Consider the following 57,671-nt stretch of genomic DNA (forward strand, 5'->3'; position numbering starts at 1 on the left):
GCAGATTGCGAAACAGGTTATCGTACAAAAAATTCGTGAAGCAGAGCGTGCATTAGTTGCTGATGCTTATGAATCAAAAGTTGGCGAGCTAATTTACGGTGAAGTGAAAAAGCAAACTAAAGATGGTTTCATCATTGACTTAGGTGACAATGCTGAAGCTTATTTAGCTCGTGAAGAAATGATTCCTAAAGAGATTCTTCGTCCAAAACAACGTGTAAATGCTATTTTATATAGTGTAAACCGTGAAGGCCGTGGTGCTCAGCTTCTATTATCACGCGCTAAGCCTGAAATGCTTATTGCTTTGATGAAGAAAGAAATTCCTGAAATTTCTGAAGAAATTATTGAAATTAAAGCTGCGGCGCGTCAACCAGGTGTTCGTGCGAAAATCGCAGTAAAAACGAACGACCACCGTATTGACCCTGTTGGTGCATGTATTGGTATGCGTGGAACACGTATCCAAGCGGTACAGCAAGAGTTAAATGGTGAGCGTATTGATGTTGTAGTTTGGTCTGATGATCCAGCTCAATACATCGCAAGTGCATTAGAACCAGCTGATGTATCAGGCATTGTGCTTGATGAAGATGCAAAAAGTGCAGACATTATTTTTGCTACCAACGATCAATTGGCACGTGCGATTGGTTCGCAAGGTCAAAATGTTCGTTTAGCTTCTGATTTAACTGGCTACAAACTCGACATGATGCTTGAAGAAGAGTATCGTGCTCGTCAGCAGAATGAAGCTCAGCAATATCTCGACATGTTCGTATCACGTTTAGATATTGAAGAAGACTTGGCAATGGCGTTAGTAGAGATGGGCTTCACTTCTTTAGAAGAGATTGCTTATGTGCCAGCTGAAACTTTTGACGAAATTGAACTTGACGCTGAGTTAGTTGAGTTATTGCAAAGTCGTGCAAAAGAAGCTGCATTAACTGATGCATTGAAACAGCAAGAAAATATTCAAGAACCGAGTGCAGACCTTCTCAATATGGAAGGCATGACCTCTGAGATCGCTTACTCGCTAGCCGCTCGCGGTATTATTACTGTTGATGATTTGGCAGATCAAGCAACTGACGATATTTCTGATATTGAAGGTCTTGGTCATGAAAAAGCAGGTCAATTGATCATGAAAGCTCGCGAATCATGGTTTAACTAGGAGATGAAATATGACGGACAAGTCGATTAAAGAGTTAGCTCTCAGCGTAGGACGTCCTGTTGAGAAGCTCCTAGAACAGGCTCGTGAAGCAGGTTTGCCTCAACGTACAGCAGACGACATTATTACCACTGAACAACAGGACACCTTAGTCAATTATTTGAAAAAGGTGCATGGTCAGGAAAGTGGTAACACAGGAAAAATTGCGTTGAAACGTAAAACAACCAGTACCGCTAAAGTTGCAAGTACTTCGGGTAAAGCAAAAACAATTAACGTAGAAGTACGTAAAAAACAGGTTTTTGCTAAACCAAACCCAGAACAAATTGCAGCAGAAGCTAAAGCGCGTGCAGAAGCAGAAGCTAAAGCGCGTGCAGAACAACAAGCGCGTGAAGCTGCAGAGCAAAAAGCGCGTCTTCAAACAGAGCAAAAAGCAAAAGCAACTTTAGATGCAATGCGTGCTGCTCATCAACAAGATAGCGCTGCACAGTCAGCTCCTAAAGCTGCTGTTGTAGTGAAAAAACGTGGTGGTGGTACAGTAAAACCTGCACCAAAACCAGCAGAAACATTAGAGCAAAAGAAAGCGCGTGAAGCACAAACAGCTCAGTTGAAAGCAACTGAAGAAGCTGCACGTCGTAAAGCGGCTGAGGAAGCTCAGCAGCGTACGCTTGAACAAATGCGTAAGATGGCATCTAAATATTCAAATGATGATGCTACTGCAACTATTCGTGTGATTGATGATTCTCCTCTTGCTTCAGGTCTTGTTGGCCAAGCTTATGAAGATTCATTTAATCAAGAAGACCGTGAAATTAAACGTGGTGGTGCTACAACTAACCCTCGCGCTGGTAAGAAAGGCGGTCGTCGTGGTCAAGAAGAGCAAAGCTTCGTTAACCATAACAAACGTGGTTTAAAATCAAGCCAAGCGAACAAGCATGGTTTTGAAAAGCCAGTTAAAAAGCAAGTCTATGATGTAGAAATCGGTTCAAGCATTGTTGTTGCCGATCTTGCTCAAAAGATGGCGATTAAAGTACGTGAAGTTATCAAGACACTTATGAAAATGGGTGAATTGGTTAACCAGAACCAGACAATTGACCAAGATACAGCTGCACTTGTTGTAGAAGAAATGGGCCATAACCCTGTTCTAGTTTCTGATACACAAGCAGAAGATAACTTACTTGAAGCAGCTGAAGAAGCACGTGGTGAACAAACTACTCGTCCTCCAGTTGTTACAATCATGGGTCACGTTGACCATGGTAAAACATCATTGCTTGACCGTATCCGTCGTTCTAAAGTGGCGGCAGGTGAAGCAGGTGGTATTACCCAGCACATTGGTGCATATCACGTTGAAACAGACAAAGGGATTATTACATTCCTTGATACACCGGGACATGCAGCATTTACTTCAATGCGTGCACGTGGTGCTAAAGCAACGGATATCGTGGTATTGGTTGTTGCAGCAGATGACGGTGTAATGCCGCAAACTGCAGAAGCGATTGACCATGCACGTGCAGCAGGAACTCCAATTATTGTTGCTATCAACAAAATGGATAAAGAATCTGCTGATCCAGACCGTGTGTTAAATGAATTAACAACCAAAGAAATCGTTCCAGAAGAATGGGGCGGTGATGTTCCGGTTGCTAAGGTTTCAGCACATACTGGCCAAGGTATTGATGAACTCCTTGATTTAATTCTAATTCAATCTGAATTGATGGAATTAAAAGCATCTGCTGAAGGTGCTGCACAAGGTGTTGTTATTGAAGCACGTGTGGATAAAGGCCGTGGTGCAGTAACTTCGATTCTTGTTCAAAACGGTACATTAAATATTGGTGACCTTGTTCTTGCTGGTTCATCATATGGCCGTGTTCGTGCGATGTCTGATGAAAACGGTAAGCCAATTAAGTCAGCAGGACCATCTATTCCAGTGGAAATTTTGGGTCTACCAGAAGCTCCAATGGCGGGTGATGAAGTTCTTGTCGTAAATGACGAGAAGAAGGCACGTGAAGTTGCTGATGCTCGTGCAGACCGTGAACGTGAAAAACGTATCGAACGTCAAAGCGCAATGCGTCTTGAAAACATCATGGCATCTATGGGCAAAAAAGACGTTCCTACAGTGAACGTTGTTTTAAGAACAGATGTTCGTGGTACTTTAGAAGCATTGAATGCTGCATTACATGAACTCTCTACTGATGAAGTAAAAGTTCGCGTAATTAGTTCTGGTGTTGGTGCGATCACTGAGTCTGACGTAATTCTTGCCGAGTCTTCAGAAGCTGTATTGTTAGGCTTCAACGTTCGTGCTGATACAGCTGCTCGTCAGAAGAGTGACCAAGACGGTATCGATATTCGTTACTACAGCATCATCTATGAATTGATTGATGATGTAAAAGATGCCATGAGCGGTAAACTTGCTCCTGAACACCGTGAAACTATCTTGGGTGTTGCTCAAGTACGTGAAGTGTTCCGTTCTAGTAAGTTTGGTGCTGCTGCGGGCTGTATGGTTATGGAAGGCGTGATTCACCGTAACAAACCAATCCGTGTCTTACGTGATGATGTTGTGATTTTCCAAGGTGAACTTGAATCATTACGTCGTTATAAAGATGTCGTTGATGAAGTTCGTGCCGGTATGGAATGTGGTCTTGCCGTGAAAGGTTATAACGACATCAAACCTCTTGATAAGATTGAGGTTTATGATGTTCAAATGGTTAAACGGAGTCTTTAATGGCGGGTGGACAACGCTTAAAGCGAATGGCGGATTCAGTACAGCGCGAGCTTTCTGAACTTATCCGTCAGGAGTTGAAAGATCCGCGTCTGGGTGGTCTTGTGACCATCTCAGGCGTTAAAGTCAGTCCGGACTTAGGTTATGCCGATGTCTATGTGACCGTGATGGGTCGTGAATTAAGCGATGACCAAAACGAAGTGGCTCACCGTGAAACACTAGATATTTTGAATAAAGCATCTGGTTTTTTACGTCAGGAGTTGAGTCGTCGTATTAAAACGCGCATCACGCCTCGCTTGCGTTTCCATTACGATAAAACCAATGCATATGGTAACTATATGTTTGGCCTTATCGAAAAAGCGGTACAAGATTTACCGAAACGTGAGTCAGATGACGAAGAGTAATGAAAACTCAAAATAAAAAAGCCACCTTGGGGTGGCTTTTTTATGTGTTCAAGTTTTTATTCTTGAGGAGGTTCCATGGGTGGTTTGTTTTGTGAAAAACGTTGCCCAATTTTATACCGATCCCAAGGTAGAGGACGTTCAATGGCTTCAGGTACTTCACCACTCAATGAGCGTAAACGTAAATGTAGCGCGGCTTGAGCAATTAAGTTGGCTGATACAGGTGCAGTAATAAAAGCCAACAGTGTAATAAGTAACTCGGCAAAGCCAAATCGGCCTTGAAAAGCAAAAAAGATCATTGAAGCAATTAAAAAGCTACCTAAGCCTAATGTACTCGACTTGGTAGGTGCATGTAGTCGCATGAATAAATCGGGTAGACGTACCATACCGATAGATCCGACTAACATAAAAAAAGCACCGAAAACCAGAAAGATCGAAACAATAATTTCCATTGTAATTTGCATTTTGACCTTCCCCTAATCGATTACATGACCGGTTGTAAAATAACGAGCTAAAGCAGCCGTTGAAACAAACCCTAGCATAGCGACTAACAATGCCCCTTCGAATAAAGAGGTGGTTGTCCAATAAATGCCTAACACAATAATGAGACAGGTCGCATTTAAAAATAGGGTATCAAGCGCTAGTAGGCGGTCGACAATAGATGGTCCCATCACCATTCGAAAAAGGCAAAGCAACATAGAGATTGTGATAGCAATCAAGCTAATGCCAAGAGCATAAGGTAGGATGGTCATGCGTTGTCCTCCGATTTGCTTTTCACATCAAAAATTTCCATGAGTGGAGCCTCATAGCGTTGTTTGATGTCTTGCACATCACTTTCAGTATTTTCTGTGCTAAGAGAGTGGACCAAAATATCACCGCGCTCTTGATCAATACCGGCAGAGACCGTGCCAGGCGTTGTGGTAATAATCATTGCTAGTAAAGAGTTTACTTGCTCATGTTCTGTTTCTAATGGAACACGGTACCATTTAGGATGTAATTTTTTCGGGGACCCTAATACCAGTTTAGCAACCCGAAAATTGGAAACAATAATATCCCATAAGACAACAAAACACAGTTTTATGGCTGGTTTCCAATGGATATGTGGGGTTCTGGTAATAAAAGGACGAACTAGACGGGGAATAACAAGCCCCAAAATTACAGCCATAAGCAGGTCGCTCGCATCAAGACTATGCGCGAGCATTAACCAGAAGATGATAATCAAAAAAGAAACAAATGGATGCGGAAACCAGCGGTCAAGCAATTTAGATAGCTGCATTGTTATGGCTCCATAGGTTTCAGTTGACTTTCATCAGCAATGGTTGGGGTTTGCAATTTTTCTTGCTGCTGAATTTGGCGGTGTTTATATTCAGAAATATGCTCACCGTTGAAACTATCTTTTGAAATAATGTCAGGAATAAGATAGGCATTATGATCTTCAACTTCACCACCATATTTTGTTTCTGGTAAATAAGTTGAGTCATATGGCTGAACACTAATAACTTCGCCATTTTGATCAGTTTTAAGAATAGATTGCTGATACAGGGCATGATCTTGAATTTGCTGAGCGGTATTTGTGGTGTAGTGCAATACAGGTGAAGCAAATGCTACATAAGCCACTAATCCGGCAAGCAAGATATAGATGACTGTATCGTTACGTGGCGGTGCTTTTTCAGGTAAAGCACGATAAATAATATAAGCAGGATTGATCGGGTCTTCTTCTGGTGGTGATGCACGCCAGAATAAAATAAAGCCGACACGTGTTAATGCAATAATGCTTAATAGGCTCACCAAAAGAACAATACCAATAACCCAGCCTTGATATGCAGTTTCAACAGTAGCCTGCAAAATAAATACTTTCCCAAAGAAGCCACTAAAAGGTGGTAAGCCTGCGAGCATCATGGCAATCAGGAAATAAGTCAGCATGGCTGCTTTTTCTTGTTTAATTCTCGGTGCAATCTTTAAATGATCTTTAAAATCACCGCGCTGTGAAGTCATCCAGCCACAGAACAGGTAAAATGCTGCACCAATCAATGTACTGTGGACTAAATAGAATAATGCTCCAGACCACGCTTGTGTATTTGACATGGCAATTGCAATCAATAAAGTACCAATTGAAGACAGCACCATAAAGCCAACAAAACGTCTGAGGCGATCTGCACCAATTGCGCCAATCACGCCATATAAAGAAGTCACTAAACCAATTGGAAGCAACCAGCTTTTAAAGATTTCTTGGCTGAGTACATCATTAAATACTGTTCCATTGACACGCAAAATGGCATAGATCCCCACTTTGGTCATAATGGTAAAAATTGCTGCGACAGGTGTACTTGCCACGGCATAAGTTTTTGGTAGCCAAAAACCAACTGGTAGCATGGCCGCTTTAATACCAAACACGACAAATAAGAGTAAGGCACCTGCAACTGCTAATTTATGTTGATCTGCATCTAAAGTCGGTAGCAAACGTGAAACGTCAGCCATGTTGAGGCTACCTACACTGCCATAGATCATGCCAAGACCAATTAAGAACAGGGCAGAGGCTAAAAGGTTGATAATGACGTAGTGCACACCAAGCTGAAATCTCGGTTTTCCTTGTCCATGTAATAAGAGGACATAGGACGCCATGAGCAAGATTTCAAAGAAAACGAACAGGTTAAATAAGTCGCCTGTGAGAAATGCGCCACATAGCCCCATTAAAAGAAAATGGAATATGGCGTGGAAATAGCGACCTCTCGTATCCCAGTTTTCACTGGCATACCATAAAACCGGAACTGCTAAGGCATAAGTTAAAACCAGCATAAAAGCTGAAAGGCGGTCGAGTATCAGCACAATACCAAAGGGAGCTGACCACTCACTCAACTGATAAACCGTAATTTGGCCAGTGTTTGCAACAAGCAGATAACTAACAGCAGTGATTAACCCAGCTATTGCTGAGATCAAACTAATGCCACGGCGCCAAGGTTGTCGCCAATCTTCTTTTAATGCACCAGCGCCAGGGTTGCCTAGAAGCAATAAGATAAATCCAGTAAATGCCGGGATGAGGATACTGAAAATTGGTGTATTAGCTTGCCAAAAAGATAAAAAATCAAACATCACGGCTCATCCTCACGTGGGTCGTATGTTGGAGAAATATCTTCTTTAGCATCAACATGGTCACTACCAGATTCATAACGGCTACGTAATGCGAGTTGCACAATAAAAGCGGTAGTGGCAAAACCGATCACGATTGCTGTTAAAACAAGTGCTTGTGGAAGTGGATCTGTAATATTGGTGGTTTCGGTTAGGATGGCTGGTGAGCTGACTTGCAAACGACCCATCGCAAACAAAAATAAGTTAACCGCATAGCCCAGCACTGCTAAGCCCAACACAACAGGGAAGGTACGCGCACGTAAGATTAGATAAATGCCTGTCGCAACAAGTAGCCCAATGGCAGAGGCCAGTAAGAATTCTAAACTGATCATGATGATTTCTCCCCATGAGGTACAGGACCAGACATACTCGAGTGGCGAGAGTCCCCTAATACAGAAATGAGTAGCATGGTAGCGCCTACTACGGTGATATACACACCCAGATCAAAGCTCGCTGCTGAAGCCAGATGTAACTTACCTAAAACTGGTAATTCAACATAGACGTGCGCACTGGTTAAGAATGGACGTGCCCAGAACCATGCGGCAATGCCAGTAAGGCCTGCAATTGTTAATCCAGAGCCAATCCAGATTTCGTAAAGACGACCGGATTGTGCTTTTAACATTTGTTCTGCTTGATCTTGACCTAAAGCAATGTACTGAATAATCAGTGCCATTGAGGTAATTAGACCTGCAATAAAGCCACCACCCGGGTAGTTGTGCCCACGCATAAAGATATAGACACTTACGACCAATGCTAAAGGTAACACCCAAGAGGCCGTAATACGGAACATGAGCGGAGATGGGTTAAAGCGGTAGGTGAGGCCTTGTGTCATGGTGGTGCCATGTACGCGCATGCCATCCATGAGACATAGCGCACCAATCGCAGCAATGCCTAGTACTGTAATTTCACCAAAGGTATCAAAGCCACGGAAGTCCACCAAAATAACATTTACAATGTTTGAACCGCCGCCAAGTGGTAAGGATTGCTGAGCAAAGAACCATGAAATCGAATTATGATCACGCGTTAAAATAAGCCATGTAATCCAACCAATTCCTAAACCGCCAATAATTGCTAAAGCGGCATCTCTCCAACGTCTTGAGCGACGAGATTCATATGGCGTAAGTTGTGGGAGTAACGATAAGCTCATCAACAACAGAACAGTCGTAACTACATCTACCGTAATTTGAGTGAGTGCTAAGTCAGGTGCCGACATGGTAACAAATACCATGGTAACCACAAGACCAATTGCACCACTAATGAGTACAGCCTTGATACGTTCATGGTGGAACCAAAGCATCATCCAGCAACCTGAGAATAAGGTCAGCCAAAGAACTACTGCAATCCATGGTGCGTGAGTCAGCTCACGTGTACCTGTGGTAAGGCCCTGATTGAACAAAGGCAGAGTAACCATGACGATGCTAAAAGCAATGATTAAGAACAGGTAACTTTGCAAAGAACCATTTTCGGTTTTTTGTTTAATTTTTCGGCTTGTTAATAATAAATGCTTTAAGAATAAGTCAAATAAAATACGGCCTTGTAAGCGTCCTAAACGTGGGTCAAGATCGATCTTACGAATCATGCCATCTTTTGCTAGGGCAAAATAGAAAAGCGTACCGCCAACCAGAGCAATAATACTCATGATTAATGGCGCATTAAATCCATGCCAAATTGCAAGATGAGTACCTGCAAAATCAGGTTGCATAAGACTTGCACGTGTCACACTGTTAACTAGAGGCTCGACCAGTAGGGCAGGGGAAATACCGACCAAAATACATAGTGTCGCAAGCAATATAGCTGGTGCTCGCATGCCGATAGGTGGCTCGTGGGCATTTTTATTTGGAACTTGTTTACCTACGGGGCCATCAAAAAATACGCCGTGTACTAAGCGAATTGAATAACTGACTGCAAAAATACCGGCAAGCGTCGCAATAATACTGGCAAAGATAACAGTTGATCCTGAAAGGCTCGCTAATAGCTCGGTAAAGAACATTTCCTTAGAAATAAAGCCATTAGTGAGAGGAACACCTGCCATGGATGCCGCTGTAATCATAGTCAGTGTTGCGGTAAACGGTAATAGTTGCCAAATCCCACTTAACTTTCTAAGGTCACGCGTACCTGTTTCATGGTCAATGATCCCGGCAATCATAAACAGGGCAGCTTTAAAGGTTGCGTGGTTAATAATATGGAAAATTGCCGCAGCAACAGCTAAAGGTGAACCGATACCAAGCAGGCAAACGATAAGACCTAAATGACTAATTGTAGAATAGGCTAGCAGTCCTTTTAGATCTTCTTTAAAAATTGCGAAGCATGCGGCCATACAAAGTGTAAATAGGCCGACAAACGTGACAATGTTGTGATAAAGCGCAGCGCCAATGAAAATAGGTGCAAGACGAGCTAATAAGAAAATCCCAGCTTTTACCATGGTGGCAGAGTGCAAATAGGCCGACACGGGAGTGGGCGCTGCCATTGCATTGGGTAACCAAAAATGGAACGGGAACTGAGCACTTTTAGTAAATGCACCTAGTAAAATAAGCAAAAGCGTCGGAACAAAGAGATAGTGACTTTGAATGAGGTCTTTCATTCCGACAATATCATTAATTTCGTAGGTTCCTGTGATTTGTCCTAATAAGACAAACCCACCTAGCATGGCGAGTCCACCCATACCTGTAATGGTAAGTGCCATACGCGAGCCACGTTGAGCAGCTTCGTAATGACTCCAGTAACCGACTAATAGGAAGGATGAAATACTGGTAAGTTCCCAAAAGACTAATAAAATAATTAAATTGTTAGAAAGAGAAATACCGAGCATTGCTGCCATAAACAGCATGAGTAATAAATATAATTTACTTAATGAATTTTTAGGGCCTAAATAATAATAGGCATAAATATAAATGAGTGTACCGATACCGGTAATAAGAAGAGAAAATAATAAACCAAGGGCATCAAGTCTAAAGCTCAGATTAATTCCTAATTGTGGTAACCAATCCCAACTTTGTTGAATGCTTGCACCACCAAGCACAGTTTTAGCCTGAGTCAGTAATAAACCAAAACTGGTTAAACTGACTCCGATCGCCCCTAAAGCCGTTACTCCACGTGAAAACCGTTGAAGCAATGAAACAAGGGTGGTGCCTAATATTAACGGTAATAAGATAATTATCGGTAGCACACTCGTATCCATATATAATTTAGACCGAAGCCTAAAGGTGAAATTTTCATTTCAGAATAGATAGGAATTCAAAGAGATTTCCAAAGCTTATATTCTGAAAACCCGACCAAATTAGAAAAATAAAGCGAGAAACAAGTTGTATTGCGCAACTTGAATAATAAAAACGCAAAATGAAATTTATTGTACACTAAAAAATCATTAAAAATCTGATGTTATTACATGTGGTAACAACATCTAGTGATTTTTCCCGCTCAAAAAACCAGATTTCATCATATATTTAGCGAATTCGGTTTTATTATAAAAATTGAGCGAAATGGATAATAAATTTTAAAGAGAGGAGGTTTCTTCCGAGGTGTCTCCTGCATGAATCATACGTAATAATTCATTTTTTTGTTGTTCATTTAGATTTTGGATTTGTTGGTACAAACTATCGATTTGAGCTGTTGCCGGCTCGGTATCAAGCGGTAAGGGGTCCATATGTGGCGTTAATGCTTCATCTCGTTGTAATAACGTATAAAGATGTTCGAGTTGCTGCTGAGTGGTATTTAAATCAAGTGGACTGATTTTTCCATGCTCTAATTTAAAACATTGATATGCGGCTGCATGTTCAAGCAATTCTTCACGGCTTCCGGTCACAATAATTTGTAAGCGTGGGAATGCGCGATGAAGACGATTTAAAATTTCTGAGCAATGTGCTGCATCTAGTTGTGAATCGATCTGGTCAATTAACAAAACGCCTTCACCTTCAAGACAAGGGTCTAAGCTCAACGGATTGAGCAAACAAAGCCTGCGAACCACATCGCCTACGAGTGCAATCCATGTTTTAGTGGTGTTGGAAAGTTGTTGAAAGGCCAAGACTTCACCCTTGTAATGTGCCATAAGTTGAAGTTTTGGGTGATATTGCAAATAAAAGTCTTCAAGCTCAGGAAAAATAATCTTTAACGCCGATTTTAATGCGTACAAATTAGGTGAAGGAAGCTGTTTAGGATGTCCTGCCAATTCAAGTTGTAGCTGACGTAAAATTTCTTCCTGATCTTGTGAATTGGATTGTTTTGAAATAATGCGCTGCACAACATGAGCCGCTTGCGCATTTTCAATATCGCTAATTTCACGTAACCACTCAAAAAAGCGGGCGAAAGTGGTAAACGGAATGAAGCTAATGTCATAAGCAGAAATAGACTGAGTAATACCCGGTAAATTTTTATTCAGTAAATTTATATCGTTAACAAACCGCTCTGACGGATAATAAGCGAGTAAGGGAAGACCTTGAAGTGGGTCTTTTCTTGTGACTTGATGATAAAGGGTAATGGTTTGATCGAGCTGCTGGGTTTCGACTTGACTAATCCCTACACCACTTGAATTTAAGGTCTTGAACAGTTTCCAGCTACAAAGAGATGTGTCGGTTTGCTGGGTTGAAGTGGTTTCAGGGAGCTGTCCAAATTCTGGTGGAATCTGGATGCTAACTTCTATTTTAGACTGCAAACGAGAATGGCTAATGTCCTGATCTGGCATGACAATGCCTGGGGTGCGTGCATCTTTAAGGCGCGCAGGAAACCACGTTAAAGCATGATAAATATGCTTGAGTAGCATACTTTTGCCAGTTGCTTGCTCGCCTAAAATTAAAGTAATCGGTTGTTTGTCATATTGAAACTGTATTTTTAGGTCATGAAACAGAGCAATATGTTTAAATTGGATAGATTCAAGTTTCATAGGCTCACCTAATTATGAGCGCTTCAACCAACCGACTGACGAAGACTTAAAGGCGCCCTTAGTTTTAATTGTTGTATCAGATCATAAAGATGATGGATATTTAGACTTACTTTAGCACGAGTACAGGCCACGTACAGTAATCTTAACTCTTCATCTGTAATCTTATGCTCTAATCCATTAATTTTAAATTGATAGTCGTCTTCAATATGGACACGGTTCCATTCCAGCCCTTTCGCTTTATGGGCAGTCGAGATGACATAGTCAGCTTGCTCAAGGGGAGTAATCTTTGCAAGTGCTTTTTTTAATGGGTCAGTGCCGTGATCATCTACCAGCTTAACCAATGGTTTAATATCGCTTCCTTCATTGGTTTCGCAATATTCATGAACATCATGCCATGAATTAAACCATGCCAACTCAGGAACGTCAGTAACTCGTTTTCCTTGCTTTAAGAGGCTTGCAGCATCTACAAAACGGTTTAGTTTTTGATGGTCAGCTTGCAAACTCACTTTATCGCCGTGAACTAAGCCTGCCAATAACAGCTCCATTGCGCGAGCATTGGTACGACACAAAATCGCATCACGCATTTTTGTATGCGGTTTATTGACTACACTTGATTTCTGGTTCGGATTACCAAGCAAAGGAACTGTCTCATTTAAGCCACCTAACAACGCATTGGCGACATCGGCAATTGCCTCTCCAAAACGAAAAGAGGTCGTTAGACGAGACTCTGGCAAAGGCAGTTGTTGCATGGCATTTACTGCACCACGCCACGCGTAGATTTGCTGGTGGGCATCGCCTACATAAATAACCTGAGTACTTTTTTGACGAAGCAAAATACCCAGCATTAAAGGGTCAGCATCTTGTGCTTCATCAAATAAGACATAATCGGCCGGAATATTAGGCTCAGACAATGCCCAAAGTTTGAGGTAAATATCGTGACCAATTCCCGCTTGATGACTTGGGTCGATGGACTCTAGCCAGCGGCGTTCTACAGCAGGGTAAAGGTGAGTTTGAAGTGCAGTAACATCGTCTGGATGTAACCAGTTTGGCGCCTGAATATGTCGAGGCGCTGGATATTGAGAACTGGTCGAACAGAAATAGCTCACCGCATTGGCGACAAGGCTTGCGAGGCGACTTGGCATTAAGACGTATTTTTCATAACGTCCACCCATCATTCGACGTAGGGTAATCGGTTCTAGTCGATATTCTTTTGCAATAAAGCTTGGGCTTAAGCGAGGTAAGCGTAATTTATCAGTTACGCCACGTGGCACACTGCGGAAGGCGAGTGAGTGAAAAGTACGGCAATCTACATTGCGATGAAATTTGTTTTGAGCTTCACCAGCAATGGCTTTGTTAAAAGCCAAATACATACCACGCCGTTCAGGCATGGCATCACTAATCATTTGTAACGTAGTAGTTTTACCTGTGCCCGCATAGGCAATCACTTTAAATGATTGCCCAAGACGTGCGTTATCTATGGCAATTGCTTGCTCATAGGTGGCTTTAGGTTTTTCGATATTCGACACTGAGTGATTTTAAACCTTATTGCGGTTAGCTTTTTCAACTAAACCAGATAAACCCTGACGACGACCTAACTCGTCAATAATAAGTTGTGGATTAAGATCGAAATAACCCAACATGACAATACTATGGAACCACAAATCGGCAGTTTCATAAATCAAGTCATTTAAATTGCTTTCTGTATTTTGAGCTGCGTAGTCTTTCGCAGCAATAATGGTTTCTACGCCTTCTTCGCCGACTTTTTCTAGAATTTTATTGATGCCTTTTTTGTAGAGGCTTGCAACATATGAAGTGTCTGCTTCTGCTTGCTTACGCTCTTGCATCAATTGCCCTAAGTGAGCAAGTACATCCACTTGTTCAGTAATATGAGCATGATCGTGACTTTCAGCTTTGGCTTTGTCACCGTAAATTGCAGTAGGGTCTTTTAACTGTGCATCGACAATTTCCCAGCCCTGTGGGGTGAGTTTACGGTAGAAACAAGACTCACGACCTGTATGACATGCGATACCGCCATGTTGCTCAACCTGTAATACAATCACGTCGCCATCGCAGTCCAGACGAATTTCATAAACCGTTTGGAAATGGCCTGATTCTTCACCCTTGTGCCAAAGTTTTTGGCGAGAACGGGAGAAATACACAGCCTGATTTTTTTCTGCTGTGAGTGCAAGTGATTCACGGTTCATCCACGCCACCATCAAAATACGTCCGGTTTGATGATGTTGAGCAATGGCAGGGATAAGACCATTGGAATCAAATTTAACTTCATCTAACCAGTTTGACATGAGCGGAAATCCATTCAGTGGAAATGAGCTAGTGTAGCGCTTGTGCTTAGGGTTGGCTATGCTTGTCGTATAAAAAATCGGTTATATGATTTGTCTATAAGATGGACACTAGTAAATTGTAGTTTAAGAGTTGTTTAAATTAATTTTGATTTGTGAAGCCATAGCTATTGTAAAATTATCTAAGCATATTGTTATAACTTAGGAAAATAAGTCTTGGACAAAATAGAAAATTTTGCTTGTCGAGTATGTGGTCTTATACAAGATGAAGAGCCGTGGGGGGAAAGTGGCGAAGACCCAAACTTTAATATTTGTGATTGTTGTGGTGTTGAATTTGGATATGAGGATTATACTAAAGAATCTGTAAAAGCGTACCGCAATAAATGGTTAGAGGTAGGTGCTAATTGGTGGAAATTAAAAGAGAAACCCAAAGATTGGGATATTAAAAAACAATTACAAAATATCCCTGTAAATTTTAAATAACTTATAACCTTATGTTGTTTGAAATCTCAATCAAATTTTGATCTGGATCGCGAATATAAACTGAAAGAATAGGATGCATTGCACCAGTACGCTCAATCGGACCTTCTTCAATTTGAATATTTAATTGATTAAGGTGTGCAACCACTTCTGAAATGGGAGTGTCTGAAATAAAACACAAGTCAGCAGATCCGGGAGTCGGCTGTAATGCCTTCGGTTCAAACCCGTTGCCTTGCTGGTGTAAATTTATCTTTTGATTTCCAAACTTTAGAGCCTTTCTATCACCTTTAAACGTGATGACTTCAAACCCCAATACGGTTTGATAGAAATGACAGGTAGATTCAATATTTGAGACAGTTAAAACAAGATGATCAAGATGGCTGATTTTCATGTGTTAATCACTATTATTTGGTGGGGTTAATAGTCAGACAAAGATTGGCTTTCTAAATGAAATGCACTGTTTTCTTTAGGCAATTGAGCTACCTGATCATAATCAAGTTGCTTGAATGGCCCTGTTTTTAAGCCTGAAATTGTAATTGCCATTTCTTTTCGAAAATAAGGAATTTGATACATCCAAGGGAAAACTAAATCTCTTAAACCTCCCGCCCACCAATGGTCAGATTGATAAAGTGGTGTTAGTAAGCGACTAAGAAATTGATAAAACTGGGTAGATGAACCGCGAAGCTGGTGATAATGCTGCCAGAGCAGGGACCAATCAATATTCTGGTTTTTTTGAGCTTGTTGCAATGATTGAGAAAAAGCCCAAGCATCCAGTAATGCCATATTAGCCCCTTGTCCTAACTGTGGGCTCATCGCATGAGCTGCATCTCCAATTACCCCAATTCGACCTTGACCAAATTGGGTCATGACGACATCACGATAGTTTGCAGATAGCCATTTGGGCTGATTTTGACTGTTATACAAAATTTCTTTGAGCCACTCTGCAACTTTGGGCCAACGTTCTGAGACTTGCTTTAACCAAGCTTGTTTAGCCTGCTCATCTTGCAAAAAACTTTGTAATTGTGGCGTAGGTAAGCTCCAAAAAACACTTGAAAGGCGCTGTTGAGGTTCGGTTGGAATCGCTCCCGTAGGAAGAATTCCCATCATAATTCTCGAGCGATCATAAAATTGATGCAGAATTTCAGGATCGAGCACTTGGCACTCGGGCACGATACTCCACGCAGCCCCCCAAGGATAAGCTTTGTCAACCTTTACCCATGTTTTAGGGCGTAATTGACTACGAGCACCATTGGCAATGAGTAGGCCGTCAAAGCAAGCATCAAACTTTTGATTTTGATGACTGCCGAATATCCGAACTTCATCGTTATGTTCTACAAAACTTTCAACGGAATGATTCATGTACCAAGTAATCTGGCTTGAATATTCGCTAAGTTTTTGAGTGAGAACGTGACATAAAGTGGCTCGGTGTATACCTAGACCATAAAGATTTGTTGATGCTTCGCGATAGTGACTGTTAACTAAAAGATGCTTGTCTGGAAGTTGTCCTTCTAAGCCTGTGACTTTCGCACCTAAGGTTAGGGCTTTGTCGAGCACACCTAAGTGCTCAAATACGGCTAAGCCCGCAGGTTGTAGCAGTAAACCTGCACCTACCGGAGATAACTCATCAACTTGTTCAAAAATAGTAACGTGGTTGCCTTCACGGGCGAGCAAAATCGCAGTGGCTAAACCTGCCGTGCCTGCACCAATAATGGCAAAATGAGGTGTTTTCATTGTTTGTTCTTTTCAAGCATTCATAAAACTAAATTTAGCAATGAACGGATAATCGATCTATATTTTTTTAAATTATAAGTTTTACCCATAAAAAATCCCTTGCATGGGCAAGGGACTTGGAAGTTATTTCAATACACGCCAAAGCGCCAATAAGCTGCTCAACACAATCAAAATAATAGATACAAACCAAGGGCTAATAATCGCAATAGTTAGCAAAATCAGCATAGTACTGCCAAACATCCAGCTACGACGTTGTTGGTGTTCCATTTGCAAACGAAGTTGCTGAATTTCACGTAACTGACGGTCTTGCCAAGCGGACTGATTTTTTAAACCATTTAAGCTATCAATAATTAAACTTGGGAAATCTTGAGCGCCTAAAAGCAGGTCTGGTAATTGCTGACCAAGCTCTTTTACATTTTTGACTGGGTTCATATTAGATTTGACCCATTCTGTCAAAATTGGTTTTGCCAATTTCCAGATGTCGAGCTGCGGATAAAGGTCCGTACCTAAGCCTTCTACATGTACCAAGGTTTTGAGTAGTAGCATGAGTTGTGGCGGGATTTCTAAATGGAAGCGACGGGCAATATCCATCACTTGAATTAAGATACCCGCAAAATCAAGTTGATCCATTGGTTTAGATACCATTGGTCCAACAGTGCGGCGCATTTCACGTGCTAACGCATCTTGGTCGGTACCCGGTGGAATCCAGCCAGCTTGATGCACAATTTGAATGAGCTGCATAAAGTTGCTGTTCATAACAGCAAGCAACATGCGGGCAACCGTCATTTGGTCGTGTTTAGATAGCTCACCCATAATTGCACAGTCCAGCGCAATAAAGCGTGGATTGCTTGGGTTGATGGTTTCTACAAAGACATTGCCAGGGTGCATGTCGGCATGGAAAAAGTTATCGCGGAATACTTGCGTAAAGAAAATGGTTAACCCTTTTTCTGCAAGTTGTGCGCGGTCCATACCTAAACGGTCAAAGGTTGCCGTATCTGAAATAGGGACACCGGTAATACGCTCAGCTACCATGACATCTTTGGTGTCCATGTAGACTTCTGGCACATACATCATGGTTGAACCAGTGAAGTAATGGCGCATACGACGGGTGTTATCTGCCTCAATACTCAAGTCCAGCTCATTTAAAATGATTTGGCGGTAGTCTTGAATAATTTCAGATAAATGTAATGCACGGGCAGCTTCAAGACGACTTTCTAAGGTGTTGCCTAGCCAAGCCAGAATTTCAAAGTCTTGTAAAATCTGGCTACGAATGTCTGGACGAGTAACTTTAACAACAACTTCACGTCCATCATGTAACGCCGCTGTATGGACTTGTGCAATTGAGGCTGCTGCAAGTGGTTGATCATCAAAGCGGGCGAACAGTGTATTTACGTCTGCTTTTAAAGAATCTTGAATACGTTGTTTGGCAACTTCTCCATCAAAAGGTTTGACCTGATCTTGAAGTAAAACCAGTTGGGCGAGTATTTCAGGTGGAATCAAATCACGGCGAGTTGACAGGAGTTGTCCAAGCTTAATTGCAAGCGGTCCCATATCTTCTAAAGCTTCTTTAAGCTTTAAAGGATTTTTACGTTCACGACTAGACCATGCTGCCGGATGCATTTTTATAATGTTCAATGCATGCTTAGCTTTAACAGGTAATTCATCCGCAGGGAACAACGTATCGAGTCTATAGTGCGCTGCAATACGCCAAAGTTCGAGTAAACGTGAAACGTGCGGAATCATATAAAGTCTTACCTAGTCTTGAGTGGGTTGTAGTTGTGCATTGAGCTGCTGCAATTTAGCTTCTAGACGATCAATGTCTTGATTAAGCTTACGCGTAGCCTGATTTAAATCGTCCATTTCCCAACGTGGGGCAAATAAACCGCTGTCTTCTTTTAAGGCATCTTCAGCAAAAAATAGATGACTTTGAAGAGAGCGTTTTAAATGTTTTGGTGCAAGTTGAATCTTACCGATTTCGTGAGCGAGTTGAGGACCAACCCATTTTGATAGATGCGCAGCTAAATCAGGTTCAGCTTGCTGCATAATTTTTTGAATATCCTGTAAGAGGTGATAATCACCTTGAAGCGGGATATTACCAATTTGGTCTGGATCGCTTAATAATAATTTGATTAGTTCAACGACATCTTTGACATGCAAAGTTGCAGTGGCTTCAGAAATTTTAAATTGTGGATCAAAAGGGCGCTGCTCAAAAATAGATGGCTTTTCACTGTGCCCTGTAACGGTAGGTTCAAGACGTACTTTTTCTTGGTCAAAGAATACATCAACAGAAAGTTGCGGGCTATCGATGATAACACGCAATATTTTGCCCTGTAGCTGATTGAGCTGAATGCGGGTTAATGCATCCAAATCGATCAGATGATGAATGATACGTTCGACTGCACCGAGTGCCAGAATCGACCACATATCGCTATCCCTTACAGTTTGAAACCGCGGTGAACAGCAACAATACCGCCAGTCAGGTTGTGATAATCACAGTTCTGGAAGCCAGCATTTTCCATCATCCCTTTTAAGGTACGTTGGTCTGGGTGCATACGAATTGATTCAGCCAAGTACTTATAACTTTCTGAGTCATTGGCAACCAATTTACCCATAATCGGTAAAGCAGTGAATGAGTAGAGGTCATAAAGTTTTGAGAATGGCTCAAATACTGGTTTAGAAAACTCAAGAACAAGTAAACGACCACCTGGCTTAAGCACACGGAACATAGAAGCAAGCGCAGCATCTTTGTCTGTCACGTTACGTAAACCAAAGCTAATGGTGACAAGGTCAAAGCTGTTATCTGCAAAAGGTTCTAAAGTTTCAGCATTGGCAAGTACAAAATCGACATTGGTGCAGCCTGCATCAATTAGACGGTCACGGCCAACATTGAGCATAGATTCGTTAATGTCTGAAAGTACAACATGACCCTGCGGGCCCACTTCACGGCTAAATACTTTTGCTAAGTCGCCTGTACCACCAGCAATGTCTAACACATGTTGACCACGGCGAACACCAGACATGTTAATTGCAAAGCGTTTCCATAAACGGTGAATACCAAATGACATCAAGTCATTCATAAGGTCATATTTGCTTGCAACCGAGTGGAAAACTTCAGCAACTTTTTGTGCTTTGTCTTCAGTTCGAACTGTTGAATAACCAAAGTGTGTTGTTTCACCAACGTTGCCAGTGTTGCCTGCACCACGTGGTAAATTGTATTTCGGTACAGAACCGCTAACAGGTGTATCTGTTAAGGTTTGCTGTAAAGATTGTTGTTGCCCTTGAGGGGTACCTTGCGGTAACGGTGAGCTTAGGAATGGGCTAACTTTGTCTGAACTTTGTGCCTGCTCAGTTGGAGATGTTGGCTTTTGGTTTTCGTTAGACATATTGTCTCTCCTAGACTCAAACTCAAGTGAAACGGAATAAGTTCTGCATGATGACAGATTTTGTCTATTTTTACAGGCATCATCATGCAAATATAATGAATAAAATCTCAACTTCGTGAGGTTGAGTTTTTTCTATGTGCCGACCTTATCACACTCTAAACGGATTCGGATGTCCTGAATGTACTTTTTCAACAATCTGGCGTTCTTTTTCCGTAAAAGTTTTAATAAAGGCCTCAGCCGATTTTAAAGGTTTCATTGCGCTAAAACCATCTTGAATAAAATCATACATCAATTCGAAGTGATATTTTTGTGCAATACCTTTACACATTTTAAAAGCAGTAAACATCATAAATGAACGCATGTATTTATCGAGTGCTGCTCCTAAATCGTCAAGAAGGGCAAGTTGCTGGTAACGGGCTTCGGCCTGATCAAGCTTGATTAAGGTTAAGCGCATGATCTCGTCGGTAAGTACGGTATCTGCCGGATAGTCCTCAAGAAGCTGCATTGCTACTTGTTCATCAAGTTGAGTGGCAAGTACAGCCAAACTTACCGACTTTGTACCTGTCTTAATTGCGTTTTCAGGTAAAACCTTTTCTGCTTTATGTGCATATTTCAATAAACGTTCAATTTGTGCTGCAAGCGCATCGAACTCTGGTCCACCATATAAACGGTTTAAAAAGTACTGAGCCATCAGTTTGTGTTCTGGTAAATTAAAAAAGTCGTGATGCGTCTCTTTCATCCGTTCTTTTAGCCATGTTTGTACATCTTGCAAACGTTGGGCAAGCACTGGATTGTCGTGATAATTAAATGTTTTATATTGTTGTAAAAGTTCATCAAAAGCAGCGAGTTTAGACATGTAAGGCTCTAATATTGGGCTATTTACAAAAAATCATAAGAGGCATTGTAACCTTCTACTATGGCGAGTAGATGTAAAAAAAATGATTTATACGTCAATTTTCAGGTTAAATCGTGTTGCAATGACATAATTTGTATAGCAATTCATCACCCAAGCGCATAAGTTAAATAATGGCGAAATTAAATAAAAAGATTAGAGCAGTGGACCATGAGTGAACAACAACCAAAATTTGAAATACGAGACGAAGAACAGCTTTCAGTTGATTTAATTGAAGCACAATATGCTTTAAAAGAAAGCCGAGGGAAACCCAATGCCAAAAGCACACTCATTTTAATGAGTGGTATCGAGTTAGCTGGAAAAGGGGAAGCGGTTAAACAGCTTCGTGAGTGGCTAGATCCAAGATATCTACGGGTGAAAGCAGATGCACCACGTGTGCTGACAGACTCTGAAGCATTCTGGCAGTCTTATTCAGCATTTATTCCGACTGAAGGCCAAATTGTGGTGATGTTTGGCAACTGGTATAGCGATTTGTTGGTTACGGCAACTCATGTGTCAGAACCTTTGGATGATGCGCGTTTTGATGCCTATGTTGAAAATATGCGAGCGTTTGAACAGGACCTAAAAAATAACTATGTCGATGTCATTAAGGTCTGGTTTGATCTTTCGTGGAAATCACTCCAAAAACGGTTAGATAAAATAGACCCATCTGAACAGCATTGGCATAAGCTTCACGGCCTAGACTGGCGTAATAAAAAACAATATGACACTTTGCAAAAGCTACGCCGTCGCTTTACCGACGATTGGTACATTATTGATGGGGAAGATGAAAAACGGCGCGATCAATTTTTTGCTCAGTATCTTTTACAACACATGCGTCAGCTGCCTGAACATGAAACTGAAGTCAAAGGTAAATGGCAACAGGCAAAAATTCCTGAGAGTTTATTAAAACCTGCTCAGGAAAAAATGGATAAAGCCGAATATAAAAAAGAGCTCGACAAACTCAGTAAAAAAATTGCCGATACCATGCGCTTTGATAAACGTAATGTGGTGATTGCATTTGAAGGGATGGATGCTGCGGGTAAAGGGGGGGCCATCAAGCGAATTGTTAAAAACTTAGACCCGCGTGAATATGATATTCACTGTATTGGGGCGCCTGAACGTTTCGAAGCAAGACACCCGTATTTGTGGCGTTTTTGGAATCGTATTAATGAAGCTGAAAAAATTACCATTTTTGACCGTACCTGGTATGGTCGTGTGCTGGTCGAGCGTGTTGAAGGATTTGCTTCACCTATCGAATGGCAAAGGGCATATGACGAAATCAATCGCTTTGAAAAAGACTTATTTGATAGCCAAACAATTGTGGTAAAAATTTGGCTAGCAATTAGTAAAGATGAGCAAGAGCAACGTTTTAAAGCCAGAGAAGAGACACCGCACAAACGCTTTAAAATTACTGCCGAAGATTGGCGTAACCGTGATAAGTGGGATGATTATTTAAAGGCAGCCGCAGATATGTTTGAGCGAACCAGTACCGAATATGCGCCTTGGTATATTGTCGCAACAGACGATAAATACACTGCACGCTTAGAAGTGTTAAGAGCTATTTTAAAACAGCTGAGAGCAGATTAAACTCTCAGCCTTAAGTTAGATTTTAGTTTACAACCGTGCCACGACTTTTTTGTTGAATACGTTTAGCAAGGTTGTAGCTGTCATTTAGATGAGTTTGGGCTATTTTTTTCATCATAAAATAGCCTAAACTTGCTGCGACAAGTTGCCCACCTAGTGGTACAAATTTTGTCACTTGTTTGGTAACAATCTTTCCAAAGAAACCGTTAAAGGTTTTTTTAACGGTAGTGCGAGCGACCACAAAGCCTGAAAATTGAAAGCCGCGTTTTCGTAATTCATCCCAGTGAATTGTTTTTGTTTTTGGATCATAGACACTGACATGTTCAGGCGCTAAACCAAAACGGGAATTAATATCGGGAATAAGCTGTGACAAAATTCCCAAATCTACTACCACGTCAAAAAAAGGAATGGGTACAATTGCTGCACCAGCAGAGACGTAAGCTCTTTTCTGAATGAGTTCTTGGCACTCATCGCGAATTTGTTCCAGATTTAGGCTAGGATCAATATAGTCAGGAATGTTATCAATTTTCATAATGTTTTACCTGTAATGTGTTCCTTGAAGGTGCCTTGCCAACACAAGGTAAGTGACACCTAAAATGAGATTATGCTGTGTTTAAACCAACGTGACATAGTCAGATTCAGTTGTATAGTAATGAATGTTTATGATTTTGTGCATAAATTATGCGAGTAGGATATGAAATAAATGGGTATCCATGTTATTCAAAGTCAACGTATTGATGTGTTGTTGCAGGGCGTACTGGCATCTACGTCCCAGCCGTCAACGCATCCATTACAGGTTTTGAAAGCCCAGCATTTCATTGTGCCAAGTCCTGCCATCGAGCAGTGGCTGATACAAAAACTTGCAGAACAGCAAGGAATGAGCGCCAATTACCAGTTCCACCAACGTGTGCGCGGGTTTCAGTGGTATGCCTATCAACAGGTCCTCACGGCGCATAAGGAACAGGTTCGTAAAGCCAATATTCCACGCTTGATTTTTAAATGGCGTGTACATCAAGCCTTACAGGAATTTATTCAGCCTGATGTTATGAGCATAGATAGCTCTCATCCACTGCATTCTATTGTTCAACGTATTTATGACAGCGCAGATCGGCTTGAACAAGGTATTGAGAAGCAGCTAAAAAAACAAAAAATGTTGTATTGGGTTGCCGAGCAGGTTGCCGATTTATTTAGTAACTACATGGTCTATCGGGGACAGTGCCAGCGTGGTTGTGAAAATACCTGTACTTGTCCAAATAACTGGTTAGCAGCATGGGGACAAGGGCGATCACTCGATATCGAAAAGTATATTGCCCATAAAGATAAAGAAATTTCTGCTTTTACTTTACAGCAAACCCAAGAGTTAGAGCGTTGGCAGCGCTGGTTATGGCAGCAGCATTTTCATGATGATTTTATGCAAATGCAGCAAATTGACGAATTATTCTGGCAGGAATTAGAACATCCTGAGCGCCAGAAGAAAGCACTGTCTCGTTTGCCACAGCAAATTGTCATTTTTACTTTACTGGATTTACCGCCCAGCCAGCTTCAGTTTTTACGTCGTTTAGGGCAATACATTGATGTTTTGATTTTGCACTATAACCCTTCGCAAGAATATTGGGCCGATAGTGTCGACCCACTCTGGAAACAGCGCTATGACTTAGGGGTAAAAGAGCGTTTTATAGCAAAGAACCCCCAAGCGACCGATGCGGAAATTGCCGAATTCTTTAATAAATTTACGCTTAATTTTAATGCTGAGGCGCGTGAGTCAAGACATCCACTTTTAACCAGATTGGGCAAACAAGCCCGTGATCACTTCTCATTACTCTCAAACTTGTCTACAGGTGAAGAGGGTAAGTGGGTGGATGCTTTTGTCGATGATTTTCCTGAAAGTTTACTTGGCAAAGTTCAGTCAGATATTTTGCACTTGGTGGAACCCCAAGCCAAGCAATATGAACTTGCCCCTAACGATGACTCAATTCAGATTCATGTCTGCCACTCGACATTACGGCAACTTGAAGTATTGAAAGAACAATTGATTGGCTGGTTGGCAAAACCGCACGAACAGCCGCGTCGTCCAAATGATATTTTGGTTTTAGTTCCTAATTTGGCAGAAGTAGAGCCTTTAATACGAAGTGTTTTTCCTGCTACAGCGACTGAGCAAGGCGTGCATTTGCCTGTCAAAATAGCAGGAATTGCCTCACTCGATGCACTTAATGCATGGCGTGCCGTGATTGGGCGTATTTACCTTATGCAAGGGCGATTTAGCTTTGATGAGTTTGCTGACTGGCTTGGTTTACACGCGACTCAACAGCGTTATGCACTTGAATATGTTCAAGTAGAGCGAATTTTAAACTTACTTGCCGATGCTGGCTTTAAACGTGGGCTTGATGCAGAGCATCTGAAACGTAGCTTATGTGACGGCGATGATGATTATCGATATAGCTTTAAGTTTGCTTTAGAGCGGTTAGCGCTCGGCATAGCAATTCCCGAACATGCTACATTTAATCAGGTGCTGAGTTACGCTAAGGTTCAACCGGGCGACTTTGAGCTTATTGGTACACTCATTCAAATTTATCAAGATTTAAATGAACGCCGTGACTGGCTCATTATGCATGAGCAGAAAAAAAGTCATACGGTGGAATACTGGCTGCAAATACTCTCGCAAGATATTGTCGAGTTTGAGCAGGCCGGTGTGGCTGCTTTAAAAACTGCGCGGGAAATTGTAAAAAAACAAGAGCGTATGTTAACGCTCGCAAGCTACTATGCCGAGACAGAAACAGGCACCTTACGTAAAATCACCTTGCCTTTGCCTTATATTCTAGATGAGATTCAGCGAACTTTAGAAAATCAAACGGCTCAAGCTGAACCGACTGGACAGATTACCTTTGCCCAGATTGGACAAATTCGTCCGTTGCCTTATCGTTTAATTGTGATGTTGAACCTTGATGCAGGGCAGTTTCCAAATCGAGACACCCATGTGCCATTTGATTTGATGGATGCCTTACGTCAACAATTAGGTGATCGTTCCCGTCTTGAGGATGACCAAGGCGCTTTCTTAGATGCCCTACTTTTAGCTCAAGAAAACTTATGGCTGTTTTATAACGGCTTTGATGTCAATGACGGTGAGGTGAGAGATCCTTCTAGTATTCTTCAAGAGTTCCGTGAGCATCTTGCACTTATTGTAAAGCCAGAACCAAATGCACCCGATCGAGAAGTGATTGAAGGTATTGAAATCCCGACTCAATTAAAACAGCTCTATCACTTACATTATTTACAGCCGTTTGACCCGAAAGGTTTTATGGCTGAGAACCGCTATATTCGTTATCAAGATCACTGGTTTAACGTGGCGATGCAAATTCAGCAAGCTTCCGGTGTTCTCAAGCCTTGGGCAAATATATCTTATCCTTTAGAAATACCTGACATGTTGGTTTTAGACAGCCATCAGTGGATACAGGATGTGACTTTTCCTGCACGCTTATATTTAAAAACTTTGGGCGTAGAAAACTTAGGAAATGTAGGCGTATTAGATCAGAATGAACCTTTGCTTTTAGATGGTTTGGGCCGTTATACCATTCGACATTTTTTACAGCAAAACGAACAGCAGGCACAGCCTGAAGTTCTACTTGATCAGTTGCCTGTAGGCAAAGTTCAATACAGTGCATGGCAACAGGGCATTTTTGAACAGGAATGTTTGCTTGAGCGCCTTCATCATTACGCGCCAGCCGTGACACAAACGACTCAGCGTGTGTGGCGAATTGCCAAACAGCTACATATGAATATTACTGTGCCAAAATCTGAAACTCAGGATTGGGTCAGTATGGAAGCATCAAGTGCTCGGGCAAAAAGACGTGCAAAAGTCTGGTTAGAGTACCTGCTTTGGTTGGCCTATTTAAATGAAGGAAGTGCAGGAACTGAAAGACGCCGTATTGTGGTTTTTAGTGACCAAACTGTCATCTGTAAAGGTATTAGTTCGGAGCAAGCTCGGCAGTATTTACAACCGTGGTTTAAAATCTGGCGTTATGCTCAACAGCAGCCACTCGTGTTACCAGCAGCTTTATTATTAAAGCCACTTGAAAAAGCCAAGGCATATCAGTGGGAAACAACAAATCCGACAGAAAAAATAAAACTGGATGAGAAGAGCTATGCAGAGCTGTTAAAATACTGGAATGAAACGGGGACATTTACCTCTATCGATATGACACAAAATGAAGCGTGCAAGTTACATCAAGACTGGCGTTTCATTTTGCAAGAACAAGATGCACAAGCATTACTTCAACATGCTTGTGATGAGTTTGCCTATGACCTGTATCATCCGGTTTTTCAATTTCAACATTCGGAGTAAGACATGAACTCAAGAGTACAGGTGTCTTATCAACCTATTATTGATATTGAATTTAGTGGACTGCATTTAATTGAAGCTTCGGCGGGTACCGGGAAAACCTATACACTGTCGAGTTTAATGGTCCGTATTTTTCTTGAGAAATATTTACCGGGCCAAGTCATTGCGACCACCTTTACCCGTGCGGCTGCGGCTGAGTTAAAAAGCCGAATTCGTGCACGTTTGGTCGAAACCTATCGTTACTTAGATGCCAAGCGGAGCTTGACTGAAAAAGAGATTCTTTTGCAGGCCGAGCAAGAATCTGACTTATTACTCCAACATGTTCTCAAGCATTTTGCGACACGTATTGCCTATGCCTGTGAGCGTTTAAAGCTCGTGATCGATCAGTTAGATGAGCTATTTGTCGGAACACTTGATAGCTTTAGCCAAAAGCTATTACGTGAGTTTGCCTTTGAAAGTGGCAAAATTGAACGTGCTCAAATTACCGATGACGCTAAAACCTATAGCCGACAACTGATTCATGATGTTTTACGTGAATGGATACAGTCTCAGCCTCAAACGGTGATTGATGCGTTGTATCTGGCAGGTGAGTTAAAAAGTGTCGACAGTTTTGTCAAACTGGTCGAAGACTCACTGAATTTTAGTTCGGCTCACTTTAAACTTCCCGAAAAGCCTACCATTCAGTTTGAACAGCTTGCTCAGCTCAAACAGCTGGCAGCAGAAATTGATATCAGTCTTCTAGAACCGTATTACTCGCTTGATGGCGACCACTATAAACATGTAAGCGGCACAATATTTCGTAATGGAGCATTTAATAAGTTATTTAGTGAATGTTTGCCACAGTTATTACAAGTTTTAAAGCAAAGCGACAGTATTTTAGTTTTTGATGGGTCTTTGGCAGTACAACGGGAACTCGTTTTTAAGTTTTTAGGCCAACTTGCCGATCAGAAAGTTTTCAAGAAATGTCCTGCCGAAATTTCGGATGGATTTTATCAGCATCCTTGTATTCAGCAGATTCAGCAGTTGTTTGGTGTACTGAAAAACTATGCTGAACAGTTCGATCAGCTTCATATTTATTTAAAAGCCTATTTATGTGTAGAGGTTAAAAAACGTTTACCACAGGTTTTACAAAACAAGGGCGAGACGACTTTTTCCCAGCAAATTCGCACTTTATCAGAAGCTTTAAAGGGCGAGCAGGGGCAACGTTTCGCCGTATTTGTGCAGGCTCGATACCCCTTAATTTTGGTTGATGAGTTTCAAGACACCAACCAAGACCAAGATGACATGCTTGCCAGCATTTGGCGTCATCCAGAACGTTACCAAAAAGGTTGCATGATTATGGTGGGTGACCGTAAGCAGGCAATTTACGGTTTCCGTGGTGGGGATATGCTCACCTTCTTGAATGCCTACAAAGATATTCAGGCAAAGCATGGTCGCGAATATAAGTTAATTCATAACCACCGTTCAGTCGCTGACTTGGTTGAAGTGGTTGATGCGTTATTTCAAAGGCAAATCGACTTTGGTGAACAGGTTCAATATGACCCGATTCGGGCAGGGACTCGACCTCATCCGGTTTTAATTGATCAAAACCAGCCTAATCCGCATCCTTTACGTTGGCTCATGCTAAAAGACAAGGAAACGGAAGCACAGCAAGTCGCGTGGAAAATACGTGATTTACTCAATCAGTCACATGCTGGACAACTTTATTTTCAAAAAGATGCTCAGACTCAAACCTTAAATGAAGATGATATTGCGGTCTTGTCCCGTAATCATGATGGTCTTGATAAAGTTCAATTTGAATTAGAACGTTTAGGAATACGAGTTAATCGGCCATCAAAACGAAGTGTTTTTGATTGCACAATTGCTCAGGATGTTGGGGCCTTACTCACTGCGATTCTTCATCCTTACGATGAGGCCAAAGTGAAACGAGCTTTGATTGGCCGTTTATTTGCTATGGACCTTAAACAGCTGTTGCAACTCGAGCAAACGGCCGAAGGTTTAAGCCAGTTTATGACGGGTTTTGATGCTATTCGGGAATTGTGGTCAGCTCAGGGCTTTTTAGTGGCATGGCAGCAATGTTTAAACCAATTTGGCATTTGGAAAAATCTGGTTGCTGTCCAGAGTAAAGATAATGAGCGGGTTGTGGTGAACTTGCGTCATTTGACCGAAATTTTGAGCCAACATAGCGAGAAATATCAGGGCGCGCAAAATCTCTATCACTGGTATCTCAAGCAATTACAATCACCGCTTGATCGTGAATGGGAGTTAGAGCGTAGATTGTCGAGTGAAGCTGGCGTACAGCTCATGACCATTCACCAGTCAAAAGGTCTTGAGTTTAAAATTGTCTTTTTGCTCGGGGCCGACAAGCCATTTCGGGAAAATAACAAAACACTTAACTTCTCGACCCAAGATATAACGGTTTCGGAGTCGGCTCAAACTCTAACACAACGTGTTGTTGCGATTGCCGATAAAACGTATTTAAACGAAACCGAGCTGAAGCAGCATGAAGAACGGGCTTTGGCGGAACAAAACCGTCTATGGTACGTTGCTTTAACTCGGGCAAGTCATCGTGTTTATGCGCTCTTACAAGATACGGATGGCAAGTCTGTTTCAGGTTTGGCATTTTGGAAAAACAGAGCTGAACCATTCCAGCACCGTTGTTGTACCGATGAAATAATTTTGGAGCAACCACCTGCTGCAAGACATTTAAATCAACACATCAATATTATTGAGATACAGGCGCAGCATTTTCCTGATCAGCGCTTTTATTCGAGAGGCAGAACCAGTTTTAGTTATCTGGCACAGCATTTAAGACATAAAGTAGGTACAGATTTACTCGCGAGTCAGAGCCATGAAGCTGTTTTAGCCGAAGATGAACTCGATCAGGTTATTTCTGTTGAGGCGCCCGCAGCACAGCCCATTAGCTGGATCAAAAGTAATTTTCCGAGAGGGACGCTCGCAGGTAATTTCTTACATGAAATTTTTGAGCATATTGATTTTCAATGTTCAGATGAGTGGGTAAGTGAAATACGTCGTCGTTTTAAAAATGACTACAGTAGTTTGTGGCAAGATTTATTAATCAAATACCAAGAAAGCTTTCCCGAAGAACAAGAAGCGGAATATTCGCTTTATCACGCTGTGGCCGAATGGTTGCAAGAGATTCTAAGCACGCCGTTATATCAAGGCTTTCGCCTAAATCAGTTACAGCCAGAGCACTATTTATCAGAGTGTCCTTTTTATTTGGCACTGTCAGATCGTGTACTAGCCATGAAACGTATTCAGCAGCTGTTTGCTGAATATGGTATGGAAATGCCAGAGTTATTAGAGGCTCGTTCTGCACGCTATTTAAATGGTTCGATAGACTTGGTTTATTTTGATGGACAGCGTTATCACATTGCTGACTATAAGAGTAACTACTTGGGTGAAAACCTTGCCGATTACAGTGTAGAAAGCATTGCACAAAGTATGTCTTTAGCCAGCTATTGGCTACAAGCAGGCCTGTATTTGGTTGCGTTACATCGTTATTTAAAAGTCAAAATGCAGAATTATGATATTGAACAACACTTAGGTGGGGCGACTTATCTTTACTTGCGCGGTATGAATGGCGAAGCTGAGCAGGGTTATTATTATTGGCAGCCAAGTACAGAATTTGTTCTACGACTCGATGCTATTTTAGGGTACTTTGCTGAGGATAAAATTGCATAAAAAATGCTGATAAATGATCTAATTTTAGAATTAACAAATACTTGGGGTGTGGATAAGCCTGTCTATAACCATGTGGACAAGCGTGTGGAAAACTAGGTGGATAAGTGTGTGGACAATCTAAATAGCCCTGAACAAAGCGATTTAAGCTGGTTAACGACTTGGAGTACCTTTCTAAATCAAGCCCCGTTTACTGCACAGACACAAGCTCCAGAGGCAGCTTATTTTTTGCAGCAGCTAATTGAAGCGAGCTTGCAGGGTGACAGTTGTATTGAGATTAGCCCAGAGCAAATAGAAACACTTAGCCAACTGGTGATATCTGCTGAACAAGCAAAGTCTCAAGTTGCCCCTTGTGTCCACGACGGGCAGGGGTTGGCATTATACCGATATTGGAACCTAGAGCAACGTCTAGCTGAGCAAATTCGCCGATTAAAGCAACAACCAATTCAACCTGTTTCATGTGAAGAGCATTTAGACTTATTAACTGATCCTCATCAGCGAGCTGCTTTGCAAATGGTGACTCGGCAGAGCTTAAGTATTATTACAGGTGGGCCGGGTACAGGTAAGACCTATACGCTTGCTCGTATTATTGCTGTGCTTAGTCAGGCAATTCCACATATTCGTGTAGCGATGGCTGCTCCGACGGGTAAAGCTGCACAGCGTATGCAAGAAGCCTTACAAAACTCGTTTAATGATCCCAAACTGCTTGAGTCGGGGCTAATGAGTGATGAGCTAAGAAACCAAAGTACCCAAACTATCCATCGATTATTAGGTATGGGGCATAGTCAAACTCCACGGTTTAATCAAAAACAGCCTTTGCCTTATGACGTTATTGTGGTGGATGAAGCCTCTATGCTGGACTTAAATCTGGCAACGTTATTATTTGAAGCGGTCCCTGAGTCTTGTCGAATTATTTTATTAGGCGATGCCAACCAGCTTGCTTCTGTAGACGTCGGAGCGGTACTTGCAGATTTACAGCAAATCGAGGCTTTGTCTGAAAACCGTGTTCACCTTCAAACCAGCCGTCGTTTTGCGGAGGGGGCTTTGATTGGTCAGGTTGCCCGATTTATTCAAATGCAAACTAGTCAAATTGACCATGAGCAAGTTTTACAACAATTTGAAATCGATATTGTTCAGGTTTCAGAATTACGTTCAATACCTTTAGAAGCTGATATGCCCGATGTGGTTCAGCTTGAATACTTACCCGAAGAGTCACCTATAGCGCTAGAAACTTACTATCAAAAATTGATGGTGGGTTTTCAAGGCTATGTGCAAAGCTTAAAAGCTTATATACAAGATGATCGTTCACTTGAACATATTGAAAATATCGTTAAGTCATTCGATGACTACCGTATTTTAACTGCCGTACGTCATGGGCCATTTGGTTTACAGCAACTTAATCAATATGCCGAACGCTGGTTACAACAACAGCTAGGTATTGTGACTTTAGGAGGATGGTATGTAGGCCGTCCGGTTATGATGACTTATAACGATTACCAGCTCGGCATTTCAAATGGTGACATTGGTTTATGTTTTGAACATAGAACCCAGCCGCAACAGTTTGAAGTGTATTTCCCAAGTTTAAATAAGTGGGTTGCTGCAAATCGGCTACCTAAAAGTATTCAAAGTGCATTTGCCTTAACAATTCACAAATCACAAGGTTCTGAATTTACCCATACAGCTGTTGTTCTTGATCAGGCTGCCAAGAATTTGTTAAGCCAAGAGTTGATCTACACTGCGATTACACGAGCCAAAAAAGTAGTGAGTTTATTGGTCGATCCAGAGGCGTTACTTCAATCTTTTACAGTTCGCACGACAAGAAAAAGCGGTTTAGTTGAAAAAGTTAATCGGTTAGTTCGTTAAGCCAAACTTAATATTTTTACCCTTGTAAGAAAAAGCTTACATGGATTCGAGATATTTGCTGCTAGAGAACCCACCCTGTTTTTGAGATTATAAACGCACAACGAGCTTGGCAAGGAATGTCGGGCAAAATCGCACAATAATAATAACTTAAGTCGAGAGACTGCGAACTTACAATGATGTAGGTGAATAAAGAGGAAACTTACAGCCGCTAAGCCTTGTAGTTTTGGGAGAGACTACAGGGCTTTTTTATATTTAAGTCTTAACCCCACCAAAATATCTGCATAAATCTTTAGATGGCTTACCCTATTTCTTGCTTATATTATCAATTATTTAACTCAATAATTTTTAATATATTTATTTGTAATATGATTCTTAAATAAGCATTTTTTGCGTGAATTGTTAAGTTAAATGTTATACAGAACCGTATGTTATTTAGCATTTACAGATAAACGATAAATATTAGACAGACCTGTACGTTTTCGCTTACATGATGATAAGAAAAATACTACTTTTCTTCATAATTGGATATGACAAAATACATCCCATAAGGAAATAGAACTAAAACAACGGAAGTGAGTAAAACGAGAAGAAGGATGTGGAAAGCATCTCACACATAACAATAAGAACAGCGATAAACACGATAAACAACAACTACAGCGCCAAAAACCCAAGCAGAAATGCTTGGGTTTTTTATTTTGTCGCTGAGTTAATTTTAGCTATACCAGATCGGTTTCATGCGAATCACTACCAAATAGTGAACGGCGTTGATCTCTAGGAATTCGTGGGCATTGAGTCGAAATTTGATAAAGCAGATTGGCTAGAGCAGGAAGGTGTGTACCGACCACAGATTTGCCAGTGGTTAACAAAGAAACGCTGATATCACGCTCTGGGTCGGCCCAACACAAAATATTGGAAAAACCGAGGTGACCGAAAGCTTGTCCAGTCATTGGACCAAATAAGCCTACCGGATTATTGCCTAGCATTGGTCCTAAGGCATAGCGCATCGGTATTAATAAAGTTCGGTCAATGTTAACTCCTGTGGTGGGGAGTGTTGCTCTAAAAATTGTTTTCTCACTTAAAATTTGTTTACCTTGGTAGCTTCCCCCACTTAAAAGCATTTCAAAGAAGCGTCCAGCTTGCTCTGCACTGGTATAAATATTACCGGCGGGGCAGATGGTATCCATAAAGCGGCTATCATTAGTAACATCTACAGCGAGTTGTAAGCCTCCACCTAGTACATGATTGAGATAATGATCTGTTCCTAAGCGAGGATGTAAACCTGTTGCACAATTAAGAGCAACTTCAGCACGATATTCTGGTTTTAAGCCATAGTTAAAATAGGGCATGTCCATCGGTTTCTCGATGGTCTCATGCACGAATTGGCGAAGGTCTTGCCCTGTAACCCGTTCAATAATTTCTCCCAAGATATAACCCGCCGTTACTGCATGATAGGCGAGGTGATTTCCCGCTGGAGAAACAGGTCTTGCTGCGTATAAGCGCCTTAAAATTTCATCTTTATCAAAAAGCAGTTCAGGTGTGACATCTCCATCAACATAAGGAATACCTCCACGATGAGATAACAAATGAAAGATTGTCGCGCGGCGCTTTCCGTTCACTCCATACTCGGGAATATAATAGCTCACCGGGTCAAGTAAGTTGATTTCGCCTTTTTCATCTAAAAGATGAATTAACATGGCAGTAATCATTTTGGATGCTGAAAATAGACAAACGGGAGTATCTGGCGTTGCGACGAGTGCATTCTCTTGCAGACCAGCCGGAGAGTTTCCTTGAGCATAGCCAATGCTTCGATTTAATAAAATTTTCCCCTGTCGACGTAAGCAAAAAGTAATGAGCGGATAGTTTCCGGTTTTATAGAGTGACTCAATACTTTTCCAGATTTTTTGAACTTGCTGTTCACTCATTCCACCTAGTTCGGCAGGTATTTCATCTTTATGATGAATAACCGATTCAAGGTCATTCGGTACCGGACAGGTATTAGTCGAAAATATTTTCACACGTCCCTCGCGTTTCTTTCTTTTTATTCAAGGCCAAGTGTGCAGGGTTAAGGGGCGGATGTCAGTGTCTAAAATGACAGGTAACAGAAAACAATTTTGCAATCCATATATAGATACCTTAAAATAGGCAACTTGCTGTAGTGATGCACGGCAGTCAGTTGCGCTCAACTGATTCATATCATTTTATTTTTTAAGCATCTCGGAGAAATCGAATGGCTTTAACTAATGCAGACCGCGCAGAGATCATTGCTAAATTTGCTCGCGCTGAAAACGACACTGGTTCACCAGAAGTACAAGTAGCTTTATTGACTGCTCAAATCAATGATTTACAAGGTCACTTCAAAGCTCACAAACACGACCACCACAGCCGTCGCGGTTTGATCCGTATGGTTAACCAACGTCGTAAATTGCTTGACTACTTAAATGGTAAAGACCACGAGCGTTACACTGCTTTGATCGGTGCTTTAGGTCTACGTCGTTAATTCGATTTTGCTTTGTTTTCGGTTTATCGCATGTTGCTATGCTTTGTTTCTGAAAAGAAAGTTTCGTCTAATAAACTGTTAGGCGATTTATAGAAGGGGCGCTTGTGCGCTCCTTCTTTGCGTTTAATATTATTTAAAATTTTTGGTCTAGTGTGATGGCTTCTAAGCTTTGTCATTTACCTACCGATAGTTGTAGCCTGAATGCCAAACCTTAGGGGTCTCACTAGAATAAAATTAGGAAAATACAATACATGTCAATGTTTAACATCGTTCGTAAAGAATTCCAATTCGGTCAGCATCAAGTCGTTTTAGAAACGGGTCGCGTTGCACGTCAAGCAAATACAGTTTTAATCACAATGGGTGGTGTAACTGTATTGGTAGCAGTAGTTGCTGCTCCAACAGCAAAAGCTGGTCAGGATTTTTTCCCTTTAACAGTTAACTATCAAGAAAAACAATATGCAGCAGGTCGTATCCCTGGTGGATATGGTAAGCGTGAAGGTCGTGCTTCAGAAGCTGAAACTTTAATTTCACGTCTTATTGACCGTCCAATTCGTCCATTGTTCCCAGAAGGTTACTACAACGAAATTCAGGTAACTGCAACTGTGGTTTCTTCTGACAAAACGATGGAAGCTGATATTGCAGCAATGTTAGGTACTTCTGCTGCGTTGGCAATTGCAGGTACTCCATTCCGTGGTCCAATCGGTGCAGCACGTGTTGGTTTAATCAACGGCGAATATGTTTTAAACCCGAATTTTGAGCAAATGGCTCAGTCTGACCTTGACCTTGTGGTTGCTGGTACAGAGTCTGCTGTATTAATGGTTGAATCTGAAGCGAAAGAACTTTCAGAAGACCAAATGTTAGGTGCGGTTCTTTTTGGTCATGACGAAATGCAAATTGCAATTCAAGCGATCAATGAATTTGCAGCTGCTGCTGGTGCGAAACCATCTGACTGGGTTGCTCCTGCACACAACGAAGAATTACGTGCAAAATTAAAAGAAGCATTTGAAGCAAAAATTTCAGAAGCTTATACCATTGCAGTAAAACAAGATCGTTATGCAGCATTAGATGCACTTCATGCTGAAGCTGTTGCTCAATTCGTTCCAGAAGAAGATGTAGATGGTATTGCTGACGAAGTAGACTACTTATTTGAAGATCTTAAATACCGTACCGTACGTGACAACATTTTATCTGGTAAACCACGTATTGATGGCCGTGACACCAAAACTGTTCGTGCGTTAGACGTACAAGTGGGCGTACTTGAGCGTGCACACGGTTCTGCATTATTTACACGTGGTGAAACTCAGGCGTTGGTAACAACGACTTTGGGTAATACTCGTGATGCATTAATGGTTGATACCCTTGCTGGTACTAAAACTGACAACTTCATGTTGCACTACAACTTCCCTGCTTACTCAGTAGGTGAAACAGGCCGTGAATCTGGTCCTAAGCGTCGTGAAATTGGTCATGGTCGTTTAGCGCGTCGTGGTGTTCAAGCAGTTCTTCCTGCAGCTGACCGCTTCCCGTACGTTATTCGTATTGTATCTGACATTACTGAATCTAACGGTTCATCTTCAATGGCTTCTGTATGTGGTGCGTCATTATCACTTATGGATGCAGGTGTTCCGCTTAAAGCACCAGTTGCTGGTATCGCAATGGGCTTAGTGAAGGAAGGCGAGCGTTTCGCAGTACTTTCTGACATTTTAGGTGACGAAGACCACCTTGGTGACATGGACTTTAAAGTAGCAGGTTCTGCAAACGGTATTACTGCACTTCAAATGGACATCAAGATTGAAGGTATTACTGAAGAAATTATGGAAGTTGCATTAAACCAAGCATTTGCTGGTCGTATGCATATCCTTAATGAAATGAACAAAGTAATTTCACGTGCTCGTCCTGAAATTTCAATGCATGCTCCAACATTCGAAGTGATTACAATTAATCCGGATAAAATCCGTGATGTTATTGGTAAAGGTGGTGCAACAATCCGTCAAATCACTGAAGAAACTAAAGCTGCTATCGATATTGAAGATAACGGTACAGTTCGCGTATTTGGTGAAACTAAAGCTGCTGCTAAAGCTGCAATTGCGAAAATTCAAGCGATTACTGCTGAAGTTGAACCAGGTAAGATTTACGACGGTAAAGTGATTCGTATTGTAGAATTCGGTGCGTTTGTAAACATTATGCCGGGTACTGATGGTCTTCTTCATATTTCGCAAATCTCTAATGAGCGTATTGCGAACGTAACTGATGTTCTTAAAGAAGGTCAGGAAGTAAAAGTACAGGTTCAAGACGTTGATAACCGTGGTCGTATCAAATTGACTATGAAAGATATTGAGCAAGCATAATTGCTTAACACACTAAAAAAGTCCGCTTGATGCGGGCTTTTTTTATGGCATGATGCAAGTAATACACCAATAGATCGACATGGTATGCAGGTTTATTATTTTTATCGTCATCAAAGCGACGGCTATGTTTTTTTAAGCCGTGAAAAGCACACTGAACATATTCTGGAGTTTTTCTGGATTGATAGTGTGAGATCGGATGTTGTGAGCCAGAATGAAGAATGGCAACAAAAAATTCAGCAACTTGCAGATGTATCCATTAATGAGTTTCATATGCGAGATATTGCGAATATCGAACATCCTTGTGCATTTGATACGCTTGAAGAATACGACCTGCTTATTTTTAGGAAGCTCGTAACGCCGGATGATGAAATTAAAAATGGCGAATCACATGAGAGTGTATTTGGTTTAGCCACCACACCAATCAGTTTTATTTTTACGCCTAAAGTACTTATTAGCGTACGTGAGCAGGGCAACAAGTCGATTGAAAACTATATTCAGCGTCTTGAAAATATTTTATGTAAAACTCTCGAAGAGCAAAATAAAACCCGTAAGCTGCCTAATTCACCTGTAGATCTATGTTTACGTCTGCTCAATAGTATGGTGGATGGTTATCTTGATATTCGTTCACCTTTGACCAGAAGGGTCGAGCATTGGCAACAACAGCTATTACAAGGGAATCGGCGGTTTAAACAGTGGCATCAACTGTTTCATGAAAATATGGCCTTTCAACAGGTTGAAAATCTCTGCGAAGAACAAATCGAAACCTTACAAGAGTTTCGTGATGAAATTGTAGAAAACTATCATCATGTTATTGGAGAGAAGACGCATAGTTCTCAAGACCTTTTATTAGTGCGTTTAAACGATTTAATGAGTCATGTCGAACGTATTCAAAAACATACCTTGCGTTTACGTAGTGCGATTCAATCGGCAATAGATTTGCATTTCTCGGCAATTGCTAACCAGACCAATGAGAACATGCGTATTCTTGCCATTATTACTGCTGTGTTTGCGCCTCTTACGCTTTTAACGGGTATTTATGGAATGAACTTTGAATTTATTCCGGGGCTTAAATCACCAGTAGGTTTTTGGATTATGCTCGGGGTTATGCTGCTAAGTACCATTTTATTGCTCTACTATTTTTATAGACAGCATTTGGTGGGGCGTGGTGAAAAAAGTGTGATTGATTTACTGGCGCAGCAGCATCGCCAAGATCGTATGAATTTGTTTTGGTTTTTGGAATATGAACCGATTAAGCAGACTTTAAAGGAAGTGGAAAAGATTACTCGGTTAAAGTAATAAAGACTTCCAAAAATGACAAAATTGTTTGGTTAGTATTGCCTCGACTATAGGGTTTAATTAGATATTTTTTATATAGGCATTTTTACTTTTGACTGGGCAAAAGTAACAAAACCCCTTTATTGGACTGACGGTACATCCATGTTACCGCAGTCCAACAGGCGGCATCCATGCCGCCCATCACTTTAGCTCCTGACTATTAGAAAGGCTATTTAGAAAAAATCTTAATGAAAATGCTTCAACTGTTTTCTAAGTTGTTGCACTTCATCAATCAAATCTAACATCACCGCAACAGCTGCAAGGCTTGCGTCAAAGTCACGTTGCAAACGATATGCTTTACGAGCGCGGATAACATCTTCACCCATAAACTGATGTTTTTCAGGTGGTGTATCAATCGCTAAAATATCGTACTCAATGAGCTCTAGAATCCAGTCTGGGCTTTGACCACAGGCTTGAGCAAACTGTTGCAAGTCAAATGTACATTGTTCATCAACGACTTCAGCACTAAAGGTGTGGCCGTCACATACAATTTCTCGATAATGGATGGTTGTCATGATCTTGCTCCCTAATGAGATGAACGAGGTTCGAATGAAGCAAAGGCTTCTGCCAATTGCTGATAGGCTTCTTTTTCTTTTTCAGAATGCGCCGGTGGGAATACAATATTTAAAATTAAATAAAGATGGCCTGGCGTTTTATTTGGTATCCCTTTGTCTTTTAAACGTAGCTGTTGTCCTTGTTTTGCATTTTTAGGTAAATTGACGTGTAAAGGTCCCGCAGGTGTTTTTACTTCAATGCCTTGCCCTAATGCGGCTTCCCATGGTGCTACATCTACAGTCAAATATACATCACTGCCTTCGACATGCACACGATCTGTATCTTTATATTGAATCTCGATATAAAGATCGCCGTTGGCACCACCATTAATACCACTTTGTCCTTGTCCACTTAGGCGAATTTGCTGTCCTTCTTTCATGCCTTTAGGTATTTTTACCTGTAAGGTTTTTCGTTGTACCTCTGGCTCACCATAAGCATTGATGGTTGGAATTTGCAGGGTGATGTGTTGTGTTGATCCATGGTAAGCAATATCAAGATCAACCTCTATGCTGGCATGCTGGTCTTCACCTCGATAACTACGTTGTTGTCTTTGATATTGCTGTTGTCCACCGCCGAAGCCTGCACCAAAGCGTCCAAATAAGTCTTCAAAGCCACTAAAGTCTGCTTGCTCGCCGCCTGTAAAACCTTGACGATAAAATCTGGCACCATCGAAACCACCTTGAGCTGCCCCTTGACCAAAACCATTAAAACCTTGTGGGTGGTCTAACATTTGGTCGTATTCAGCTTTTTTCTCAGGGTTGCTTAGGGTGTCGTAGGCAACATTAATTGCCTGCATCTTTTCTTCTGCATCTTTTTCTTTGCTGATGTCGGGATGATATTTACGAGCTAATTTCCGATACGCTTTTTTAATTTCATCAGCTGAGGCTTCTCGTTTAACCCCTAATTCTTCATAATAATTTTTGGCCATAATGTTTTATCACGATGGTGTTGTTTATTTCATTATGAAACGATTTTTAAAGCTTTCAATGAGCTAGATTGTATAAGAGTTGTTCTCGTGCGAAATAAGGCGAGCAAAATAAAAGAGACATAGAGAGGTGAGAGCTATGCCTCTCATTGTTTAAATGAATGTCTGATATAAGCCGTAAACGGCAATAACTAATAGTAATAGACCACATAAACCGAGGATCTTCGGGTATAAATGGCTGTTCGAGAGGCGGCGGAAAAATATATAGACTAAAGATAGCGTTAAAAAGTCTAAAACTATCCATGTCAGCGTAAGAATAGTTAAACTTAAATCTAGATGAGGTGAAATAGAAACAAATTGCGGAAAGAAAGCTGAAAAGAAAATAATATCTTTAGGGTTTGAAATACCCACTAAAAAGCCTTTTTTAAAACCGCCATTTTGAGCAGAAACGGTTTGAATTGCTTCAGGGTGAGGAGCTTGAATGACTTCTTTGAGAATACTAAAACCCAAATAACCAATATATAGGCAGCCTAAAATACGGATAATATTTAAATAGTTTTCATTAATACCCAATACGCCTTTAAGTACGAGTACTGAAATAAAAATTAAAACGAGAGAGGCAAGGTTTGTACCAAAAATGGTTTCTAGTGCTTTTTTATAACCACCTTTAAGTCCGGCACTTGCCACTAAAATCATGACAGGACCAGGGGTCGCAATCATAATAATGACACTAAAAATAAAGAGAAAATAATCAAAATAATTCATGAGATATAAGCATCTTATTTATTGGGTTATCAAGTAAGCTCATATTAACTGATTTAAAATAACAAGCTGAAAATTATCATCAAAAAATTATAGATAAATAAAAAGGCGGATTGCCCGCCTTTTTATAAAGTAAGTAATTAACTCAAATGTTCACCAAACAGACCCAATGCCTCTTCAGCAGTGAACTCATAACGGGTGTTACAGAACTGGCAATCCATTTGAATCGGGTTTTGTGCTTCCAATGTTTCATGAACAGCATCAACACCAATTTGAATGAGGGCTTTGGCACAGCGTTCTTTAGAACAAGTACAACCAAATTTTAAGTGTTCAACTTCTGGTAAACGTACTTCTTCTTCGTTATAAAGACGATACAAAATCTCATTTGCTGAAAGCTCTGTCAGTTCTTCTGATTTAAGCGTTTCAGTTAGCATGGTTAAACGTGGCCATAAATCTTCATCAACCAGTTTTTGCTCTTCCTCATCATGACGAGGTAATAACTGAATGAGCAAACCACCTGAGCGCTGTGCGGTGCTTGCCAGTACAATTCGGGTTGGAATTTGTGCAGACAAGTCATAGTACTGCATTAAACAGCCAGCTAAATTTGCTTGATCAAGAGGTACAATCCCTTGATAACGCTCACCATGCTCAGGTTCGATGTTAATAAACAAAACAGGGTTAACCAAAGCCGCTAAAACAGTGCTGCTATCTGTTGCTTCACCAAAACGTGGATCTGTTTCGTAGTCTGCTAAAGCACGAACTTCGCCTAAATGGTTACATTCTGCCATAGCCCATTTGAAAGAGCCGTTAGCCTGGATTTGCAAGCTGATACGACCTTTGATTTTTAAAGTACTCGCAAGTAATGCTGTAGCGCTCAACATCTCGCCTAATAGAATTTGAACCGCAGGCATGTAGTCGCGTTGAGCTAAAATAGTTTTTAATGCTTCTTCTAGATGAACCACTTCACCGCGAACAGGAAAGTCCTCTATATAAAAGCGTTGGCGTAAATCAGACATAATATTCTCCAGGGCCCTAAGCAGATTATAACAATTTCGGTTTAATCAGGCTTAGGGAATGCAGCGAAGCTGCAAGCAGGACAACGGCAACTCTTGTACCGATTGTCGCAATCATTTAGGCAATGTGAATAAGTCCTTAATATAGCCATTTTGCGAAATCTCAAGTTATTCTTCGTGATCTCGTGTAATGTCGATACGATTTGGTTGTAAATGACGCTTTAAGTTAACGTCGTGCTTCGATGTGGCTTGTTGTGCATCGCTTTCAAATAGGTGTTCAAGCTCTGCCAGAGCATTACGATGGGTTTCAAAAACCTTTTGTTCATCGGTATAAATGCTTTGCTGCTGTATGAGTAATTTCTCATCATAATCCCGAAAGATTTCGATATTGTTATAAGCTTGTTCATCGGAAATACCGAGTTCGCGTAAAGCACGATAAGCCATACCTAATGATGATAAATAGGTTTCACGCCAAATATGTTCAACACCTAAGTCTCTTAATAGGTGCACATGGTGGCGGTCACGGGCACGAGCCAGTAATTTTAGGTTTGGATAGTTCAATCTAAGATGACGTGCGACATTCATAGAATCTTCGACATCATCAATTGCCAAAATAAATACTTTCGCTTTTTCAATCCCTGCTGAGCGGAGTAAGTCAGGCTGGGTGACATCACCATAATAGAGCTTACCGCCGTAACGTCGAACAAAGTCCACTTGATGAAGATTGTTGTCGATGGCAGTAAAGCCTAAATGCTGTAAGCGGGCAATACGCGCAATAATTTGACCAAAGCGCCCAAAACCGGCAATGATAATTGGATTATCTTGCTGAGGAATCTCATCATATTCAGGTGGCAATTCTTTATGAAAAAGGGGAATGATTTTACAGGCCATAATCCAGTAAATTACTGGGGTAAGGACCATTGATAAGGTCACAATCAACGTGACAGGCTCTAATAAGGCATCCGTTAAAATCTTTTCACTTTTTGCTAGGCTCAAAATTACAAAAGCGAATTCACCGCCTTGAGCCAAGCAAGTCCCGAGTAACAAGCTATTGTTCCAACTGTACTTTTTATAGCGGGCAATGGCAGTTAAAACGAGGGTTTTGATGACGAGTAGGCCGATTGCTCCACCAATAATGAGCCACGGCATTTCAATCAGTAACGACAATTGTGTCGTCATGCCTACGGTCATAAAGAATAAGCCAAGTAATAGCCCTTTAAACGGGGCAATACTCGCTTCAAGCTCATGACGGAATTCTGAGTCGGCTAAAAGGACCCCGGTAAGGAAAGCACCTAATGTTGTACTAATGCCTAAAGTGTCCATCAGTAACACCACGGCAAGAATAATAAATAACCCTACAGCCGTAATCAGTTCAGTCGCACCACTCTTGGCGACAAAACGGAAAAATGGGCGCATGACATAACGGCTAAATAGGAACAAACCAGTAAACGTCGCGATGATGGCTGCAAAATAAGCAATACCATGATGGGTAGATTCGGTTCCTGCCAGAAGAGGAATCACCGCAAGTAATGGAATTGCTGCAATGTCTTGGAAAAGCAAGATTGAAAAAGATTGCTGACCATAGGTGGTATTGAGTTGTTGTTTCTCAGTCAGAAGCTGTAATACAAAGGCCGTAGAAGACAGCGCAAGCGCAAAACCAATCACAAAGCTGGCAGCGAGGTGTTGTTGAAATAGCAGTAATACGGTGAGCATGAGAATTATGCCCGTAATCACGACTTGTAAACTTCCCATCACAAATATGGAGTCACGCATTTCCCACAAACGTTGCGGGCGGAGCTCTAGACCAATCAGGAACATAAGTAAAATGACCCCAAATTCAGCCAACTCCATAATGGCCTCAGGGTCATGGGCAATATTTAACACACTCGGGCCAAGAAGTATGCCCGTAAATAAATAACCTAAAACTGTTGCAATCCCTAGGCGTTTGCCCAAAGGGACTAAAATCAGAGATGCTCCAAGAAAAATAGTTGCTTGCAGTAGGAATGACATTCATTGCCCCGAATGTATTGATCTTTTTTAAGTGTAAAGGGAAAAAGTGTTCTTCACACCATGATATTCAAATCATCTAACTAAATTCTTGCGGGTCAACATCAATTGAGAGTCTAAGTTGATGCTGTCTTGGCGCATGGACCAACTGAGCCCACCATTGTCTTAAGTAAAAATGCAGACGAGCGCGGTCAGCAGACAAAATCACCATATGTGCGCGGTAACGTCCCGCTTTACGTTCCATTGGCGCTGGAATTGGCCCCCAGATATCAACAATGTCACCTACAATTTGGCGAAGTTGCTCGGCAGCTTCATTTAAAAAATGCAAGGTATAGTCACGATCTTTCGATTCAGCGCGTATAAGTACGGCATAGCGATAAGGCGGCAGTAATGCAACTTTACGCTCAGCCAATGTTTGTTTCGCGACTGCCCGATAATCTTTTTCGATGAGTGTGGTCAATAAAGGGTGATCTGGCCTTAAAGTCTGTAAATAAACATGCCCCTTATGCTCTCCACGACCTGCACGACCAGCCACTTGTACAATCAATTGAGCAGTACGCTCTGGCGCTCGAATATCGACACTCAATAAACCTGCATCGATGTCTAAAATAGCAACCAAGGTCACATGCGGAAAATGGTGACCTTTTGCCAACATTTGCGTACCGAGCAAAATCGAAGGTTTATTTTGTTGAATGCGATCATAAATTTTTTGCCAGCTACCGACTCGGCTGGTGCTGTCACGATCGACCCGAATCACATCATGATCTGGGAATAATTCTTGTAAATGCTCTTCAACCTTGGCTGTGCCAGCACCTAAAGTTTTGAGGCTTTTTTGCTGACACTCAGGGCAGTGGTCTGGCAAGCGATGAACTGTGCCACAGTGGTGACAATGTAAGTAAGAGTAGGGCTGAGTGTGCAACGTAAAATGTGCATCACAATGAGGACAATTCGCTTGCCAACCACAACTTTCACAGACCAGAACAGGTGCATAACCACGTCGGTTTAAGAAAATTAAAACCTGTTCTTTTCTTGCTAGGGTATTTTTAATCTGTTCGATTAAAGGCTGACTAATACCATGCTGTTTTTTGACAATTTTAAGATCAATCAAATGCATTTTTGGTAAAAGCGCATGGCCTGCACGCTGGTTCAGCTGAAGTGCAGTTAACTTGCCAGTTTCGACTAAGTGATAACTGTCAATGCTTGGGGTTGCTGAACCTAAAAGAACAGGACAGCCTTGTAAATGTCCTCGATAAAGCGCGACATCACGTGCATGGTAACGGAAACCTTCTTGTTGCTTATAAGAAAGGTCATGTTCTTCATCTAAAATGATAAGGCCCAAACGTGGCAGCGGGGTATAAATGGCTGAACGTGTTCCTAAAATAATAGAGGCCTTTCCAGTCTGTGCTTGTTGCCATGCTTGTAGGCGTTTAGAGTCATTTAAGCCTGAATGTAATAAAGCAATGTCGCAGTTAAAACGAGACTTAAAGCGCGAAATGGTTTGAGGGGTTAAACCAATTTCGGGAACTAACACCAGTACTTGCTTACCTTGCTTTAACACCTCATGCATGATGTGCAAATAAACTTCAGTTTTACCACTTCCGGTTAAACCATCCAACAAAAACGCTTGATATTGATGCTGTGCATTAAGGACGTGCTGAGTGGCCTTCTTTTGGTCTTCATTGAGCGTGAGTGGCATTTGCGCCAATTGCACAGGGGCTGGGCTAAAGTCATGAGGCTCAAGCGTACAGTCTACGAGACCTTTCTTTTGCAGTGCTTTAAGTGTTGCAGTTTCTACACCACTTAAATTGAGAATATTTTCAGTGGTTCCGGCAGGATGTAATTTTAAAATTTGATAAGCATCTTGCTGTTTGATTGAACGTTTTAGTAAAGCTTCGGCATTGTCACATGGAATGATTTTCCATAGATGAAATAAAACATCCATGGGTTTGCCCTGACGCAATAACGCAGGTAAAGCAGTCTGCATCACCTCGCCAATCGGAAATTGGTAATATTGTGCTGACCATGTCAATAAATTTAAAACTTGTTCATCTAAAATAGGCTCATCATCTAAAAGTTCAGAAATGGCCTTAAGCTGAAAGTGACCTGTAAATGATTCTTGTGGGTCAACTTTTTCAGTAATGATACCAATCAGGTTTTGCCGTCCAAATGAAATTGCGACGCGTGAACCTACTTGAGCCCGTTCATATTGTGCTTTGGTGAGTGTATAGTCAAAAGTGTCGTACAGATGCACAGGTACGGCAACACGCACACGATAAACAACTGAATCAGGCTTTGGCGTTATGGTCATAGAGGCTCATTTCGTCAATTTTAAAAAACGGCATAGCGTCGTGAAGAGGACTTGGGTATTCTACACAGGCTATAGAATGAATATGAATGATTGCGTAGCATAGATGCAACAGCAGCGACTATTATTTTTGGAAAATTAGAACATTACCATGCCTGCATATCAATTTACTGCTATTGATGCTTCAGGGAAGCAGCAAAAGGGGGTGCTTGAAGGAGACTCGGCACGTCAGATTCGCCAACAATTACGCGATAAAGCATGGACTCCGATTAGCGTTGACCCGGTTGAACAAAAAGATAAGCATCAAAGCCACGGATTATTCCAAAAAAAGTTTAGTGCTTACGATTTGGCGCTCATGACCAGACAGCTTTCGGTTTTGGTTGCTGCTGCAATTCCTTTAGAAGAAGCTCTCCGCGCCGTGAGCAGACAAAGTGAAAAAGCGCATGTGCAAAATCTTTTACTCTCAGTTCGTTCAAAAGTATTGGAAGGACATTCACTTGCACAAGGGATGCAACAGTCCGGGCGTTTTCCTGATCTTTATATTGCAACGGTTGCGGCAGGTGAGCGTTCGGGGCATTTAGATCTCATTTTAGATCAGCTATCAGACTACACCGAGAACCGTTTTGCCATGCAAAAGAAAGTTCAAGGTGCCATGATTTACCCAATCATTTTAATGCTGATGTCTTTCGGTATTGTGATGGGATTAATGACTTATGTGGTCCCAGAGATTGTAAAAACCTTCGATCAAAGCAAAGATGCCTTACCATGGATTACAGTTGCTTTAATGAAAGCGAGTGATTTTATCCGTCATGCATGGGTATTTATTATTCTTTTTGCAATTGTAGGAGTAGTGGCTTTTGTCCGTTTTTTAAAAACTACTGCGGGACATTATGCTTTTGATCGATTAACACTCAAATTGCCATTATTCGGTAAACTATCCCGTGGTATTAATGCTGCGCGCTTTGCCAGTACTTTATCTATTTTGACTCGTTCAGGCGTGCCATTGGTAGATGCCTTAAAGATTGGTGCTGCTGTGACCAATAACTGGGTTATCCGTGACTCTATTGCCCATGCTGCTGAGCGTGTTACCGAAGGCGGTAACCTCGGTACGCAACTGGAGCGCAGTGGTTATTTCCCACCAATGATGGTACAAATGATTCGAAGTGGTGAGGCATCAGGTGAGCTTGACCGTATGCTTGAACGTGCGTCGACTATGCAAGACCGCGAGGTGACGACATTTATCTCAACCTTATTGGCATTACTTGAACCGCTTATGCTGGTGTTAATGGCAAGCATCGTACTGGTTATTGTAATTGCGGTTATGCTGCCAATCGTAAATATGAACAATATGATTTAATAACTTTGATATTAGAGATAATGATGAAAGTAAAAAATATTCAAAGCGAAACAGCGATGAAACAACATAGTGAATCTGTGGTTTCAAATCAGTTTGAACCAACGTGCCATTCCGAGCATAGCTCTGTATCAGATGTTTGCTCTTCAAGTGCCTTCGGACTTGCGACACGTTCGAGCCGTGCTCGAATGAAACGTGTCTCAGGCTTTACCCTTATTGAAGTTATGGTCGTGATTGTAATCTTAGGCGTGTTGGCTGCTTTAATCGTACCGAACGTCATGGGCCGTAGTGAAAAAGCTAAAATTGATACGACTCAAATTACCTTGAAAGGGGTTGCGGGTGCCTTAGATCAATACAAGCTCGATAATGGGCATTTCCCAACCATGCAAGAAGGTGGTTTAGATGCGCTTATTAATCAACCTGCTACAGCAAAAAACTGGATGCCGGGTGGTTATGTGAAAGGTGGTTATCCTAAAGACAGCTGGAAAAATGATATCCAATATGTCGTACCTGGAAAAGACGGCCATCCTTTTGATCTATATTCATTTGGCGCAGATGGTAAAGAAGGTGGTGAAGGTAACGATGCCGATATTTATTATCAGCCTTAATTAAAATGTAAGAGAGATTATCGATTCGGTTAATAAGATAAAACAATAATCCGAATTGATAATCTTTCTTAATCATAAAAATATAATAATGTATTGAAAATAAAGTAAAAAAGTTAATATCTAGATTTGAGATTTAAAATAAGAATTATTCCCATATTTAATAGTTACAAGAAAGTTAAAATATAAGAGAAAATAAGCTATATATTTAAATAAAAGCTTTGCATAATAAATAAAAAGCACTTTATTCAATGAATGGGAGAGATTAAATGAAAGCATTTCTCGTACTTGATGAGCTGAATCAGTTTCATTGGGCGATGCTTAAATCTGTCCTATTGATTTTAGCATTATTACCCATTGCTGAAGTTTCATTAAAGCTATGGTTGAGTACTGAGGGAAGTAGCCAAATCATGATTGGTTTCTTTGCCTTAAGTATTGTAAGCGCTTGGTTAATGGTGAGCTTCTTTACCGCACTAAAAACGAGTGTATGGCAAACTAAACAGATGGCTTCTAAATACGAACAATTGCTTTTTAAAGCTTATCGTTATGTGCCGATGGTTTTTTTATCGAGTTTAGTTGCTTATTTATCTTTGCAATTATCGATTGCTTTTTAATCTTATTTTAAAACCGAATTTTTAAATAAAACGTAGACTCAACGTCTACGTTTTATTTTTTAACTGGACTTAAAACAGGGTGTTTCTTCATTTGTACATATTATATGCTTCAAATCAGCAATTTAAGAAGATGAGAAATATGAAATGGAACAAATCGAGTGGAATGACTTTTTAAAAGTAGAACTGCGCGTTGGTAAAATTATTCAAGCTGAGGTTTTTGAAAAGGCGCGAAAACCTGCCTATATTTTGCATGTAGATTTTGGTGAAGAATTGGGTGTACGTAAATCGAGTGCACAGATTACAAAACTTTATCAACCGCAGGATTTGATTGGTAAATTAGTTGTTGCGGTAGTGAATTTCCCTAAGAAACAAATTGGTCCTATCCAATCGGAATGTTTGGTAACAGGGTTTCATAATGCAGATGGGGATGTAGCACTTTGTATCCCAGAGTTTGAAGTACCTCTGGGTACAAAGTTATTATAATTTAGCGACGTGATTTGTAAGACACGTCTACTTTACGTGGACGATAGATCCAACCTAAAACCAGCAGTAATACTGCAAATCCTAAAATTGGATAATCACCTAGACGGTTATAGAGAGTTTGACCTTGCATGGCTGGTAAATCGCCTCTCAGGACAAACTCTTTATCAATCGGTGCTTGTTCGGTGATATGACCATTTTGATCAATAAACGCTGTTACACCTGTGTTAGTTGCACGAATAAACCAGCGACCATTTTCTTTCGCACGCATCTGCACCATTTGTAAATGTTGCCATGGGCCAGCTGTTCCGGTAAACCAAGCATCGTTAGATACAGTCACCAAAAAGTCACTGTCTTCTGCATTACGGCGTGTCAGGTTCGGATATGCCACTTCATAACAAATTGCAGCCGCAAGTGCATGCCCTTTAATTAAAAGTGGTTTCTGATCACTCTCACCACGTGTAAAACCGCTCATGCTAATATCATTTTGCATGGCTGGTAAAACCCAAGAAAGCAAACCTGACAGCGGAATATATTCACCAAAAGGTACGAGACGCTGCTTTTTATAAAGGCCGCTTGAATCGCTGCCAGAGGCCATAATACTGTTGTAATACAGTGGACTTCCGACTTGATGCGATTTCGCTACATCCCAATAAGGTATGCCTGTTACCCAAGCGGTATGGTTCTTTTTAGCTTGTGCATCCATTGCATCCAAAAACGGTTCAATGTCGGTTTGGAAGAGTGGAATTGAAGACTCAGGCCATACAATGAGGTCACGGCCCCATTCAGATTGAGTCAAACCAGCATAAATTTCTAATGTTCTAACTTGATATTCGGTTAGCCATTTTAAATCTTGTGGAATGTTACCTTGAATGAGCGAAACGCTAAGCGGTTTAGCCGCTTTAGGTTGTACAAACTGAATATATGATGCTCCCCATGCACCTAAAACTAACAGGGCAGCAGGGATAACCCAGAAAATACGCTTACGTAGAACTTCAACTAAAGCACATGCTAATACAATGACTACAAAGGAAATTGCATAAATACCAAATAGCGGCGCATAACCATCGAGTAAACGTTCAGTAAAAGCGTAACCTACAAATAGCCAAGGGAAACCGGTAAATACCCAAGTTTTAGCCCACTCAAAAATAATCCAGAGAGGGGCGAAAGTCAGCGGTGTTTCAGGAAAGAAGCGTCGATAAATCCATGTCTGAAATGCTGTAAATAAGCCCATTACAAGGGCCATAACCGCAATCATACATACGCTTAGAAAAGCATTGGTATCGCCATATACATGGATCGACGTATAGAGCCAGAAAGCCCCTACAAACCATAAACCAAAACCATAACTCCAGCCAATTGCAAATGCTTGTTTGGCTGAGCGGTTATGCAATGTCGCATAGAGTAGGGCAGGAGACAAAATTGCCAGCCACCACCAATAATAAGGTGCCAGTGCAAAACTGAACACGGCACCTGAAAATAAAGCAATGAGCAATGGAAAAATTAAAGGAAGCTGTTTTTGTTGTTGCGAAGAATCTAACAGCTTTTCAAAGTATGCTCTCATTGACGTACAGCTCGAATCAGATGAATAGTGCGGGCATCTGCTTCAACAATCGTAAATAACCAATTTCCAAGCTCAACAGTCTGACCTTGTAAATCACTAACTAGACCAATTTCTTGAAGCAATAAACCGCCGACAGTTTCTACTTCATCGTCAGAAAAATCAGCATCTAAAACAGTGTTGAAGTGTTCAATTGGTGTAAGTGCCTGCACCATCCATGCATTCGCTATTGTATGGTCGTTATCTGGAACAATATACTGTGCATCTTCATCCGCAGTATCATGTTCGTCTTCAATTTCACCAACGATCTCTTCAAGAATATCTTCAAGCGTAACCAGTCCCGCTGTTGATCCATATTCATCAATCACAATCGCGATATGGGTCTGGGTGTGCTTAAGCATACGAAGAACTTGATCTGAACGTGCACTTTCAGGCACAAATAATGGCTGACGCATGAGCGAGCCAATATCTAATTTAGTATTTGGTTCAGTCAAAAATGGTAGTAAATCTTTTGCCAGTAAAATACCAACAACATTATCAGGTTGGTCAGCTGAGAAAACTGGAAAACGTGAGTGAGCAGACTCAACCAATACGTGAAGAATATCAAGTAACTGATCATCTTCTTGCATACTGATCATTGCTGTTCGTGGCGTCATGACTTCACGAATTTTTGTAGCAGGAAGGTCAAGAACACCTTCAAGCATGGCAACAGTATCAGGTTCTAAAAAACGACGTGAATTTTGGACTAGTTTTAATAATTCATCTCGGGTTTCTGGCGCTGTACCTAACCACTTTCGTAAGCCTCGCATACCCCACGACGGACTCGGTTCCTCTTGCATGATCTTTCCTAAAGACTCAATGTATCAAATGAATACACTGATCATACCGAAGAAAAAGCCCTTATGCATCTATAAAACAAAGTAAAAGACAAAACACATATTGTTATGTAAACACCAGTTACAGTTCATAAGACAGTGATGGGTTTATGCTAAAATGTGAAAATTCTATTTGTTCGAGTTTGTTATGTCAGAACAACCTATTTCACCTACTGTACAACTTAATACGCGTGGTTTACGTTGTCCGGAACCTGTCATGATGCTGCATCAGGCGATTCGCAAAGCAAAATCAGGAGATGTTGTTGAAGTGTTGGCGACTGACCCTTCGACTTCTTGGGATATCCCTAAGTTTTGTATGCATTTGGGACATGAACTCCTATTAAAAGAAGAAGTTCTAGATGAGCAGAACCATAAAGAATACCGTTATCTGGTACAAAAAGGATAGAACAACAAAAAATAGAATAGAGCTTCTACCCATACATATTAGAAGCTCTATTAGAAATTAATTTTTAATTTAAAATGATAATATTTTTCAAATAAGAATCGTTTTATAATTCTAAAAACTAAATATTTAGATGCCTTTATAAAGTGAATGATTATTTTGTAAAACAGAGTTTAATTATCTGTCTTTGGTTTTTCTGTATTGCAGGTTTGTTACGTATTGAAGTTTCTTGGTTATCCGAGAATATCACTATCTTAATTCTATTTATTTTGATCACTCTTGGTTCAGTTATATTAGGTTATAGCAATACACATTTTGCTCCTGTACCTAAAGTTAAAATGAGTTTGATCTTACACACAAGGTTTATGGGGTTTTTACTAATTCTCGATTTATTATTTGGTAAATCAGTTTGGTACTTCGATTTAGCGCGAAACTTTGGTTTTCTCGGCTTATTTTTATTAGGCACATTTATTTTCTACAAAAGGAATCTTAATTTAAACGTAACGAAAATACCTCCTTTTGAATAAGCGGATTCCAATAAAAAAAGCCCCGAATAATCGGGGCTTTTTGTTACATCTTAGGATATGAGCCGCAGCTAAAGCGGCGCAAGGAATTACATGTTAGGGTAATTCGGACCACCACCACCCTCAGGTGTTACCCAAGTAATATTTTGAGATGGGTCTTTAATATCACAGGTCTTACAGTGAACACAGTTTGCTGCGTTAATCTGGAAGCGTTTAGAGCCGTCATCATTTTCCATGATTTCGTAAACACCAGCAGGACAATAGCGCTGAGCAGGCTCATCCCATTTCGGTAAGTTCACATTTACTGGAATTGAAGGATCAGTAAGCTTCAAGTGAGCTGGCTGGTTTTCTTCGTGTACAGTGTTTGAAATAAATACAGAAGATAAACGGTCAAATGTCAGTTTGCCATCTGGTTTTGGATAAGTTGGCTTGAAGCTCGTTGCATCAACAGTTTTCAATACAGCGAAGTCTTGTTTCAAGTCATGTAAAGTGAATGGCACTTTAAAGACGTTTTGGTCAATAAAGTTAAATGCACCACCAATCCATTGCCCAAATTTATGCATTGCAGGGCCAAAGTTACGAGCGTTATAAAGCTCTTCTTTTAACCAGCTGTTGTTAAATTTGTCTGTGTAAGAAGTTAATTCTTTAACGAATAAATCTTCGCCTTCGGTTACACGAGCAACCGCAAGATCACCACCTTTTTCAACTCCGGCAGCAATTGCTTCAAATACAGCTTCACCACATAACATGCCTGATTTCATGGCAGTGTGTGAGCCTTTGATTTTCGCAAAGTTTAAGAAACCTGCATCATCACCAATTAAGCAACCACCCGGGAAAGTCAATTTAGGTAAAGAGTTGAAACCGCCTTTCACTACAGCACGTGCGCCGTAAGAAATACGTTTACCACCTTCTAAATACTGTTTGATGAGTGGGTGAGTTTTCCAGCGCTGCATTTCCATGAATGGATACATGTGTGGATTTTCATAGGACAAGTCCACAATCATACCCAAAGTCACTTGGTTGTTTTCAGCGTGGTATAACCACCAACCACCAGAAGAACCAGTTTCAGACAATGGCCAACCAGCACCGTGCATCACTAGACCCGGTTTATGTTTTGCTGGGTCGATTTCCCAAAGTTCTTTAATCCCGATCCCGTAATGTTGTGGATCTGCATCTTTATCAAGATTATATTTTGCAATTAGGCGTTTACCTAAGTGGCCACGGCAGCCTTCAGCAAAGAGAGTGTATTTAGCGTGAAGTTCATAACCCGGAGTAAAGTTATGTGTAGGCTCGCCATCTTTACCAATACCCATGTCACCAGTTTGAATACCTTTTACAGTACCGTCTTCATGGTAAAGCACTTCAGATGCAGCAAAGCCAGGGAAGATAGAAACTTCTAATTCTTCAGCTTTTTGACCTAACCAGCGAACAACGTTACCTAGCGAGATAACATAGTTCCCGTCATTGTGCATGGTTTTAGGAACCATCCAGTGAGGTGCTTCTTTAGAAGTAGTTTCTGAAAGCAAGAAGAATGTTTTGTCTTCAGTTACAGGTACATTAAGAGGCGCGCCTTCTTCTTTCCAGTTCGGGAAAAGTTCATTAATAGCACGCGGTTCAAGTACAGCACCAGATAAGATATGCGCACCTACTTCAGAGCCTTTTTCAACTACACAAACTGAAAGATCGGGTAAGTTATTTTCAATCGCTAATTGACGGATCTTAATCGCAGCAGATAGACCTGCAGGTCCTGCACCTACGATGACAACGTCAAACTCCATCGATTCACGTTCGATGTGTTCCATGTAGGACTCCTCAATACTTAAAGGTGGCAACCGTAATGTCAGATCATCCGGTGCTGCCGTGAGTGTTTTAATCCATAGGCGCAAATATGCTATTGTGCCTTTTATCGTTTGGGCTAGTATAGTTTTAAACCATGATCTAGCCAATTGGCTGAGTCGTCATATTTTTTCGTCAGCAAGGCATAAACTATGGTAAATCAAAATAATTCCCCATCGGATATGGGAAAAATACCGTTATCTGATGATAAAAACTTAATGAACATTGCACAATACTTAAAAGGTGTACAGCAAAGTCACAAAAGGTCAATCCCACCTTTAGAGCAATGGCATCCAAAGCATTGCGGTAAAATGGATTTAACGGTGAAAGCCAATGGAGAATGGTGGCACGAAGGTCAATTAATCAAGCGCCAAGCCCTATTGGATTTGTTTACCAAAGTCCTATGGAAAGAAGAGGGTAAATTCTACCTGAAAACCCCTGTAGAACAAATTGAAATCGAAGTTGAAGATGAACCTTTATTAGTCAATCAGGTAGATCAGATTGAAATTTCAGGTGATGAGTTTCTACAACTGACGACGACCAATCAGGATGTGATTTTAGTTGATGCAGAACACCCGATTTTTATGCGGGAATATGCAGGAGAGTTACGTCCTTATGTCCATGTTCGATTTGGTATTAATGCGCTTATTCAACGTCAGGCTTTCTATCATCTCGTGAACTATGGAACACTGGTCGAAAATGATAAAGGCGAAACCATTTTGCAGTTAAAAAGTGGTAATTTGCACTTGCAATTAGGCACTTGAGGTTTAAGCTTTATAGAGTGAAATTTTCCGAAACTCTCTAGTACTGCCATGACAGCCATACAGCCTTTATTTACTGAATTAGAACCTATGCCTAAAGCATTAGCAGATGCCCCAATTGGTATTTTTGATTCAGGTATTGGAGGTATGTCAGTTGCAGCAGAAATTGCCAAATATTTGCCAAACGAACGTATTGTGTATTATGCAGATACAGCCTATGTTCCGTATGGTCCTCGCTCTGATGAAGAAATCAGAGAACTGACTGCTCGTGCCGTCGACTGGTTATATCGTCAGGGCTGTAAAATTGCGGTCGTAGCTTGTAATACGGCTTCCGCATTTAGCCTTGATCATTTACGAGAACATTATGGCGAACACTTCCCGATTGTTGGCTTAGTACCGGCACTAAAACCTGCCGTATTACAAACTCGTTCTAAAGTGGTTGCAGTATTGGCAACACCAGCTACTTTTCGTGGACAACTCATTAAAGATGTTGTCGAAAAGTTTGCTGTTCCAGCGGGTGTTAAAGTGATGACTCTAACGAGTTTAGAGCTTGTACCTTGTGTAGAAGCAGGGCAGCAAATGAGCCCTGTTTGTTTAAATGCATTAAGAGAAGTTTTACAACCTGCAGTTGAGCAAGGCGCGGACTATTTGGTACTTGGTTGTACGCACTATCCGTTCTTAAATGAAGCTATTCATCATCTTTTTGATAACCAATTCACACTGGTTGATTCGGGTTTGGCAGTTGCCCGACAAACAGCCCGTATTTTAATAAAAAATGAGTTATTATGTGACCAAATACGTCAGAATGTTGCACGTATTGAATGTTATGTAAGTGGTAATAATGCAGATGCATTACAACCTGTTTTACAAAATATGATTCCACAAGAATTGACATGGACGCTGCACAATCTGAGTTGAACTCTGTTGTAGGCATTCAGAAGAAAGCGTTTTTTTATATTTATTTTTCTTATTTGGGGCGGTTCATAATCTTGGCTGATTCAGGCCATATCAAGATTATGGGGCGATAAGGGTATTGCTATGCTCGATACACGCTATCAGATTTTTATTTCAACCTCAGGTCGCGAGATGCAACCTGAGCGTATGGTTCTTTCCCAAACTTTAGTCAATATGGGATTTTTTGCTTGGGGGTTAGAATATAGAAATCCTCTAACAACGACGCTTGCCCGTCGGCAAATTGATGAATCGGATTATGTTGTTTTGCTGCTGGGTAGTCAGTATGGGGAGCAATCAATTTCAGGGGCGAGTTATTTTTCTTTAGAGTATGAATATGCGTTAAGTCGGGCGAAGCCCATTGTCGTCTTTATGCATGAACAACCTGAAAGTCGTGATATGCATTTACAAGAGACTCATCCGCAGCTTAAAGAGAAATTTCTGGCATTCCGAAAAAAGTTATTACATGAAGCGAATCATATTTTTTATTTTAAAAGCCCACGTGATTTAGAACTTGCTGTCCGTTTAAATATGCCTTTAATGGTTGAACAGTATATGGGGCAAGGTTGGGTGCCTGCACGCCAAGCGCATCATTTGGAAGATGAAATTAATCGATTAAAAAGTAAAGTTTTACAATTAGAACAACAGTTATCAGAGTCATCAATTCAAGCAAATGAAGTGGCACCGCAAGATGTTTTTGCTTTTGAATATCAAATTCAGGCTTTTCAAGATGGCAACTTTAAAGAGCTTAAGCGCCAGAGACAAATGACTTGGTCTCAACTGTTAAGTATTTTGGCTAAACATTTTGAGACAGCCATGCCAGAAGAGAACTTTGGGACTTGCCTCAATGAGTATTTAAATCAGGACGGGTTAGAAGACGCTCGCCAAGAGTTGCCTAGAGCACATGCAGTGGCAGGTGCACAAATTAATCATAAAGCCCTGTTTCGTATTAAAAAGCAAATGCAATCACAAGGATGGATTGTTCCAACCAAGATTGATCAACAACATAGTTTATGGAAAGTAACGACCAAAGCCCAAAAGCTCTTGCTCAGTTATAAATGGAATCATCGGAGTACTCGATTAAAAGCTTAGAGCGATTCAATTTAGATATGACCATGAAAGCTGTTACATTAGTGTCATAAGATGAACTGAAAGGCATTTACACATGTCGTTTGAACAAAAACCGAAAGTTACTGTCATTTTAGCGAATTTAGGCACACCGGATGAGGCAACTGTCCCAGCGGTGCGCCGTTTTTTAAAGCAGTTTTTATCTGATCCACGTGTAATTGAAATTCCAAAATTCATTTGGTGGATTATTTTAAATCTGTTTGTTTTGCCTTTTCGCCCAAAAAGAGTAGCGCATGCCTATGCTTCGGTATGGTCTACCGATTCACCAATGCGTGAAATTGTATTTGAGCAAACTCAACGT

Annotated in this window: 47 protein-coding genes (2 of these 47 cut by a window edge); 21 read left to right on the forward strand and 26 right to left on the reverse strand. The window is 41.0% G+C overall.

What is annotated here, in order from left to right; genetic code table 11:
• The 3 genes in view from nusA to KNQ97_RS05435 are tightly spaced (at most 10 nt apart) and all read left to right on the forward strand, a layout consistent with a single transcriptional unit that may run on beyond the window.
• Nucleotides 1-1,150: the 3' portion of a transcription termination factor NusA gene (nusA, locus tag KNQ97_RS05425; RefSeq protein WP_000532248.1), read on the forward strand. Its footprint begins 335 nt before the window's first position; 1,150 of the gene's 1,485 nt are visible here — the last part of the coding sequence; its start codon lies off the left edge, out of view; its stop codon occupies nucleotides 1,148-1,150.
• Between the two features lie 10 nt (nucleotides 1,151-1,160).
• Nucleotides 1,161-3,860, forward strand: coding sequence for a translation initiation factor IF-2 (gene infB, locus KNQ97_RS05430; protein WP_000130326.1), 2,700 nt, complete (start codon nucleotides 1,161-1,163; stop codon nucleotides 3,858-3,860).
• Nucleotides 3,860-4,261, forward strand: coding sequence for a ribosome-binding factor A (locus KNQ97_RS05435; protein ID WP_000897046.1), 402 nt, complete (start codon nucleotides 3,860-3,862; stop codon nucleotides 4,259-4,261). The genes infB and KNQ97_RS05435 overlap by 1 nt, the downstream gene beginning before the upstream one ends.
• Nucleotides 4,262-4,317: 56 nt before the next feature.
• Here the strand turns inward: KNQ97_RS05435 and KNQ97_RS05440 are convergent, their stop codons facing one another.
• The 9 genes from KNQ97_RS05440 to hisIE form a co-directional block, all read right to left on the reverse strand.
• Complete coding sequence (locus KNQ97_RS05440; protein WP_001167533.1) at nucleotides 4,318-4,722, reverse strand: Na+/H+ antiporter subunit G; 405 nt, start codon at nucleotides 4,720-4,722, stop codon at nucleotides 4,318-4,320.
• Between the two features lie 12 nt (nucleotides 4,723-4,734).
• On the reverse strand, nucleotides 4,735-5,010 hold the full coding sequence (locus tag KNQ97_RS05445) for a monovalent cation/H+ antiporter subunit F (RefSeq protein ID WP_000154076.1): 276 nt from the start codon (nucleotides 5,008-5,010) through the stop codon (nucleotides 4,735-4,737).
• Nucleotides 5,007-5,534, reverse strand: a complete 528-nt coding sequence (locus KNQ97_RS05450; RefSeq protein WP_001177205.1) for a Na+/H+ antiporter subunit E — start codon at nucleotides 5,532-5,534, stop codon at nucleotides 5,007-5,009. Before KNQ97_RS05450 ends, KNQ97_RS05445 begins: the two co-directional genes overlap by 4 nt.
• Before the next feature lie 2 nt (nucleotides 5,535-5,536).
• Nucleotides 5,537-7,348, reverse strand: a complete 1,812-nt coding sequence (locus KNQ97_RS05455) for a monovalent cation/H+ antiporter subunit D (protein ID WP_253611961.1) — start codon at nucleotides 7,346-7,348, stop codon at nucleotides 5,537-5,539.
• On the reverse strand, nucleotides 7,348-7,716 hold the full coding sequence (locus tag KNQ97_RS05460; protein ID WP_000624229.1) for a Na+/H+ antiporter subunit C: 369 nt from the start codon (nucleotides 7,714-7,716) through the stop codon (nucleotides 7,348-7,350). Before KNQ97_RS05460 ends, KNQ97_RS05455 begins: the two co-directional genes overlap by 1 nt.
• The gene (locus KNQ97_RS05465; RefSeq protein ID WP_031995837.1) at nucleotides 7,713-10,562 is read right to left on the reverse strand and encodes a monovalent cation/H+ antiporter subunit A; all 2,850 of its coding nucleotides are present in this window, start codon (nucleotides 10,560-10,562) and stop codon (nucleotides 7,713-7,715) included. Before KNQ97_RS05465 ends, KNQ97_RS05460 begins: the two co-directional genes overlap by 4 nt.
• Before the next feature lie 315 nt (nucleotides 10,563-10,877).
• Nucleotides 10,878-12,260, reverse strand: coding sequence for an AAA family ATPase (locus KNQ97_RS05470; RefSeq protein ID WP_000764524.1), 1,383 nt, complete (start codon nucleotides 12,258-12,260; stop codon nucleotides 10,878-10,880).
• Between the two features lie 23 nt (nucleotides 12,261-12,283).
• Complete coding sequence (locus KNQ97_RS05475) at nucleotides 12,284-13,786, reverse strand: UvrD-helicase domain-containing protein (protein ID WP_103235788.1); 1,503 nt, start codon at nucleotides 13,784-13,786, stop codon at nucleotides 12,284-12,286.
• Between the two features lie 9 nt (nucleotides 13,787-13,795).
• Nucleotides 13,796-14,563 (reverse strand): bifunctional phosphoribosyl-AMP cyclohydrolase/phosphoribosyl-ATP diphosphatase HisIE, encoded by a 768-nt coding sequence (gene hisIE, locus KNQ97_RS05480; protein WP_000073502.1) that lies wholly within the window; start codon nucleotides 14,561-14,563, stop codon nucleotides 13,796-13,798.
• A gap of 213 nt (nucleotides 14,564-14,776) precedes the next feature.
• On the opposite strand from hisIE, the gene KNQ97_RS05485 reads away from it, so the two are divergent.
• Nucleotides 14,777-15,043 carry a hypothetical protein gene (locus KNQ97_RS05485; protein ID WP_000357680.1) on the forward strand — a complete coding sequence of 89 codons (267 nt, stop codon included), beginning with the start codon at nucleotides 14,777-14,779 and terminating at the stop codon, nucleotides 15,041-15,043.
• Nucleotide 15,044: 1 nt separating this feature from the next.
• Here the strand turns inward: KNQ97_RS05485 and KNQ97_RS05490 are convergent, their stop codons facing one another.
• The 6 genes from KNQ97_RS05490 to KNQ97_RS05515 all read right to left on the reverse strand — a co-directional run bounded on the left by KNQ97_RS05490 (nucleotide 15,045) and on the right by KNQ97_RS05515 (nucleotide 21,010).
• Entirely contained in the window at nucleotides 15,045-15,431 is a 387-nt protein-coding gene (locus KNQ97_RS05490; RefSeq protein ID WP_000703170.1) for a VOC family protein, read from the reverse strand.
• Between the two features lie 26 nt (nucleotides 15,432-15,457).
• Nucleotides 15,458-16,771: an NAD(P)/FAD-dependent oxidoreductase gene (locus tag KNQ97_RS05495; RefSeq protein ID WP_253611962.1), complete on the reverse strand. Its 1,314-nt coding sequence runs from the start codon at nucleotides 16,769-16,771 to the stop codon at nucleotides 15,458-15,460.
• Nucleotides 16,772-16,894: 123 nt separating this feature from the next.
• Entirely contained in the window at nucleotides 16,895-18,514 is a 1,620-nt protein-coding gene (locus KNQ97_RS05500) for an AarF/ABC1/UbiB kinase family protein (RefSeq protein WP_000612218.1), read from the reverse strand.
• A gap of 12 nt (nucleotides 18,515-18,526) precedes the next feature.
• Nucleotides 18,527-19,195, reverse strand: coding sequence for an SCP2 domain-containing protein (locus KNQ97_RS05505; RefSeq protein WP_253611963.1), 669 nt, complete (start codon nucleotides 19,193-19,195; stop codon nucleotides 18,527-18,529).
• Between the two features lie 11 nt (nucleotides 19,196-19,206).
• The gene (gene ubiE, locus KNQ97_RS05510) at nucleotides 19,207-20,154 is read right to left on the reverse strand and encodes a bifunctional demethylmenaquinone methyltransferase/2-methoxy-6-polyprenyl-1,4-benzoquinol methylase UbiE (protein WP_000064213.1); all 948 of its coding nucleotides are present in this window, start codon (nucleotides 20,152-20,154) and stop codon (nucleotides 19,207-19,209) included.
• A 148-nt stretch (nucleotides 20,155-20,302) separates the two neighbouring features.
• Entirely contained in the window at nucleotides 20,303-21,010 is a 708-nt protein-coding gene (locus KNQ97_RS05515; protein WP_000039800.1) for a hypothetical protein, read from the reverse strand.
• A 207-nt stretch (nucleotides 21,011-21,217) separates the two neighbouring features.
• On the opposite strand from KNQ97_RS05515, the gene KNQ97_RS05520 reads away from it, so the two are divergent.
• Nucleotides 21,218-22,636, forward strand: coding sequence for a hypothetical protein (locus tag KNQ97_RS05520; RefSeq protein ID WP_005140140.1), 1,419 nt, complete (start codon nucleotides 21,218-21,220; stop codon nucleotides 22,634-22,636).
• A 22-nt stretch (nucleotides 22,637-22,658) separates the two neighbouring features.
• Here KNQ97_RS05520 and KNQ97_RS05525 read toward each other — a convergent pair whose 3' ends face one another.
• Nucleotides 22,659-23,165: a hypothetical protein gene (locus KNQ97_RS05525; RefSeq protein ID WP_000687236.1), complete on the reverse strand. Its 507-nt coding sequence runs from the start codon at nucleotides 23,163-23,165 to the stop codon at nucleotides 22,659-22,661.
• A gap of 171 nt (nucleotides 23,166-23,336) precedes the next feature.
• On the opposite strand from KNQ97_RS05525, the gene KNQ97_RS05530 reads away from it, so the two are divergent.
• The 3 genes from KNQ97_RS05530 (at nucleotide 23,337) to recD (ending at nucleotide 32,534) form a co-directional block, all read left to right on the forward strand.
• Nucleotides 23,337-26,972, forward strand: coding sequence for an exodeoxyribonuclease V subunit gamma (locus tag KNQ97_RS05530; RefSeq protein WP_253611964.1), 3,636 nt, complete (start codon nucleotides 23,337-23,339; stop codon nucleotides 26,970-26,972).
• 3 nt (nucleotides 26,973-26,975) lie between these two features.
• A complete protein-coding gene (locus KNQ97_RS05535; protein WP_253611965.1) occupies nucleotides 26,976-30,674 on the forward strand; it encodes a UvrD-helicase domain-containing protein in 3,699 nt (1,232 codons plus the stop codon).
• Between the two features lie 108 nt (nucleotides 30,675-30,782).
• The gene (gene recD / locus KNQ97_RS05540) at nucleotides 30,783-32,534 is read left to right on the forward strand and encodes an exodeoxyribonuclease V subunit alpha (RefSeq protein WP_065708578.1); all 1,752 of its coding nucleotides are present in this window, start codon (nucleotides 30,783-30,785) and stop codon (nucleotides 32,532-32,534) included.
• A 716-nt stretch (nucleotides 32,535-33,250) separates the two neighbouring features.
• Here the strand turns inward: recD and KNQ97_RS05545 are convergent.
• Nucleotides 33,251-34,549 carry a serine hydrolase gene (locus tag KNQ97_RS05545; RefSeq protein WP_210561186.1) on the reverse strand — a complete coding sequence of 433 codons (1,299 nt, stop codon included), beginning with the start codon at nucleotides 34,547-34,549 and terminating at the stop codon, nucleotides 33,251-33,253.
• A 212-nt stretch (nucleotides 34,550-34,761) separates the two neighbouring features.
• On the opposite strand from KNQ97_RS05545, the gene rpsO reads away from it, so the two are divergent.
• The 3 genes from rpsO (at nucleotide 34,762) to KNQ97_RS05560 (ending at nucleotide 38,672) form a co-directional block, all read left to right on the forward strand.
• Nucleotides 34,762-35,031, forward strand: coding sequence for a 30S ribosomal protein S15 (gene rpsO / locus KNQ97_RS05550; protein ID WP_001229357.1), 270 nt, complete (start codon nucleotides 34,762-34,764; stop codon nucleotides 35,029-35,031).
• 257 nt (nucleotides 35,032-35,288) lie between these two features.
• The gene (pnp, locus tag KNQ97_RS05555) at nucleotides 35,289-37,376 is read left to right on the forward strand and encodes a polyribonucleotide nucleotidyltransferase (RefSeq protein ID WP_001985790.1); all 2,088 of its coding nucleotides are present in this window, start codon (nucleotides 35,289-35,291) and stop codon (nucleotides 37,374-37,376) included.
• Between the two features lie 84 nt (nucleotides 37,377-37,460).
• Nucleotides 37,461-38,672 carry a magnesium transporter CorA family protein gene (locus KNQ97_RS05560; RefSeq protein ID WP_001198553.1) on the forward strand — a complete coding sequence of 404 codons (1,212 nt, stop codon included), beginning with the start codon at nucleotides 37,461-37,463 and terminating at the stop codon, nucleotides 38,670-38,672.
• 224 nt (nucleotides 38,673-38,896) lie between these two features.
• On the opposite strand, the gene KNQ97_RS05565 is transcribed toward KNQ97_RS05560, so the two are convergent.
• From KNQ97_RS05565 to KNQ97_RS05590, 6 genes are all read right to left on the reverse strand, one after another.
• Entirely contained in the window at nucleotides 38,897-39,226 is a 330-nt protein-coding gene (locus KNQ97_RS05565; RefSeq protein WP_000207458.1) for a chaperone modulator CbpM, read from the reverse strand.
• An 11-nt stretch (nucleotides 39,227-39,237) separates the two neighbouring features.
• Complete coding sequence (locus tag KNQ97_RS05570; RefSeq protein ID WP_001107916.1) at nucleotides 39,238-40,194, reverse strand: DnaJ C-terminal domain-containing protein; 957 nt, start codon at nucleotides 40,192-40,194, stop codon at nucleotides 39,238-39,240.
• 150 nt (nucleotides 40,195-40,344) lie between these two features.
• Nucleotides 40,345-40,956, reverse strand: a complete 612-nt coding sequence (locus KNQ97_RS05575; protein ID WP_001105722.1) for a LysE family translocator — start codon at nucleotides 40,954-40,956, stop codon at nucleotides 40,345-40,347.
• Nucleotides 40,957-41,093: 137 nt separating this feature from the next.
• Nucleotides 41,094-41,969 (reverse strand): Hsp33 family molecular chaperone HslO, encoded by an 876-nt coding sequence (locus KNQ97_RS05580; protein ID WP_001281765.1) that lies wholly within the window; start codon nucleotides 41,967-41,969, stop codon nucleotides 41,094-41,096.
• Nucleotides 41,970-42,134: 165 nt separating this feature from the next.
• A complete protein-coding gene (locus tag KNQ97_RS05585; protein WP_000008979.1) occupies nucleotides 42,135-43,976 on the reverse strand; it encodes a monovalent cation:proton antiporter-2 (CPA2) family protein in 1,842 nt (613 codons plus the stop codon).
• A 76-nt stretch (nucleotides 43,977-44,052) separates the two neighbouring features.
• Nucleotides 44,053-46,281 carry a primosomal protein N' gene (locus tag KNQ97_RS05590; protein ID WP_065709106.1) on the reverse strand — a complete coding sequence of 743 codons (2,229 nt, stop codon included), beginning with the start codon at nucleotides 46,279-46,281 and terminating at the stop codon, nucleotides 44,053-44,055.
• 148 nt (nucleotides 46,282-46,429) lie between these two features.
• On the opposite strand from KNQ97_RS05590, the gene gspF reads away from it, so the two are divergent.
• The 4 genes from gspF (at nucleotide 46,430) to KNQ97_RS05610 (ending at nucleotide 49,334) form a co-directional block, all read left to right on the forward strand.
• Nucleotides 46,430-47,635: a type II secretion system inner membrane protein GspF gene (gene gspF, locus KNQ97_RS05595; RefSeq protein ID WP_005133260.1), complete on the forward strand. Its 1,206-nt coding sequence runs from the start codon at nucleotides 46,430-46,432 to the stop codon at nucleotides 47,633-47,635.
• A 23-nt stretch (nucleotides 47,636-47,658) separates the two neighbouring features.
• The gene (gene gspG, locus KNQ97_RS05600; protein WP_000865312.1) at nucleotides 47,659-48,240 is read left to right on the forward strand and encodes a type II secretion system major pseudopilin GspG; all 582 of its coding nucleotides are present in this window, start codon (nucleotides 47,659-47,661) and stop codon (nucleotides 48,238-48,240) included.
• Between the two features lie 266 nt (nucleotides 48,241-48,506).
• Nucleotides 48,507-48,851 (forward strand): hypothetical protein, encoded by a 345-nt coding sequence (locus KNQ97_RS05605; RefSeq protein WP_000643174.1) that lies wholly within the window; start codon nucleotides 48,507-48,509, stop codon nucleotides 48,849-48,851.
• A gap of 144 nt (nucleotides 48,852-48,995) precedes the next feature.
• A complete protein-coding gene (locus KNQ97_RS05610) occupies nucleotides 48,996-49,334 on the forward strand; it encodes a tRNA-binding protein (protein WP_000434938.1) in 339 nt (112 codons plus the stop codon).
• Between the two features lies 1 nt (nucleotide 49,335).
• Here the strand turns inward: KNQ97_RS05610 and lnt are convergent, their stop codons facing one another.
• Both lnt and KNQ97_RS05620 read right to left on the reverse strand, forming a co-directional pair.
• Entirely contained in the window at nucleotides 49,336-50,895 is a 1,560-nt protein-coding gene (lnt, locus tag KNQ97_RS05615; RefSeq protein WP_001203090.1) for an apolipoprotein N-acyltransferase, read from the reverse strand.
• Nucleotides 50,892-51,731, reverse strand: coding sequence for an HlyC/CorC family transporter (locus KNQ97_RS05620; protein WP_001154809.1), 840 nt, complete (start codon nucleotides 51,729-51,731; stop codon nucleotides 50,892-50,894). Before KNQ97_RS05620 ends, lnt begins: the two co-directional genes overlap by 4 nt.
• 184 nt (nucleotides 51,732-51,915) lie before the next feature.
• On the opposite strand from KNQ97_RS05620, the gene tusA reads away from it, so the two are divergent.
• Together tusA and KNQ97_RS05630 are read left to right on the forward strand one after the other, a co-directional pair.
• Complete coding sequence (tusA, locus tag KNQ97_RS05625; RefSeq protein WP_000003406.1) at nucleotides 51,916-52,173, forward strand: sulfurtransferase TusA; 258 nt, start codon at nucleotides 51,916-51,918, stop codon at nucleotides 52,171-52,173.
• Nucleotides 52,174-52,316: 143 nt separating this feature from the next.
• Nucleotides 52,317-52,697: a hypothetical protein gene (locus KNQ97_RS05630; RefSeq protein WP_032030923.1), complete on the forward strand. Its 381-nt coding sequence runs from the start codon at nucleotides 52,317-52,319 to the stop codon at nucleotides 52,695-52,697.
• Nucleotides 52,698-52,783: 86 nt separating this feature from the next.
• On the opposite strand, the gene KNQ97_RS05635 is transcribed toward KNQ97_RS05630, so the two are convergent.
• Nucleotides 52,784-54,496, reverse strand: a complete 1,713-nt coding sequence (locus tag KNQ97_RS05635) for an electron transfer flavoprotein-ubiquinone oxidoreductase (protein WP_000400008.1) — start codon at nucleotides 54,494-54,496, stop codon at nucleotides 52,784-52,786.
• Between the two features lie 186 nt (nucleotides 54,497-54,682).
• Here KNQ97_RS05635 and KNQ97_RS05640 point away from each other — a divergent pair, with 186 nt between their 5' ends.
• From KNQ97_RS05640 to hemH, 4 genes are all read left to right on the forward strand, one after another.
• Nucleotides 54,683-55,294, forward strand: a complete 612-nt coding sequence (locus KNQ97_RS05640; RefSeq protein WP_000248028.1) for a DUF1285 domain-containing protein — start codon at nucleotides 54,683-54,685, stop codon at nucleotides 55,292-55,294.
• 48 nt (nucleotides 55,295-55,342) lie between these two features.
• A complete protein-coding gene (murI, locus tag KNQ97_RS05645; protein WP_000125345.1) occupies nucleotides 55,343-56,209 on the forward strand; it encodes a glutamate racemase in 867 nt (288 codons plus the stop codon).
• A gap of 120 nt (nucleotides 56,210-56,329) precedes the next feature.
• Nucleotides 56,330-57,334 (forward strand): DUF4062 domain-containing protein, encoded by a 1,005-nt coding sequence (locus KNQ97_RS05650; protein ID WP_000887664.1) that lies wholly within the window; start codon nucleotides 56,330-56,332, stop codon nucleotides 57,332-57,334.
• 73 nt (nucleotides 57,335-57,407) lie between these two features.
• Nucleotides 57,408-57,671 carry the start of a ferrochelatase gene (hemH, locus tag KNQ97_RS05655; RefSeq protein ID WP_086442565.1) on the forward strand. It continues 753 nt past the right edge of the window, so only the first 264 of its 1,017 coding nucleotides appear in the window; its start codon is at nucleotides 57,408-57,410; the stop codon falls past the right edge of the window.

The organism is Acinetobacter sp. UC24323 (assembly GCF_024151445.1).
Classification (GTDB): Bacteria; Pseudomonadota; Gammaproteobacteria; order Pseudomonadales; family Moraxellaceae; genus Acinetobacter; species Acinetobacter baumannii.

Excerpts from the sequence above, each read along its gene's own strand:
- pnp (WP_001985790.1), top strand. The coding sequence starts at position 35,289 with ATGTTTAACATCGTTCGTAAAGAATTCCAATTCGGTCAGCATCAAGTC.
- KNQ97_RS05445 (WP_000154076.1), bottom strand. The coding sequence starts at position 5,010 with ATGACCATCCTACCTTATGCTCTTGGCATTAGCTTGATTGCTATCACA.
- infB (WP_000130326.1), top strand. The coding sequence starts at position 1,161 with ATGACGGACAAGTCGATTAAAGAGTTAGCTCTCAGCGTAGGACGTCCT.
- ubiE (WP_000064213.1), bottom strand. The coding sequence starts at position 20,154 with ATGTCTAACGAAAACCAAAAGCCAACATCTCCAACTGAGCAGGCACAA.
- KNQ97_RS05515 (WP_000039800.1), bottom strand. The coding sequence starts at position 21,010 with ATGTCTAAACTCGCTGCTTTTGATGAACTTTTACAACAATATAAAACA.
- KNQ97_RS05530 (WP_253611964.1), top strand. The coding sequence starts at position 23,337 with ATGGGTATCCATGTTATTCAAAGTCAACGTATTGATGTGTTGTTGCAG.
- KNQ97_RS05435 (WP_000897046.1), top strand. The coding sequence starts at position 3,860 with ATGGCGGGTGGACAACGCTTAAAGCGAATGGCGGATTCAGTACAGCGC.
- KNQ97_RS05525 (WP_000687236.1), bottom strand. The coding sequence starts at position 23,165 with ATGAAAATTGATAACATTCCTGACTATATTGATCCTAGCCTAAATCTG.
- KNQ97_RS05575 (WP_001105722.1), bottom strand. The coding sequence starts at position 40,956 with ATGAATTATTTTGATTATTTTCTCTTTATTTTTAGTGTCATTATTATG.
- KNQ97_RS05580 (WP_001281765.1), bottom strand. The coding sequence starts at position 41,969 with ATGTCTGATTTACGCCAACGCTTTTATATAGAGGACTTTCCTGTTCGC.
- KNQ97_RS05450 (WP_001177205.1), bottom strand. The coding sequence starts at position 5,534 with ATGCAGCTATCTAAATTGCTTGACCGCTGGTTTCCGCATCCATTTGTT.
- KNQ97_RS05490 (WP_000703170.1), bottom strand. The coding sequence starts at position 15,431 with ATGAAAATCAGCCATCTTGATCATCTTGTTTTAACTGTCTCAAATATT.
- KNQ97_RS05650 (WP_000887664.1), top strand. The coding sequence starts at position 56,330 with ATGCTCGATACACGCTATCAGATTTTTATTTCAACCTCAGGTCGCGAG.
- KNQ97_RS05495 (WP_253611962.1), bottom strand. The coding sequence starts at position 16,771 with ATGAAAACACCTCATTTTGCCATTATTGGTGCAGGCACGGCAGGTTTA.
- KNQ97_RS05440 (WP_001167533.1), bottom strand. The coding sequence starts at position 4,722 with ATGCAAATTACAATGGAAATTATTGTTTCGATCTTTCTGGTTTTCGGT.
- KNQ97_RS05455 (WP_253611961.1), bottom strand. The coding sequence starts at position 7,348 with ATGTTTGATTTTTTATCTTTTTGGCAAGCTAATACACCAATTTTCAGT.
- tusA (WP_000003406.1), top strand. The coding sequence starts at position 51,916 with ATGTCAGAACAACCTATTTCACCTACTGTACAACTTAATACGCGTGGT.
- KNQ97_RS05520 (WP_005140140.1), top strand. The coding sequence starts at position 21,218 with ATGAGTGAACAACAACCAAAATTTGAAATACGAGACGAAGAACAGCTT.
- KNQ97_RS05640 (WP_000248028.1), top strand. The coding sequence starts at position 54,683 with ATGGTAAATCAAAATAATTCCCCATCGGATATGGGAAAAATACCGTTA.
- rpsO (WP_001229357.1), top strand. The coding sequence starts at position 34,762 with ATGGCTTTAACTAATGCAGACCGCGCAGAGATCATTGCTAAATTTGCT.
- KNQ97_RS05470 (WP_000764524.1), bottom strand. The coding sequence starts at position 12,260 with ATGAAACTTGAATCTATCCAATTTAAACATATTGCTCTGTTTCATGAC.
- KNQ97_RS05585 (WP_000008979.1), bottom strand. The coding sequence starts at position 43,976 with ATGTCATTCCTACTGCAAGCAACTATTTTTCTTGGAGCATCTCTGATT.
- KNQ97_RS05570 (WP_001107916.1), bottom strand. The coding sequence starts at position 40,194 with ATGGCCAAAAATTATTATGAAGAATTAGGGGTTAAACGAGAAGCCTCA.
- hisIE (WP_000073502.1), bottom strand. The coding sequence starts at position 14,563 with ATGTCAAACTGGTTAGATGAAGTTAAATTTGATTCCAATGGTCTTATC.
- KNQ97_RS05465 (WP_031995837.1), bottom strand. The coding sequence starts at position 10,562 with ATGGATACGAGTGTGCTACCGATAATTATCTTATTACCGTTAATATTA.
- KNQ97_RS05535 (WP_253611965.1), top strand. The coding sequence starts at position 26,976 with ATGAACTCAAGAGTACAGGTGTCTTATCAACCTATTATTGATATTGAA.
- KNQ97_RS05610 (WP_000434938.1), top strand. The coding sequence starts at position 48,996 with ATGGAACAAATCGAGTGGAATGACTTTTTAAAAGTAGAACTGCGCGTT.
- gspG (WP_000865312.1), top strand. The coding sequence starts at position 47,659 with ATGAAAGTAAAAAATATTCAAAGCGAAACAGCGATGAAACAACATAGT.
- KNQ97_RS05620 (WP_001154809.1), bottom strand. The coding sequence starts at position 51,731 with ATGCAAGAGGAACCGAGTCCGTCGTGGGGTATGCGAGGCTTACGAAAG.
- murI (WP_000125345.1), top strand. The coding sequence starts at position 55,343 with ATGACAGCCATACAGCCTTTATTTACTGAATTAGAACCTATGCCTAAA.
- KNQ97_RS05460 (WP_000624229.1), bottom strand. The coding sequence starts at position 7,716 with ATGATCAGTTTAGAATTCTTACTGGCCTCTGCCATTGGGCTACTTGTT.
- KNQ97_RS05590 (WP_065709106.1), bottom strand. The coding sequence starts at position 46,281 with ATGACCATAACGCCAAAGCCTGATTCAGTTGTTTATCGTGTGCGTGTT.
- lnt (WP_001203090.1), bottom strand. The coding sequence starts at position 50,895 with ATGAGAGCATACTTTGAAAAGCTGTTAGATTCTTCGCAACAACAAAAA.
- KNQ97_RS05505 (WP_253611963.1), bottom strand. The coding sequence starts at position 19,195 with ATGTGGTCGATTCTGGCACTCGGTGCAGTCGAACGTATCATTCATCAT.
- KNQ97_RS05635 (WP_000400008.1), bottom strand. The coding sequence starts at position 54,496 with ATGGAACACATCGAACGTGAATCGATGGAGTTTGACGTTGTCATCGTA.
- KNQ97_RS05605 (WP_000643174.1), top strand. The coding sequence starts at position 48,507 with ATGAAAGCATTTCTCGTACTTGATGAGCTGAATCAGTTTCATTGGGCG.
- KNQ97_RS05560 (WP_001198553.1), top strand. The coding sequence starts at position 37,461 with ATGCAGGTTTATTATTTTTATCGTCATCAAAGCGACGGCTATGTTTTT.
- gspF (WP_005133260.1), top strand. The coding sequence starts at position 46,430 with ATGCCTGCATATCAATTTACTGCTATTGATGCTTCAGGGAAGCAGCAA.
- KNQ97_RS05500 (WP_000612218.1), bottom strand. The coding sequence starts at position 18,514 with ATGATTCCGCACGTTTCACGTTTACTCGAACTTTGGCGTATTGCAGCG.
- KNQ97_RS05565 (WP_000207458.1), bottom strand. The coding sequence starts at position 39,226 with ATGACAACCATCCATTATCGAGAAATTGTATGTGACGGCCACACCTTT.